At 55.1% G+C, this 57671-nt stretch carries 53 protein-coding genes (2 of these 53 only partly in view); 24 read left to right on the top strand and 29 right to left on the bottom strand.

The window, feature by feature from the left end:
- A protein-coding gene (locus ACRDCA_RS12055) for a GNAT family N-acetyltransferase (RefSeq protein WP_438689717.1) crosses the window boundary here: on the top strand, positions 1–16 show its final stretch. Its footprint begins 581 nt before the window's first position; the window shows 16 of its 597 coding nt (coding positions 582–597); the start codon falls outside the window, past its left edge; the stop codon is at positions 14–16.
- Between the two features lie 23 nt (positions 17–39).
- Here the strand turns inward: ACRDCA_RS12055 and ACRDCA_RS12050 are convergent, their stop codons facing one another.
- Positions 40–795: an SDR family oxidoreductase gene (locus ACRDCA_RS12050; protein ID WP_438689716.1), complete on the bottom strand. Its 756-nt coding sequence runs from the start codon at positions 793–795 to the stop codon at positions 40–42.
- Positions 796–962: 167 nt separating this feature from the next.
- On the opposite strand from ACRDCA_RS12050, the gene ACRDCA_RS12045 reads away from it, so the two are divergent.
- From ACRDCA_RS12045 to ACRDCA_RS12005, 9 genes are all read left to right on the top strand, one after another.
- On the top strand, positions 963–1271 hold the full coding sequence (locus ACRDCA_RS12045; RefSeq protein WP_438690148.1) for a winged helix-turn-helix transcriptional regulator: 309 nt from the start codon (positions 963–965) through the stop codon (positions 1269–1271).
- A gap of 130 nt (positions 1272–1401) precedes the next feature.
- Entirely contained in the window at positions 1402–1752 is a 351-nt protein-coding gene (gene hinT / locus ACRDCA_RS12040) for a purine nucleoside phosphoramidase (protein WP_438689715.1), read from the top strand.
- A 12-nt stretch (positions 1753–1764) separates the two neighbouring features.
- Entirely contained in the window at positions 1765–2154 is a 390-nt protein-coding gene (locus ACRDCA_RS12035) for a YcfL family protein (RefSeq protein WP_438689714.1), read from the top strand.
- Between the two features lie 24 nt (positions 2155–2178).
- Positions 2179–2763 (top strand): penicillin-binding protein activator LpoB, encoded by a 585-nt coding sequence (lpoB, locus tag ACRDCA_RS12030; protein WP_438689713.1) that lies wholly within the window; start codon positions 2179–2181, stop codon positions 2761–2763.
- Positions 2744–3622, top strand: a complete 879-nt coding sequence (locus tag ACRDCA_RS12025) for a phosphotransferase (protein WP_438689712.1) — start codon at positions 2744–2746, stop codon at positions 3620–3622. Before lpoB ends, ACRDCA_RS12025 begins: the two co-directional genes overlap by 20 nt.
- Positions 3623–3641: 19 nt before the next feature.
- Complete coding sequence (nagZ, locus tag ACRDCA_RS12020; RefSeq protein WP_438689711.1) at positions 3642–4661, top strand: beta-N-acetylhexosaminidase; 1020 nt, start codon at positions 3642–3644, stop codon at positions 4659–4661.
- A gap of 76 nt (positions 4662–4737) precedes the next feature.
- Positions 4738–5280, top strand: coding sequence for an alpha/beta hydrolase YcfP (gene ycfP, locus ACRDCA_RS12015; RefSeq protein ID WP_438689710.1), 543 nt, complete (start codon positions 4738–4740; stop codon positions 5278–5280).
- 332 nt (positions 5281–5612) lie between these two features.
- On the top strand, positions 5613–6917 hold the full coding sequence (locus tag ACRDCA_RS12010; protein ID WP_438689709.1) for an NAD(P)/FAD-dependent oxidoreductase: 1305 nt from the start codon (positions 5613–5615) through the stop codon (positions 6915–6917).
- Between the two features lie 262 nt (positions 6918–7179).
- Positions 7180–7716 carry a glycine zipper 2TM domain-containing protein gene (locus ACRDCA_RS12005; RefSeq protein WP_438689708.1) on the top strand — a complete coding sequence of 179 codons (537 nt, stop codon included), beginning with the start codon at positions 7180–7182 and terminating at the stop codon, positions 7714–7716.
- 144 nt (positions 7717–7860) lie between these two features.
- On the opposite strand, the gene mfd is transcribed toward ACRDCA_RS12005, so the two are convergent.
- The gene (gene mfd / locus ACRDCA_RS12000) at positions 7861–11337 is read right to left on the bottom strand and encodes a transcription-repair coupling factor (RefSeq protein WP_438689707.1); all 3477 of its coding nucleotides are present in this window, start codon (positions 11335–11337) and stop codon (positions 7861–7863) included.
- A 324-nt stretch (positions 11338–11661) separates the two neighbouring features.
- On the bottom strand, positions 11662–12642 hold the full coding sequence (locus tag ACRDCA_RS11995) for a threo-3-hydroxy-L-aspartate ammonia-lyase (RefSeq protein WP_438689706.1): 981 nt from the start codon (positions 12640–12642) through the stop codon (positions 11662–11664).
- Between the two features lie 368 nt (positions 12643–13010).
- Here ACRDCA_RS11995 and lolC point away from each other — a divergent pair, with 368 nt between their 5' ends.
- From lolC to cobB, 5 genes are read left to right on the top strand one after another with little or no spacing between them, the layout of a single operon-like run.
- A complete protein-coding gene (gene lolC / locus ACRDCA_RS11990; RefSeq protein ID WP_438689705.1) occupies positions 13011–14213 on the top strand; it encodes a lipoprotein-releasing ABC transporter permease subunit LolC in 1203 nt (400 codons plus the stop codon).
- Positions 14206–14910, top strand: a complete 705-nt coding sequence (lolD, locus tag ACRDCA_RS11985) for a lipoprotein-releasing ABC transporter ATP-binding protein LolD (protein WP_438689704.1) — start codon at positions 14206–14208, stop codon at positions 14908–14910. The genes lolC and lolD overlap by 8 nt, the downstream gene beginning before the upstream one ends.
- On the top strand, positions 14910–16157 hold the full coding sequence (gene lolE / locus ACRDCA_RS11980; protein WP_438689703.1) for a lipoprotein-releasing ABC transporter permease subunit LolE: 1248 nt from the start codon (positions 14910–14912) through the stop codon (positions 16155–16157). Before lolD ends, lolE begins: the two co-directional genes overlap by 1 nt.
- A gap of 52 nt (positions 16158–16209) precedes the next feature.
- A complete protein-coding gene (gene nagK, locus ACRDCA_RS11975) occupies positions 16210–17124 on the top strand; it encodes an N-acetylglucosamine kinase (protein WP_438689702.1) in 915 nt (304 codons plus the stop codon).
- A 12-nt stretch (positions 17125–17136) separates the two neighbouring features.
- Entirely contained in the window at positions 17137–17976 is an 840-nt protein-coding gene (gene cobB, locus ACRDCA_RS11970) for a Sir2 family NAD+-dependent deacetylase (protein ID WP_438689701.1), read from the top strand.
- A 186-nt stretch (positions 17977–18162) separates the two neighbouring features.
- Here the strand turns inward: cobB and potD are convergent, their stop codons facing one another.
- The 4 genes from potD to potA form a co-directional block, all read right to left on the bottom strand.
- Positions 18163–19209 (bottom strand): spermidine/putrescine ABC transporter substrate-binding protein PotD, encoded by a 1047-nt coding sequence (potD, locus tag ACRDCA_RS11965; RefSeq protein ID WP_438689700.1) that lies wholly within the window; start codon positions 19207–19209, stop codon positions 18163–18165.
- A gap of 118 nt (positions 19210–19327) precedes the next feature.
- Positions 19328–20104: a spermidine/putrescine ABC transporter permease PotC gene (potC, locus tag ACRDCA_RS11960; RefSeq protein ID WP_438689699.1), complete on the bottom strand. Its 777-nt coding sequence runs from the start codon at positions 20102–20104 to the stop codon at positions 19328–19330.
- Positions 20101–20961 carry a spermidine/putrescine ABC transporter permease PotB gene (gene potB / locus ACRDCA_RS11955; protein ID WP_438689698.1) on the bottom strand — a complete coding sequence of 287 codons (861 nt, stop codon included), beginning with the start codon at positions 20959–20961 and terminating at the stop codon, positions 20101–20103. The genes potC and potB overlap by 4 nt, the downstream gene beginning before the upstream one ends.
- Positions 20945–22051: a spermidine/putrescine ABC transporter ATP-binding protein PotA gene (potA, locus tag ACRDCA_RS11950; protein WP_438689697.1), complete on the bottom strand. Its 1107-nt coding sequence runs from the start codon at positions 22049–22051 to the stop codon at positions 20945–20947. The genes potB and potA overlap by 17 nt, the downstream gene beginning before the upstream one ends.
- Positions 22052–22384: 333 nt before the next feature.
- Between potA and pepT the strand changes: the two genes are divergently transcribed.
- A complete protein-coding gene (gene pepT, locus ACRDCA_RS11945) occupies positions 22385–23617 on the top strand; it encodes a peptidase T (protein WP_438689696.1) in 1233 nt (410 codons plus the stop codon).
- Between the two features lie 54 nt (positions 23618–23671).
- Here pepT and ACRDCA_RS11940 read toward each other — a convergent pair whose 3' ends face one another.
- From ACRDCA_RS11940 to phoP, 3 genes are all read right to left on the bottom strand, one after another.
- Positions 23672–24793 (bottom strand): ribosomal protein uL16 3-hydroxylase, encoded by a 1122-nt coding sequence (locus tag ACRDCA_RS11940; protein WP_438689695.1) that lies wholly within the window; start codon positions 24791–24793, stop codon positions 23672–23674.
- Positions 24794–24873: 80 nt separating this feature from the next.
- The gene (gene phoQ, locus ACRDCA_RS11935; RefSeq protein ID WP_438689694.1) at positions 24874–26331 is read right to left on the bottom strand and encodes a two-component system sensor histidine kinase PhoQ; all 1458 of its coding nucleotides are present in this window, start codon (positions 26329–26331) and stop codon (positions 24874–24876) included.
- A gap of 5 nt (positions 26332–26336) precedes the next feature.
- A complete protein-coding gene (gene phoP, locus ACRDCA_RS11930) occupies positions 26337–27008 on the bottom strand; it encodes a two-component system response regulator PhoP (protein WP_025121153.1) in 672 nt (223 codons plus the stop codon).
- A 388-nt stretch (positions 27009–27396) separates the two neighbouring features.
- On the opposite strand from phoP, the gene ACRDCA_RS11925 reads away from it, so the two are divergent.
- Genes ACRDCA_RS11925 through ACRDCA_RS11915 form a run of 3 tightly spaced genes read left to right on the top strand, consistent with a single transcriptional unit; the run spans position 27397 to position 30689 of the window.
- Positions 27397–28647, top strand: coding sequence for a nucleoside permease (locus tag ACRDCA_RS11925; RefSeq protein WP_438689693.1), 1251 nt, complete (start codon positions 27397–27399; stop codon positions 28645–28647).
- Between the two features lie 51 nt (positions 28648–28698).
- On the top strand, positions 28699–29718 hold the full coding sequence (locus ACRDCA_RS11920; RefSeq protein ID WP_438689692.1) for an ADP-ribosylglycohydrolase family protein: 1020 nt from the start codon (positions 28699–28701) through the stop codon (positions 29716–29718).
- Positions 29715–30689: a PfkB family carbohydrate kinase gene (locus tag ACRDCA_RS11915; protein WP_438689691.1), complete on the top strand. Its 975-nt coding sequence runs from the start codon at positions 29715–29717 to the stop codon at positions 30687–30689. Before ACRDCA_RS11920 ends, ACRDCA_RS11915 begins: the two co-directional genes overlap by 4 nt.
- Here the strand turns inward: ACRDCA_RS11915 and ACRDCA_RS11910 are convergent.
- The 4 genes from ACRDCA_RS11910 to ACRDCA_RS11895 form a co-directional block, all read right to left on the bottom strand.
- Positions 30676–31440 carry a GntR family transcriptional regulator gene (locus ACRDCA_RS11910; RefSeq protein WP_438689690.1) on the bottom strand — a complete coding sequence of 255 codons (765 nt, stop codon included), beginning with the start codon at positions 31438–31440 and terminating at the stop codon, positions 30676–30678. The two genes, ACRDCA_RS11915 and ACRDCA_RS11910, sit on opposite strands and share 14 nt — an antisense overlap.
- Before the next feature lie 126 nt (positions 31441–31566).
- On the bottom strand, positions 31567–32838 hold the full coding sequence (locus ACRDCA_RS11905; RefSeq protein WP_438689689.1) for a c-type cytochrome: 1272 nt from the start codon (positions 32836–32838) through the stop codon (positions 31567–31569).
- A gap of 17 nt (positions 32839–32855) precedes the next feature.
- Positions 32856–34634 carry a GMC family oxidoreductase gene (locus ACRDCA_RS11900; protein ID WP_438689688.1) on the bottom strand — a complete coding sequence of 593 codons (1779 nt, stop codon included), beginning with the start codon at positions 34632–34634 and terminating at the stop codon, positions 32856–32858.
- Complete coding sequence (locus tag ACRDCA_RS11895; protein WP_438689687.1) at positions 34635–35354, bottom strand: gluconate 2-dehydrogenase subunit 3 family protein; 720 nt, start codon at positions 35352–35354, stop codon at positions 34635–34637.
- 363 nt (positions 35355–35717) lie between these two features.
- Between ACRDCA_RS11895 and ACRDCA_RS11890 the strand changes: the two genes are divergently transcribed.
- Positions 35718–36419 carry a GNAT family N-acetyltransferase gene (locus tag ACRDCA_RS11890; protein ID WP_438689686.1) on the top strand — a complete coding sequence of 234 codons (702 nt, stop codon included), beginning with the start codon at positions 35718–35720 and terminating at the stop codon, positions 36417–36419.
- Between the two features lie 45 nt (positions 36420–36464).
- Here the strand turns inward: ACRDCA_RS11890 and ACRDCA_RS11885 are convergent, their stop codons facing one another.
- From ACRDCA_RS11885 to rluE, 9 genes are all read right to left on the bottom strand, one after another.
- Positions 36465–37880: an amino acid permease gene (locus tag ACRDCA_RS11885; RefSeq protein WP_438689685.1), complete on the bottom strand. Its 1416-nt coding sequence runs from the start codon at positions 37878–37880 to the stop codon at positions 36465–36467.
- A 90-nt stretch (positions 37881–37970) separates the two neighbouring features.
- A complete protein-coding gene (locus ACRDCA_RS11880) occupies positions 37971–38423 on the bottom strand; it encodes a beta-galactosidase subunit beta (protein WP_438689684.1) in 453 nt (150 codons plus the stop codon).
- Between the two features lie 3 nt (positions 38424–38426).
- Entirely contained in the window at positions 38427–41498 is a 3072-nt protein-coding gene (ebgA, locus tag ACRDCA_RS11875) for a beta-galactosidase subunit alpha (protein ID WP_438689683.1), read from the bottom strand.
- Positions 41499–41925: 427 nt separating this feature from the next.
- Positions 41926–42909: a transcriptional regulator EbgR gene (gene ebgR, locus ACRDCA_RS11870; RefSeq protein WP_438689682.1), complete on the bottom strand. Its 984-nt coding sequence runs from the start codon at positions 42907–42909 to the stop codon at positions 41926–41928.
- A 284-nt stretch (positions 42910–43193) separates the two neighbouring features.
- Entirely contained in the window at positions 43194–44564 is a 1371-nt protein-coding gene (gene purB / locus ACRDCA_RS11865; protein WP_438689681.1) for an adenylosuccinate lyase, read from the bottom strand.
- Positions 44565–44585: 21 nt separating this feature from the next.
- A complete protein-coding gene (gene hflD, locus ACRDCA_RS11860) occupies positions 44586–45212 on the bottom strand; it encodes a high frequency lysogenization protein HflD (RefSeq protein ID WP_438689680.1) in 627 nt (208 codons plus the stop codon).
- Positions 45213–45214: 2 nt separating this feature from the next.
- Positions 45215–46318 carry a tRNA 2-thiouridine(34) synthase MnmA gene (mnmA, locus tag ACRDCA_RS11855; RefSeq protein WP_438689679.1) on the bottom strand — a complete coding sequence of 368 codons (1104 nt, stop codon included), beginning with the start codon at positions 46316–46318 and terminating at the stop codon, positions 45215–45217.
- Between the two features lie 95 nt (positions 46319–46413).
- Positions 46414–46860 carry an NUDIX hydrolase gene (locus ACRDCA_RS11850; RefSeq protein ID WP_438689678.1) on the bottom strand — a complete coding sequence of 149 codons (447 nt, stop codon included), beginning with the start codon at positions 46858–46860 and terminating at the stop codon, positions 46414–46416.
- 14 nt (positions 46861–46874) lie between these two features.
- Positions 46875–47501 (bottom strand): 23S rRNA pseudouridine(2457) synthase RluE, encoded by a 627-nt coding sequence (rluE, locus tag ACRDCA_RS11845; protein ID WP_438689677.1) that lies wholly within the window; start codon positions 47499–47501, stop codon positions 46875–46877.
- 140 nt (positions 47502–47641) lie between these two features.
- On the opposite strand from rluE, the gene icd reads away from it, so the two are divergent.
- Both icd and tolA read left to right on the top strand, forming a co-directional pair.
- Positions 47642–48895, top strand: coding sequence for an NADP-dependent isocitrate dehydrogenase (icd, locus tag ACRDCA_RS11840; RefSeq protein WP_025119868.1), 1254 nt, complete (start codon positions 47642–47644; stop codon positions 48893–48895).
- Between the two features lie 773 nt (positions 48896–49668).
- Positions 49669–50052, top strand: a complete 384-nt coding sequence (gene tolA, locus ACRDCA_RS11835; protein WP_438689676.1) for a cell envelope integrity protein TolA — start codon at positions 49669–49671, stop codon at positions 50050–50052.
- Positions 50053–50282: 230 nt separating this feature from the next.
- On the opposite strand, the gene ACRDCA_RS11830 is transcribed toward tolA, so the two are convergent.
- Positions 50283–50444, bottom strand: coding sequence for a YnfU family zinc-binding protein (locus tag ACRDCA_RS11830; protein ID WP_232785392.1), 162 nt, complete (start codon positions 50442–50444; stop codon positions 50283–50285).
- A gap of 505 nt (positions 50445–50949) precedes the next feature.
- On the opposite strand from ACRDCA_RS11830, the gene ACRDCA_RS11825 reads away from it, so the two are divergent.
- Complete coding sequence (locus ACRDCA_RS11825) at positions 50950–51579, top strand: LysE family translocator (protein ID WP_438689675.1); 630 nt, start codon at positions 50950–50952, stop codon at positions 51577–51579.
- Between the two features lie 74 nt (positions 51580–51653).
- Here ACRDCA_RS11825 and ACRDCA_RS11820 read toward each other — a convergent pair whose 3' ends face one another.
- From ACRDCA_RS11820 to puuD, 5 genes are all read right to left on the bottom strand, one after another.
- A complete protein-coding gene (locus ACRDCA_RS11820; protein ID WP_438689674.1) occupies positions 51654–52268 on the bottom strand; it encodes a winged helix-turn-helix domain-containing protein in 615 nt (204 codons plus the stop codon).
- A gap of 340 nt (positions 52269–52608) precedes the next feature.
- The gene (locus ACRDCA_RS11815; protein ID WP_438690147.1) at positions 52609–53889 is read right to left on the bottom strand and encodes an NAD(P)/FAD-dependent oxidoreductase; all 1281 of its coding nucleotides are present in this window, start codon (positions 53887–53889) and stop codon (positions 52609–52611) included.
- A gap of 10 nt (positions 53890–53899) precedes the next feature.
- Positions 53900–55396: an aldehyde dehydrogenase PuuC gene (puuC, locus tag ACRDCA_RS11810; protein WP_438689673.1), complete on the bottom strand. Its 1497-nt coding sequence runs from the start codon at positions 55394–55396 to the stop codon at positions 53900–53902.
- Positions 55397–55411: 15 nt separating this feature from the next.
- Positions 55412–55969, bottom strand: coding sequence for an HTH-type transcriptional regulator PuuR (gene puuR / locus ACRDCA_RS11805; protein ID WP_438689672.1), 558 nt, complete (start codon positions 55967–55969; stop codon positions 55412–55414).
- On the bottom strand, positions 55966–56727 hold the full coding sequence (puuD, locus tag ACRDCA_RS11800) for a gamma-glutamyl-gamma-aminobutyrate hydrolase (RefSeq protein ID WP_438689671.1): 762 nt from the start codon (positions 56725–56727) through the stop codon (positions 55966–55968). Before puuD ends, puuR begins: the two co-directional genes overlap by 4 nt.
- A 236-nt stretch (positions 56728–56963) precedes the next feature.
- On the opposite strand from puuD, the gene ACRDCA_RS11795 reads away from it, so the two are divergent.
- Positions 56964–57671 carry the beginning of a glutamine synthetase family protein gene (locus ACRDCA_RS11795; protein WP_438689670.1) on the top strand. 711 nt of this gene lie beyond the right edge of the window, so 708 of the gene's 1419 nt are visible here — the first part of the coding sequence; its start codon is at positions 56964–56966; the stop codon falls past the right edge of the window.

Below are 57671 nucleotides of genomic sequence, written 5' to 3'. Positions count from 1 at the left end.
TTTGCAGGGGCGGTAGGCGTGCCACGCCCCAGTGGCCTTTCAATTCCGCGCCAGGTTCCTAACGCCGCCGTCGATCAATAATTCACTGCCCACCATGAAGCTGGATTCGTCAGAGGCGAGGAACACGGCGGCTTTAGCTAATTCCAGCGGGGTCCCCATACGGCCAATCGGCACCAGCGCGTGGATCTCTTCACGCAATGCTTGTTCAGCCTGTGCTGGTAAGCCCAGTTTGCCCAGCGCCGGAGTTGCCGTAGGGCCAGGGCTGAGGCCGTTGACCCGAATGCCAAGCGAGCGCAGCTCGGCAGAGAGCGAACGCGCTAAAGATAAAATCCCGGCTTTGCTGGCGGCATAGACGCTGCTTTGTGCCAGACCAATATGGGCGCTGACGGAACCACACAGGATCACCGAAGAGGGATTAGCCAACAACGGCAACAGAGCCTGGATCAAAAAGAAGGGGCCTTTGAGATTGGTGTTCATCAGTTGGTCATAGCGCTGCTCATCCCATTCCTGCAACGGCAGGTGTGTAACATCCCCGGCGTTGATATACAGAATATCCAGCCGCGGCCAGCGTCGAGCCAGTTGTGCTGCCAGAACCGGCTGTTGGCTGATATCTCCCGCATCGCTGTGCAACAGCACCACTTCGCCCAGCGTTTCTCCCGCGGCCTGTAGTCCACTTTTGCTGCGGCCAGTGATCGCTACCGTTGCCCCTTCGGCAATAAACTGCCGGGCCGTCTCCAGCCCGATGCCGCTGGTTCCCCCGGTGATCAACGCATATTTACCTGCTAATCGCGACATAGCTCTTCCTCTCGTTGTTCAGTTAAGCCATTATTGGTGCATTAGTACCTTTTGCATAGTAGGTACCATTTGGATACTAAAGGGCAGGGTGGGATGCTATGGCGTCAACAGTGAAGGGGAAGGCAGAAAAAAATTATCCGTTACCGCCTGCGGGGGAACCGTGCCCGATGGTGAACTTTGTCAATCTGATATCGGGCAAATGGGCGATCCCGATCCTGTATCGCCTGATGGTGATCGATGACCCGATACGCTTTAGCGAGTTGCAGCGTGCGGTTGCTCCCATCGCGCAAAAAGAACTGACGCGTCAGTTGCGCCAGTTTGAACAATGCGGTCTGGTTACCCGCCAGGTATTCGCACAGGTGCCACCACGGGTGGAGTACCAAATCACCCCTTTGGGCAAAACGCTGCGCCCCACGCTGGATTCGTTGGCCGATTGGATGCGCGCTAACGCGCCGCAGTTGATCGGCTGCCAATAATCCAGGCAATAGTGTTAAGGTTGAGTGATTCTCCATCACTCGATGCGGAAAGTGCGCAATCGGGTTGAAAGCAGTAGAATTTGTCACTCATACTGCATAATCCCTTATTATGCTGAACAAGGAGTTCCAAATGGCTGAAGAAACGATTTTCAGTAAAATTATTCGCCGCGAAATCCCTGCCGATGTGGTCTATCAGGATGAGCTGGTCACCGCATTTCGTGATATTTCCCCACAGGCACCGACCCATATCCTGATCGTGCCAAACGTGCTGATCCCCACGGTGAACGACGTGACCGTGGAACATGAGGCGGCGTTAGGTCGTATGATCACCGTGGCGGCCAAAATTGCCGAGCAGGAAGGGATTGCCGAAGATGGCTACCGCCTGATCGTCAATTGCAATCGCCACGGCGGGCAAGAGGTCTATCATATTCATATGCATTTAGTTGGTGGGCGTGTTTTGGGCCCGTTGTTACCACGTTAACCGAGGAAAACCATGCGCTATATCCACACGACGCGTTATCTGATGGCGCTGGTGCTCCCTGCCGTGATGTTGATGGGCTGTAGCAGCCCAAAGGGCATCTCGGTCAATGAACGGCAAACGGTGGTGATGGATTCACCGGTGCTGACGGCGGGTATTCTGGCGGATAACCCGTCGATCGCCGATGCGTCGGGTCGTCTGAAGGCCAGTTCGGTGCTCAGCAACACCCAGACGACTCCGGTGACCATCCACTATCGTTTCTACTGGTATGACAAACAGGGGCTGGATATCCTGCCTTTTGAACAGCCACGCACGGTTACCGTTGCCGCCAATTCAGACGTCGAGATTTATTCGCTCAATGGCAATCTCGATGCCAAGCGCGTGCGTCTGTATTTATACTTATAAGTTTTGGTTACGTTGGAGAAGGTAATGAAAAAGTTTCTATGGGTGGCGCTGGCCGCGTTGGTGTTAACTGGCTGTCCATCACGCCCGCCAGAGCCTACGGCACCGATAACGGTGGAACCACAGCCGCAACAACCCGAACCTCAGCCAGAACCGTTGCCACCGATCACGGAACCGGTACCGCAGCCGCCGAAGATCCAGCAGCTTGACTGGCTGGGCAGCGTACAACCGATGGTCAATCAGATGTTGCAGGCCGATGGCGTGACGCCCGGCAGCGTATTGCTGTTGGACAGTGTTAAAAACAACACCAACGGCTCATTGAGCATCGGCAACGCCACCTCGGCGCTGCATCAGGCTTTAGCCTCCAACAAGACCTTTGCCGTGGTGCCAGAAGCGCAATTGGCGAGCGCCAGGCAAACTCTGGGCCTGTCGGCGGAAGACAGCCTGGGATCGCGCAGCAAAGCCATTGGCCTGGCGCGCATCGTCAACGCGCAATACGTGTTGTATAGCGCTGTCAGTGGCGATGTGAAGTCACCGGCGATGGAAATGCAGCTGATGCTGGTACAAACCGGTGAGATTGTCTGGTCAGGCAATGGCGACGTCAAATACTGAGTCTCGGTTACGGCAAATCCTGCGTCACAGGCTACCGGCGGTAAATACCGCCGGTTGTCGTTTTAGCCAGGTACAGGGCTTGAGTGGGGAAAGCTGGCGGATCGAAGGCGAGGGGGTGCAACTGCTGGCCCGTCCGCAGACGCCGGAAAAACGGGCGCTTGGCGTTGACCGCCAGCGTGAGGGGCAAGTGCTGAAGCGCGTTGGGTTGGGCATTGGGCCAAAGGTATGGCTACAGAGCACCGATTGGCTGATCGTCGAATGGCTGGTTGGCGAGAGCGTTGATGAAACGGCGTTTGCTTGCTTAACGGCCCGCGGCGAGTTGGCGGAGTTGACCGCCCGGCTGCATAACCGCAGGTTGAGTGGCTATCGGCTGGATCTGCAACAGCAGTTCGCCCGCTATTGGCAGCAGATCGATCGCCAGCGCATCACGCCTGGCTGGTTGCGCTGGCAGCGTTATTTTACCAATGGCCCGATGCCACGGCCGTTGAAACTGGCTCCGCTGCACATGGATATTCATGCCGGTAATCTGTTGCAACAGGCCGGGCAGCTCAGGTTGATAGACTGGGAGTATGCCGCAGATGGCGATATCGCCCTGGAACTGGCCGCCATGTTTCGCTTCAATCAATTTTCCCCAGATGCGCAACAACGTTTTTTAGAACAATACCAGTCACATGGCTATGCTGATTTGCCGCGCTTGGCCTTACAGGTCCAGCGCTGGTCGCCATGGGTGGATTACCTGATATTGATGTGGTGCGAAGTGCGCTGGCAGCAATGTCGGGATATGGAATTTTTGCGCTGGGGCGCAGCGTTATACCGGCGTTTTTGTTTATCATCGTCAAATAATCATCAACAGTTGTGAGGTGGCCGTGGGCCCAGTAATGCTAGATGTCGTCGGCTATGAGCTGGACGCAGAAGAACGCGAGATTTTAAAACACCCGCTGGTGGGCGGCCTGATCCTGTTTACCCGCAATTTTGCCGATCCGCAGCAACTGCGTGAACTGGTGCGCCAGATCCGTGCGGCCTCGCATTCGCGTCTGGTGGTGGCAGTGGATCAGGAAGGCGGGCGTGTGCAGCGCTTCCGCGAAGGCTTTACCCGCTTACCTGCGGCGCAGTCCTTTGCCGCACTCAATGATGCCCAGGAAGGCGGGCGTCTGGCTCAGGAAGCCGGGTGGCTGATGGCCTCGGAAATGATCGCACAGGATATCGATATCAGCTTTGCCCCGGTATTGGATATCGGCCACGCCAGCGCGGCGATTGGCGAACGCGCTTTCCATAGCGATCCACAGCAGGCGTTAGTGATGGCCGAGCGCTTTATCCAGGGGATGCACAGCGCCGGGATGAAAACCACCGGCAAGCATTTCCCAGGGCATGGCGCGGTCACGGCAGACTCGCATAAAGAAACGCCGCGCGATCCACGGCCATTGGCCCAGATCCGCGAACATGATATGACTATCTTCCGTGAGCTGATCCAACGTGGCTTGCTGGATGCCATCATGCCGGCGCATGTCATCTATACTGAAGCAGACCCGCGTCCGGCCAGCGGCTCGCCTTACTGGTTGCAACAAATCCTGCGCCAGGAACTGGGCTTTGACGGCGTGATCTTCTCCGACGATCTGTCGATGGAAGGGGCGGCGATCATGGGCAGCTATGCCGAGCGTGGCCAGGCTGCACTGGACGCCGGTTGCGATATGATCCTGGTTTGCAATAATCGGGCAGGGGCGGTCAGCGTGTTAGATAACCTGTCCCCGGTCAAAGTAGAGAAATTGCAGCGGTTATATCATCGCGGTCAGTTCACCCGTCAGGAACTGCGCGATTCCGACCGTTGGCAAAAGGCGCATACTGCGCTGAGCCAATTGCATGAACGCTGGGAAGAGCATAAGCAACGCTCAGCGGGGTGAACGGCCAGGGCGCCGCAAGAAGGCGGCGTTAATAATGGGGGCTGCCAGCGGCCCCCAGCTTGTTGCGAGGAACCACATGATTATTTATTTGCATGGCTTCGATTCCACCAGTCCCGGCAATCATGAAAAGATTATGCAGTTGCAATTCATCGATCCGGACGTGCGCTTTATCAGCTACAGCACTTTGCATCCACGCCATGATATGCAGCATTTATTGAAAGAGGTGGACAAGGCGGTTCAGCAGGAAGGAGATGCCCATCCGTTGATCTGCGGCGTGGGGTTAGGCGGTTTTTGGGCCGAACGTATCGGCTTTTTGTGCGGCATCCGTCAGGTGATCTTCAACCCGAATCTTTACCCGGAAGAACATATGCACGGCAAGATCGATCGGCCGGAAGAGTATCGCGATATTGCCACCAAATGCGTGGACGATTTCCGTGAGAAGAACCGCGATCGCTGCCTGGTGGTACTTTCTCGCCAGGATGAAGTGCTGGACAGCCAGCGTAGTGCAGAGTTGCTGCACAAGTATTATGAAATCGTCTGGGATGAGCAGCAGAGCCATAAGTTTAAAAACATCTCGCCGCATTTGCAGCGTATCAAAGCGTTCAAGACCTTGGCATAACAATTTCGTAACGCACAACCAAGCCGTAAACGCTGTTCTGTAAGGGCAACCGTTACGGCTTTTTTGTTTTTATCGGCCCGGTTTTCGCTGGCCAGCAGCAAAATTAAAAACTGTGATCTCACGCTAACTATTTGAATCACAATCCTCAAAAAAAGCCTTCGTCCAGCCTTTAACCAAAAAACTTTGATGTACATCAATTTTGGTATGACCAAATAACCTCTCATGCTATTCTGGCCTCAGATAGCAGGTTTAACTTAAGCGAACCCTATGTATTCTAAGGATATTATTTATTTACCCTTAGGCAACAATTGGTTCACATTCAGGGGGTCATTTTGACAACGCCAAAGAAGAAAATAGTTATTGTCGGCGGTGGTGCCGGTGGTCTGGAGCTGGCAACCAGCCTGGGCCATAAACTGGGTCGTAAGCACAAGGCGGAGATCACGCTGGTGGATCGTAACCACAGTCACCTGTGGAAACCGCTGTTGCATGAAGTCGCCACCGGCTCCCTGGATGACGGCGTGGATGCGTTGAACTATCTGGCGCATGCGCGTAATCACTTCTTCAACTTCCAGCTGGGTTCACTGGTCAACATTGATCGTGAAAAGAAAACGCTGCAACTGACGCAGATTTGCGATGTGCAGGGGATTGAACTGGTTCCGGCTCGCGAGTTGAGCTACGACATTCTGGTCATGGCGCTGGGCAGCACCTCGAACGACTTTGGCACTCCAGGAGTGCGCGATAACTGCATCTTCCTGGATAACCCAAATCAGGCGCACCGTTTCCATAACGAAATGTTAAACCTGTTCCTCAAGTTCTCAGCCAAGCCGGAAGAGAAAGAAAGCGTCAACATTGCCATCGTTGGCGGTGGCGCTACTGGTGTTGAACTGTCGGCGGAACTGCATAACGCGGTTAAACAGCTGCACAGCTACGGCTTTGAAGGGTTGGATAACAGCGCCCTGAAGGTCACCCTGGTTGAAGCCGGTGAGCGCATTCTGCCAGCCTTGCCGCCGCGTATTTCCGCTGCGGCACACCAGGAACTGAACAAGCTTGGCGTGCGGGTGTTGACCAACACCATGGTGACCAGTGCCGACGAGCATGGCCTGAACACCAAAGGCGGCGAGTTTATCAATGCCGATCTGATGGTCTGGGCAGCAGGTATCAAGGCTCCAGACTTTATGAAAGACATTGCCGGCTTGGAAACCAACCGCATCAACCAACTGGTGGTTGAACCGACGCTGCAAACCACTCGTGATGCCAACATCTTCGCTATTGGTGACTGCGCCTCCTGCCCGCGCGAGGGCGGCGGCTTCGTGCCACCACGGGCACAGTCTGCCCACCAGATGGCATCACGCTGCTATAGCAACATCCTGGCCATGATGAACGAACAGCCGATGAAACCTTATGTGTATAAGGATCACGGCTCGCTGGTATCACTTTCCCGTTTCAGCACCGTAGGCAGCCTGATGGGTAATCTGATGCGCGGTTCGATGATGGTCGAAGGGCGTATCGCGCGTGTGGTGTATATTTCGCTGTACCGTATGCACCAGGTAGCACTTCACGGCTATACCAAGACCGGCCTGATGATGCTGGTTGGGGGTATCAACCGGGTGATCCGCCCACGCTTGAAGATGCACTGATGCTTTAAGCCGCTGGATCGGTTAATGAAAACCCACGTAGGCTTGCCACGTGGGTTTTTTGTTAGCTCGCCGTTCGGAATTCTCTCAAATTATCAGATTTTTCCCGGTTTAGCGCCATTTTGCTCTTTGAGTCTTATTGCGAGGTCGAACTTCCTTGTGCAGACTTTAGGGAGTTTACAGACGGCGCGTCACGCACGCCGTAAACCGGGGAGCGTGTTTTCCCGGTGCATAATGCGTGGTAACACATTCAGGAGGATTTCCTGTGAACAAATCAATGTTAGCCGGTGTTGGGATTGGTATTGCAGCCGCTCTGGGAATTGCTGCCGTGGCCGGTCTGGACGTATTTACTCCCGGCCCACAATATGCGCAGGTTCTCGCCGCAACACCGATCAAAGAAACCGTTAAGACTCCTCGCCAGGAGTGTCGGAACGTCACTGTGACCCATCGTGCTCCAGTTCAGGATGAAAACCGTATCGCTGGCTCCGTGCTGGGTGCGGTTGCCGGGGGCGTGATTGGTCACCAGTTTGGCGGTGGCCGTGGCCGTGATGTTGCGACCGTGGTGGGCGCGCTGGGTGGCGGGTATGCCGGACACCAGGTGCAGGGGGCGTTGCAGGACAACGATACCACTACCAGCACGCAGCAGCGCTGCAAAACGGTGTATGACAAATCCCAGAAAACGCTGGGCTATGATGTGACGTACAAAATCGGTAACCAGCAGGGCAAGATCCGTATGGATCACGATCCTGGCACCCAGATCCCGGTGGATAAAAATGGCCAGTTGGTGCTGAGCAAGGTCTGATAGGTCGAGTTTACCCCTCACCCTAACCCTCTTCCAAAGGGAGAGGGGACTTACCGTGCTACAAATTAACGCCTGTGTTTGACCTCTGCACCGGACTGGCCCCTCTCCCTTTGGAAGAGGGCTGGGGTGAGGGGACTATAACCATCAAATCGCCAAGGTATGTTCCCGGAATGCAGCCAGCAACTCCCCAATAAACTTCAGCCGTTCGGCACGGTCGCTGAGATCCAGCATAAACTTCAGCTTGGTCGGTCCATCCAGACGGTAAACCTGCGGTTTACTTTGTAGTAAGCCAATCAGATAGCCAGGATCGACCCGGTTCTTCTCACCAAACTCGATAAAGCCACCGCGTTCGTTGCCTTCGATACGTTTGATCCCGAGTATCTGCGCCTGTTGACGCATCGCCGCGCTTTGCAGCAGGTTGCGCGCTGCATCAGGTAACAACCCAAAGCGATCGATCAGCTCGACCTTCAACTCCTCCAGCTCGCCTTCATCCTTGGCGCTGGCAATGCGTTTGTAGAAGGATAAACGGGTATTCACATCTGGGATAAAGTCATCAGGCAGCAGCGCTGGCATACGCAGCTCCACTTCCGTTTGATTGCTGGTGAGATCTTCCAACGAAGGCTCACGCCCGTTCTTCAAGGCATCGACGGCGCTTTCCAACAGCTCCATATACAGCGAGAAGCCCACGGTGGTCATCTGGCCGCTCTGGTCTTCCCCTAGCAATTCCCCCGCACCACGAATTTCCAAATCATGGGTGGCAAGCGCAAATCCGGCCCCTAAATCTTCCAGCGTCGCGATCGCTTCCAACCGCTTGTGGGCATCGGTGCTCATGACCTTTGGATTCGGGGTTAGCAGATAAGCGTAGGCCTGATGGTGTGAACGCCCGACACGGCCACGTAACTGATGCAGCTGTGCCAAGCCAAAACGGTCGGCGCGTTCGATAATAATGGTATTGGCGCTGGGGATATCGATGCCGGTTTCAATAATGGTGGTACAGACCAGCACGTTGAAGCGCTGGTGGTGGAAGTCGTTCATCACCCGCTCGAGATCGCGTTCGCGCATCTGGCCGTGGCCGATGGCAATACGCGCTTCTGGCACCAGTTCCGCCAGTTTTTCGGCAGCCTTATCGATATTTTCGACGTCGTTATACAGGTAATACACCTGGCCGCCGCGCAACACCTCACGCAGGATGGCCTCGCGTACCACCAGGCTGTCGTATTCGCGGACAAAGGTTTTCACTGCCAGACGGCGCGCAGGCGGCGTGGCAATGATCGACAGATCGCGCATGCCGCTCATGGCCATATTCAGGGTGCGTGGGATTGGCGTAGCGGTCAATGTCAGGATATCCACGTCGGCACGCATCGCCTTGATGCGCTCTTTGTGACGCACGCCAAAGCGATGTTCTTCATCGACAACCAACAGCCCTAAATCTTTCCAGCGCAGGTCGCTCTGGAGTAGCTTGTGGGTACCGATAAGGATATCCACTTTGCCTTCGGCCGCGTCTTCCAGGATCTGCTGCTGCTCTTTGGCACTGCGAAAACGCGATAACATCTCGATGCGGATAGGCCAGGTGGCAAAGCGATCGCGGAAGTTGTCAAAGTGCTGTTGCGCCAGCAGGGTCGTCGGCACCAGCACCGCCACCTGTTTGCCATTTTCGACGGCCAGGAAGGCGGCCCGCATCGCCACTTCGGTTTTACCAAAGCCCACGTCGCCGCAGACCAGGCGGTCCATCGCCAGCGGCTGGCACATATCGCTCAGTACCGCGTTGATGGCCTGTTCCTGATCCGGCGTGGTCTCAAATGGGAAGGTCTGGCAGAACAGCTGATACTGCTCACGATTATGTTTGAACGCAAAGCCGCTCTTGGCGGCGCGTTGGGCGTAGATGTCCAGCAACTCGGCAGCCACGTCACGCACGCGTTCGGCGGCTTTTTGCCTGGCTCGTGACCAGACATCCCCGCCAAGCCGGTGCAGTGGGGCGTTTTCGTCGGCCCCCCCGGCATAGCGGCTGATCAGGTGCAGGGAGGAGACCGGCACATACAGCTTGTCCTCACCGGCATAGGAGAGGATCAGATATTCTGCTTTGATGCCTCCGGCTTCCAGCGTCGTCAGGCCTACGTAGCGGCCTACGCCGTGTTCCAGATGCACCACCGGCTGCCCTGGATGCAGCTCCGCCAGATTGCGGATCAGGGTATCGGTGTTGATGGTGCGGCGATTATCCTGCCGACGGCGGCTGACGCGTTCACCGAGCAGATCGCTTTCGCAGATTAACGCCCGGTCACGCAGCGTATCGAGGAAGCCACGCTCCGAGGCACCGACCATCATGTAACGGCCAGGAGCTTCGACCTCATCCAGATGATGGATCAGGCTGGTACTGAGTTTGATGCGGCCAAGCAGATCTTGCAGGGTCTCGCGGCGGCCTTCACTTTCGACTGAGAAAACCACGCCACCGGTAAAGCTTTCAATAAAGCGGCGCAGATTATCCAGCGGCGCTTTTTGCTGAGCTTGTACAGCCAGGTCGGGCAGGGTTTGATAGCCCAGATTGGTGCAACCGGCTTTGGCTGGCAGCTCCTCGGTTTTTAACGCCATCCGCGGCCAGGCTTTCAGCTCGGCAAACAGTGCATCCACTCGCAGCCATAAGGTATCCGGGGCCAGCAGTGGCCGCATCGGATCGATCCGCCGGTTCTCATAGCGTTGATTGACATCAAGCCAGAAACGCTCAGCGGCCCCTTCCAGGTTGCCGGTGTTGACGAGCAGCGTATTGGCTGGCAGATAGCTGAACAGCGAGGGCAGCGGCTGGCTGAAGAACAGCGGTTGCCAGTATTCGATACCGGCAGGCCAGGTGCCTTTGCTCACTTGCTGATAAATATGTTCGGCGTCGCGGCGGACTTCAAACTGCTCACGCCACTGGCTGCGGAACAGCTCGATGGCGGCCTTGTCGGTCGGGAATTCGTGCGCAGGCAGCAGATTGATGGCTTCGACTTCAGCCAGTGTGCGTTGGTTATCGACGTCAAAGGTGCGCAGGCTGTCGATCTCGTCGTCGAAGAAGTCGATGCGGTAAGGCTCTTCGCTGCCCATCGGATACAGATCCAGCAACGCACCGCGTGTGGCAAACTCGCCGTGCTCCATCACCTGATCGACGCTGCGGTAACCGGCCTGTTCCAACTGTGCCCGCAGCAGATCCCGCGATAGCCGTTGGCCCTTTTTCATCACCAGCGCGTGGCCATGCAGGAATTCATGCGGGCAGACGCGTTGCATCAGCGTGTTCACCGGCAGAATGATTATGCCGCGCGCCATGGTTGGCAGGTGATACAGGCTGGAAAGCCGTGCCGAGATGATTTCCTGATGAGGTGAGAAGCTGTCGTACGGCAGCGTTTCCCAGTCGGAAAGGGTGGTCACCATCTGATCGGTAAACTGCTGGATCTCGTCACGCAGCCGCAAGGCATTCTGCATATCCGGTGCAATGAGCATCACCGGGCCGGGATGGCGCTCGGCGATCTCGGCGCATTCAACGGCACAGGCAGAACCGGTGAGCTGCCCCAACTGGCGTAAATCACCCGCGCGGTCAGGAAGAGAGTAACGGTAGGAGGATGCGGAACTGCGGCTTTTATCAGAAATGCTCATTCAGTTTTCTTTAATCAATGAATTAAATAACAGTTTTTGTGGTGTTCACCGTGGCGCTCGACGCGTGAATACCACAAAATCCTGTTTACGTGGTGCTGCTCCATCTCCCTCACCTCAAGGAGAGGGTGCCAGTCTGGTGTTGAGGTTAAGTACGGAACAACACTGTGGCACATTCAGTCCCCTCTCCCTGTGGGAGAGGGTTAGGGTGAGGGGCACTTCAAGTCACTCAAGCCCATCACCTTTTACCTTGGTTATACTAGCCTAGCGGCCGATAAACTGACACCGGTAAAAGCGTGGAGAAGTGTCGTGTTGGTGGTTATTTGGTCAATCCTGCGCCATGGCGAGATACTGGCCAATCTTATCGACGTCCACGTTGCCGCCGCTGACGATCACCCCCACTTTTTTGCCGCGCAGATCGATAAGCCGATTCATCGCCGCAGCGGCTGCCAGGCAACCGGTCGGTTCGACCACCATTTTCATCCGCTCCATAAAGAAACGCATCTGCTGACACAGCTGTTTGTCGGTCACCGTCAGGATATCTTCCACATAGTGTTGAATGATCGGGAAGGTGAGGTTGCCTACCTGCTGGGTCTGCGCGCCGTCTGCAATGGTTTTTGGCACTGGGATCCACACTTTCTCCCCGCTGCGGAACGCCTGTTGGACATCGTTGCCAGCCTCTGGCTCGACACCAAATACCCGGCAACCGGGTGACCAGTGATGTGCAGCAATGGCACAGCCGGAAAGCAGCCCACCGCCACCGGTGCAAACCAGCAGCACATCCAGTGGGCCAACTTCTTCGATCAGCTCTTTGGCCGCAGTGCCTTGGCCAGCCATCACCTGCGGATAATCGTAAGGCGGGATCATCGTCAAGCCTTGCTCCGTCGCCAACTGCCGGGTAATGGCTTCGCGGTCTTCGGTTTGCCGCTGATAGATCACTACGTTTGCCCCATAACCACGCGTTGCTGCCAGCTTGGCTGCGGGGGCGTCATGTGGCATCACGATGGTAACGTTCACCCCAAGCTCACGGGCTGCCAGCGCCATCGCCTGCGCATGGTTACCGGATGAAAAGGCAATCACTCCGGCCTGGCGTTGGGCCGGGGTCAACTGGCTGATGGCATTATAGGCACCGCGGAATTTAAAGGCTCCGATGCGCTGGAAGTTTTCGCACTTGAAAAATAGCTGGGCACCGGCGATCTCATCCGCCTGGCGTGAGGTCATTATCGGGGTGCGGATCGCGTGGTTTTGCAGGATTTCGGCGGCTTTGGCAATATCGGCGGCGGTAATGCAGTGGGGCGTAACGGTCATGGCTACCTCGTTGGTTGGCATTGATTCGTTTATACCCGTCGTCTTTCAAGCTGCAGCGTTGTTACCTGTGCTATCTCACCCCAGTCACTTACTAAAAGTAAGCTCCTGGGGATGAGATAGCTTGTCGCCTAGCTGCAACTTGAAATCCATAGGGTATAGACTCTTAATTTGCCCGTTGTAAACGGATTGTCAAACGGTTAAGCCGCCGTCGGCGGAAACCAGCGGTCATTGGCACCGTCAAAATCCGGTATTTTCTGTAAACCCGTGCAAACATGATGAATAAAACCGGTCGGGTGGTTCCATAAACCAGATAGAGCCTTTATTATCCTTGATCACTTTGCTTAAGCTACGGCAACAAAACGGATTTCATGTATCAACCTGTCGCGTTATTTATTGGCCTGCGTTATATGCGCGGGCGAGCTTCAGACCGCTTTGGGCGGTTTGTGTCCTGGCTATCCACCATCGGCATTACGCTGGGGGTCATGGCGCTGGTAACCGTGCTTTCGGTGATGAATGGCTTCGAGAAAGATCTCGAAAACAACATCCTGGGGCTGATGCCACAAGCGCTGATCACCAGCAAACAGGGGTCTGTCAACCCTGAACAACTGCCAGCCTCTACGGTTCAAGGCCTGCAAGGCGTCACCCGAGTGGCCCCGTTGACCACTGGCGATGTGGTGCTGCAAAGCGCCCGTAGCGTGGCGGTGGGCGTGGTGCTGGGGATCAACCCGGATGAAGCCGATCCGCTGACGCCCTATCTGGTGAATGTGAAGCAACAGCAACTGCAACCCGGCGAGTACAACCTGATTATCGGCGAACAGCTTGCCGGGCAGTTGGGCGTCAAGCGCGGCGATCAGCTGCGTCTGATGGTGCCGAGTGCCAGCCAGTTCACGCCGATGGGCCGCATTCCGAGCCAGCGTCTGTTCACCGTAATTGGCACGTTCCACGCCAATAGCGAAGTGGATGGTTATCAGTTGCTGGCGAACCAGCAAGATGCTTCCCGCCTGATGCGCTATCCGGCAGGCAACATCACCGGTTGGCGCCTGTTCCTGCAACAGCCCTTGACGGTGGATACCCTCAGCCAGCAAACGCTGCCGGAAGGCACCCAGTGGAAGGATTGGCGTGAGCGCAAAGGTGAGCTGTTCCAGGCGGTGCGCATGGAGAAAAACATGATGGGCCTGTTGCTCAGCCTGATCGTGGCGGTGGCGGCGTTCAATATCATTACCTCGCTGGGCCTGTTGGTGATGGAGAAGCAGGGCGAAGTCGCCATTTTGCAAACTCTGGGCCTGACGCGGCGGCAGATCATGTCGGTGTTTATGGTACAGGGGGCCAGCGCCGGGATTATCGGCTCGCTGCTGGGTACGCTGTTAGGCGTGCTGTTGGCCACCAATCTGAACAACCTGATGCCGATCCTTGGCGCGTTGATCGACGGGGCTTCTCTGCCAGTGGCGGTTGACCCTCTCCAGGTGACGATCATTGCCGTAGTGGCGATGGCCGTTTCTCTGTTATCCACGCTTTACCCTTCATGGCGCGCTGCCGCCGTACAACCCGCTGAGGCTTTACGTTATGAGTAACCATCCTTTATTGCAGTGTGAGCGCCTGTGTAAAACCTATCAGGAAGGCAACCTGCATACCGACGTGCTGCGCAATGTCAGTTTTGCCATGCAACCGGGCGAGATGATGGCGATCGTCGGCAGCTCGGGTTCCGGTAAAAGTACCTTGCTGCACCTGCTGGGGGGGCTGGATTCGCCCACCTCCGGCGAAGTGATCTACAAAGGGCAGTCGTTGAACAAGCTGTCTTCCACTGCCAAAGCGGAACTGCGCAACCGCCAGCTCGGCTTTATCTATCAGTTCCATCATCTGCTGCCTGATTTCACCGCGCTGGAAAATGCCGCGATGCCGCTGCTGATCGGTGGCATGAAACCGACGCTGGCGAAGGAGAAGTCGCTGGAAATGCTGGCTGCTGTGGGCTTGGAAAAGCGTAGCAAACATCGCCCGTCCGAGCTTTCCGGCGGGGAACGCCAGCGTGTGGCCATTGCCCGTGCGTTGGTGAATAACCCGTCGTTGGTATTGGCGGATGAACCCACCGGCAACCTGGATAAACGCACCGCAGACAGCATCTTCGATCTGTTGGGTGAACTGAACGTGCGTCAGGGCACCGCATTCCTGGTGGTGACCCACGACCTGCAACTCGCCAAACGTCTGAGCCGCCAGTTGGAAATGGCAGACGGTCATTTGCAGGCGCAACTGACCCTGATGGGGGCCGAGTAATGAGCGCTTCGCCACTATCATTACTGATGGCGCTGCGCTTTAGCCGAGGCCGCAAGCGTGGCGGCATGGTTTCGCTGATCTCGGTGATTTCCACCATCGGTATCGCGCTGGGCGTGGCGGTGTTGATCGTCGGGTTAAGCGCGATGAACGGCTTCGAACGTGAACTGCAGAACCGTATTCTGGCGGTGGTGCCACACGGCGAGATTGAACCGGTCAAGCAGCCGTTCACCGCCTGGCCGGAGATCCTGCAACGGGTCGAAAAGGTGCCAGGTATTTTGGCTGCGGCACCTTATATCAACTTTACCGGGCTGATGGAAAATGGCGCACAGCTGCGTGCCGTGCAGGTTAAAGGTGTCAATCCTGCACAGGAAAGCCAGCTTAGCGCGCTACCAAGCTATGTGCAGGGCGATGCCTGGGCCAATTTTAAAAGCGGTGAGCAGCAGGTCATCCTGGGCAAGGGCGTGGCCGAAGCGCTGGGCGTGAAGCAGGGCTCTTACGTTACGGTGATGATCCCCAACAGTGACCCAGAGATGAAACTGTTGCAGCCGAAACGCATTCGTCTGCATGTGACCGGCATTCTGCAACTGAGCGGCCAGCTCGATCACAGCTTGGCCATGGTGCCATTGGCCGATGCACAGCAATATCTGGATATGGGTGACAGTGTCACTGGCATTGCCATCAAGGTCAACGACGTGTTCGCCGCCAACAAGCTGGTGCGCGATGCCGGGGAAGTTGCCGATGCCACCGTCTATATCAAGAGCTGGATTGGCACCTACGGCTTTATGTACCGCGATATTCAGATGATCCGTGCCATCATGTATCTGGCGATGGTACTGGTGATCGGCGTGGCCTGTTTCAACATCGTTTCCACCCTGGTGATGGCGGTGAAGGACAAGAGCGGTGATATTGCCGTGCTGCGTACGCTGGGGGCCAAAGACGGCTTTATCCGCGCCATCTTTATCTGGTATGGCCTGTTGGCCGGTCTGGTGGGCAGCCTTAGCGGCGTGGTGGTCGGGGTGATCGCCTCGCTGCAGCTGACCAATATTATCAAGGGTATCGAAAAGCTGATGGGCCACTCATTCCTGTCTGGCGATATCTACTTTATCGATTTCCTGCCTTCCGAGCTGCACTGGCTGGATGTGGCGATCGTATTGGGCACGGCGCTGGTGCTTAGCCTATTGGCCAGTTGGTATCCGGCCAGACGCGCCAGCCGCATCGATCCGGCCCGCGTATTAAGCGGACAATAATAAAAACCTGGGGCCAGCAATGCGCCCCATTTTTTTACCCAGAGGGTGAGTTATGTACTACGGTTTCGATATGGGCGGCACCAAGATTGAGCTTGGGGTGTTCGACGCCAATCTGCAACGTATCTGGCAAAAGCGGGTGCCGACGCCGCGTGACGACTACCGGCAACTGCTGGCGGTATTGCGCGATCTCACCCACGAGGCCGATGCCGTCTGCGGCACGCCAGGGTTGGTGGGTATCGGCATTCCTGGGTTGCCTAATGAAGACGGCACCTTGTTTACCGCCAACGTTCCGGCCGCGATGGGCCAGCCGCTGCCGCGTGATTTGAGCGCCCTGATTGGCCGCGAGGTCAAGGTAGATAACGACGCCAACTGCTTCACGCTCTCAGAGGCCTGGGACGAAGAGTTTCGCCATTATCCGACGGTGCTGGGGATTATCCTGGGCACCGGGGTTGGCGGTGGTTTGATCGTTAATGGTAAAGTGGTCTCCGGGCGTAACTTTATTGCCGGCGAGTTCGGCCATTTCCGCTTGCCGGTGGATGCGTTGGAGGTGCTGGGGCGTGATATTCCTCGCGTCCCTTGTGGCTGTGGCCATGACGGTTGCATCGAAAATTACATCTCGGGCCGCGGATTTGAGTGGATGTATGCGCATTTTTACCAACAGCCGTTGCCAGCGCAGCAAATCATTGCGCATTATCAGGCTGGTGAGCCACAGGCCGTGGCACACGTAGAGCGTTTTCTGGATGTCCTGGCCATTTGTCTGGGCAACCTGCTGACCATCATTGATCCCCACCTGGTGGTGATTGGCGGTGGTCTCTCGAATTTTGCAGCAATTTATCAGGCGTTGCCCCAGCGTTTGCCAGCCCATCTGTTACGGGTGGCCAAACTGCCGCGCATCGAGAAGGCGCGCTATGGCGACGCTGGCGGTGTTCGCGGGGCAGCGTTCCTCAATTTGGTGGATAAGTCATAAAAAGGAGAGTTCATGCACACTCGCCATCGGTTGTGTCAGTTTCGCAAGAGTAAGCATGTGCGGCATCAGCGTTTTCGTTCGCGGATATTCCAACGCGATACCATGGCGGCGGCTGAGCTGAAAAAGCCGTTTGTCGTGGTGCTGACGGGGGCCGGGATCTCTGCCGAGTCCGGTATCCGTACTTTCCGCGCTGCCGATGGGCTGTGGGAAGAGCATAAGGTGGAAGATGTCGCGACTCTGGATGGCTATCAACGTGATCCGGCCTTGGTGCAGGAATTTTATAATGCGCGCCGTCGGCAGCTGCAGCAGTCGACTATCGGCCCTAATGCGGCTCACCGTGCGTTAGCCGATTTGGAAGAGTGGCTGGGGGAAGAAAACTTCCTGCTGGTCACGCAGAATATTGATAATTTGCACGAGCGGGCTGGCAGCAAGCAGGTGCTGCATATGCACGGTGAGCTGCTGAAGGTGCGTTGCACCAGTTCCGGTCAGGTGGTGGAGTGGTTGGGCGATCTGAGTGTGGATGAGCGTTGCCACTGTTGTCAGTTCCCGGCGCCTTTGCGGCCTCACGTGGTGTGGTTTGGTGAAATGCCGTTGGGCATGGAGGAGATCTATGCCGCGTTGGCCAAGGCCGATTTCTTTATTGCGATTGGCACTTCCGGCAATGTTTACCCGGCGGCTGGCTTTGTCCACGAGGCAAGACTGGGTGGGGCATATACCATGGAGCTGAACCTGGAGCCGAGTCTGGTGGAAAGTCAGTTCGAAGAGAAGCACTACGGCCCGGCCAGCGAAGTGGTGCCCCGTTTTGTGCACAAATTCCTGATGGGCAAGGTCGAGCGGGCAGATAAGCCTTAGCAGAACGTTTGGTGAGGTTGTTGGCTTCGGTGTTGACCCCTCACCCTAACCCTCTCCCACAGGGCGAGGGGACCGATCGAGTTCGTTGGTTGCTTTGAGTAATACCTTGTCTTAGTTGCTCGGGCTATTTATGCGCTCCGGACCGCGCCCCTCTCCCTGTGGGAGAGGGGCGGGATGAGGGGGATATTAGCGTCCGGCCTTCAACTGCTGGAAGTAGGTTTCATACAGCGTACTGGTGTCACCGACATCATTTTGCCATTCGCCGTTCTCAATCACCGCATCATCGGGATACAGCGACTTGTCGTTGGCGATCTCTTTCGGCAACAGCTTTCTCGCGGCCAGATTGGGGGTTGGGTAACCGATGGTTTCCGCTACCTGCACTGCAATCTCTGGGCGCAGCAGGAAGTCTATCAGCTTTAATGCTCCCTCAACGTTCTTGGCGTTAGCCGGAATCGCCAGGCTATCCATCCAGAAAATGCCACCTTCTTTCGGCCAGACGATCTCCAGCGGAGTACCGGCCTGGCGTGCCACGTAGGCCGAACCGTTCCACACCATCCCCAGATCGACTTCGCCTTCCATATACGGATTGCCGGGGTTATCGGAGTTGAACGCCAGCACGTTGGGCATCAGTTTCTTCAACTCGTTATAGGCGGCCTCGATCTGTTTGGGATCGGTAGTATTGCCCGAATAACCCAGCTTGCGCAGCGCGACCTGGAACACTTCGCGGGCATCATCGGTCAGCAGCAAGCGGCCTTTATATTCCGGTTTCCATAGATCGGCCCAGGAGGTCACGGTGTTGGCATCAATCGCGTCCGTATTGATACCAATGGCGGTCGCGCCCCAGATATACGGAATGGAGTAATCGTTGTTGGGATCGAACGGCTTGTTTAGCAGGCCAGGGTCGAGATCGTTAAAGTGGCTGAGCTTGCTTTTGTCGATCTTTTGCAGCATCCCTTCCTTGCTCATCTTGGCGATGAAATAGGTGGAGGGCACCACCAGATCGTACGCGCCGTCGCGATAGGTTTTCAGCTTGGCGTACATGCTTTCGTTGGATTCATAGGTGGAGTAAATCACCTTGATACCGGTTTCTTTGGTGAACTGTTCCAGCAAGCCCGGCGGGACATACTCGGTCCAGTTATAGAAATAGAGCGTTTTGCCGTCGTCCGCGGCGTTTGCCGAGCCAAGGCTCAGTGCCATCATTCCGGCTGCGAGCAGATGTGACCACTTGTTCATGGTGCGGATCCCTTAGCAGTAGATGTTTTTACAGTATAGCGAGATGCGCCATACCCCAGAGAGCGGCCATTATAGGCGGCACGCCCAGTGGGGTAAAGACGCTTATCCCGTTGGCAAATCAGTGTTTTTGGCGATCGCGTAACAGCAGTTGGCTGGTCAGTACCAGCGCAAGCGATAACACCAGCAGGATGGTCGCGAGAGCGTTCACCTCAGGAGACACCCCAACCTTCACCATCGAATAGATCTTCAACGGCAAGATTTCGTAACTTGGCCCGGTGACGAAAGAAGAGACCACGACATCATCCATCGATAGCGTGAAGCTTAGCAGCCAACTGGCGGCGACGGCAGGCATCGCCAGCGGCAGGATGATTTTACGCAGGATCACCATTTCGCTGGCACCCAGATCGCGCGCCGCCTCGAGCATCTTCACGTCAAAGCCCTTCAGGCGCGCATAGACGGTGACCACCACAAAAGGCAGGCAGAAGGTGATATGCGAAAATAACAGCGACCAGAAGCCTAATGAGACCCCCAGCAGCATAAACAACACCAGCAGCGAGATGGCCATGACGATATCCGGCGACATCATCACCACAAACAGCATGCCCCCGACGAAGGGTTTGCCGCGAAAGCGGTAGCGATACAACGCTACTGCCGCTAAGGAACCGATCAGGGTTGCAAAGCTGGCGGAAAGCACCCCCATGGTCAGCGAATGCCCCGCGGCCTGCAACAGGCTATCGTTGTTCATCAGCATGCTGTACCAGTGGGTGGTAAATCCGCGCCAGTTGATGCCAAAGCGCGAAGTGTTGAACGAGTTAACGATCAGGATCACGATGGGAATATACAGATAGGCGTAGATCAGGCTCATAAAGCCGCCGCGCAGCAGGCGTCCCATCATTCCAGCTCTCCCTTTTTGTTCAGCAGCTTGGCGGCGCGATAATAGACCCACAGCATCAGCCCCATCACCAGCGTCAGGCAAATGCTGGTGGCGGCACCAAACGGCCAGTCGCGGATGTTGAGGAACTGGCTCTTGATCACGTTACCGATCAGCAGGTTTTTGGCACCGCCCATCAGGTCGGCTACGTAGAACAGGCCCATGGCCGGCAGCAGCACTAACAGGCAGCCGGCGATAATGCCGGGCATAGTCAAAGGGATGACGATGCGGATAAAAGTTTGCACTTTGCTGGCACCCAGATCGCGGGCCGCTTCCAGGCAGGATTTATCCAGCTTTTCCAGGCTGGAGTAGAGCGGCATCACCATAAACGGCAGCAAGATGTAGATTAGCCCAAGCACTACCGCGCCAGAGGTATACATAATGCGTAACGGCGTGTCGATGATCCCGGCCCACAGCAGGAACTCGTTAAGATAGCCACGGGTGCTGAGAAACAGTTTCAGCCCATAGATGCGGATCAGTGAGTTGGTCCAGAAGGGCACAATCAGCAGGAACAGCAACAGTGGGCGTACCCTTTGCGGCAGGCGAACCAGGATCATGGCGAAAGGATAGCCGAGCAGCAGGCAGCACAAGGTGGCGATCGCCGCCATGTTCAGCGAGTGCAGCATCACTTGGCCATACAGGGGATCAAACAGCCGGGTGTAGTTATCCAGCGTGAATACCATCTGCACCAGATTGGCGTCGTCACGGGTGAGGAAACTGGTGCCGATGATCATCAGGTTCGGCAGAAACACAAACAACAGCAACCAGCCAACGATGCCGCTGATCACCAGGTTTTGCAGCAAATTACGCGATTTCTTCATCGGCCAGCACCACCTCCCAGCTTGCTACCCAGGTTAACGCCATCTTCTGGTTTAACGAGTGGTCAAAGTCAGGATCGTCTTCGTTAAAGAACTCGCTGACCATCACCATCTTACCGTTTTCCAGCTCGACCACCGACTCCAGCGTCATGCCTTTATAGTTGCGCTCGCGCACGTAGCCGATCAGGCCATCGATCTGCTCGCTGTCGTTCACCTCTTCAACGCGCAGATCTTCCGGGCGCAGCAGAACCTTCAGGGATTGCCCTGGCTCAACGACCAGATCGGCGTAGATATCGCATTCACGGCCTTCAACCCGGGCGCGTACGCGCTGCGGGTCGATACGGTGCAGCACTACCGCATCAAAGATATTAATCTCGCCGATAAAGCTGGCGACAAACAGGTTTTTGGGTTCCTCATAGATTTCACGTGGTGTACCGTCCTGCTCGATACGCCCATCGCGCATCACCACAATCCGATCGGACATGGTCAGCGCCTCTTCCTGATCGTGGGTGACGAATACAAAGGTAATGCCCAATTTGCGCTGTAACGCCTTAAGCTCGTTCTGCATCTGCTTACGCAGCTTGTAGTCCAGCGCCGACAGTGACTCATCGAGCAGTAACAGTTTGGGTTTATTTACCACCGCGCGGGCAATGGCAACCCGCTGTTGTTGCCCGCCAGACAACTGATGTGGACGGCGCTGAGCGAACTCGTCCAATTGCACCATGCGCAGAGCGTCTTCCACACGTGGCGTTAACTCTGCCTCTGGGGTTTTCTGCATGCGTAGGCCAAAGGCGACGTTTTCAAACACGGTCATGTGGGGGAACAGGGCGTAGCTTTGAAACACGGTGTTAACGTGACGATGCTCGGCCGGGATGGCGGTGATATCTTGCCCGTCGAGCACGATCTGCCCGCGATCGGCATTCTCAAGCCCGGCAATCAGCCGTAACACGGTGGTTTTCCCGCAGCCGGAGGGGCCAAGCAGGGTCAGAAATTCGCCATCGTTAATCTCAAGGTTGAGATCGCTGATGATCTCTTTGCCGTCAAAACTTTTACTCAGGGCGTTCAGTGTTACCAGAGAGGATTGTTCAGTCATTTTTGTGTCTCTATCCCGTACGGTGATGCAGATAGAACCGCCGCTGGAAAAGACTGCGCGAGCTTACGGGGGTGACCCGTCAGGTACTGAAGCTCAAAGCCAGCGGCGCCGATCAAAATTTAAAGAGGGCGCATGATAGACGCTGAATCGTGTAATTGAAAGCCAAACAGCCTATAAGTCATGATCATTGGCCGAATATAACACCGGTAGTTTCCTGTTAAAACCATCACTTGGTTTAATGATTTGCGTTAAATCTGATTATTAATGACCTGTCTCAATATTTGATCCGGATCGGTTCCGCATAATGAAACGCGAAATTCTGAGGGCGGAACCATGGATAAACTACTAGATCGCTTTTTTAACTACGTCTCATTTGACACACAGGCTAAAGCGAACGTCAAACATGTGCCGAGTACCGAAGGGCAACTGAAGCTGGCGCGTGCGTTGCAACAGGAAATGATTGGGCTGGGGTTTGAACGGGTATCGCTCAGCGAACATGGCTGCGTGATGGGCACGCTGCCTGGTAATGTGAGTTGGCCAGTGCCAGCCATTGGCTTTATTTCTCACCTTGATACCTCACCCGATTTTTCGGGTAAGCATGTGGCCCCGCAGGTAGTGGAAAACTATCGCGGCGGTGATATTGCCTTGGGTATCGGAGATGAAGTGCTATCGCCGGTGATGTTCCCGATCTTGCATCAGATGCTGGGGCAAACGCTGATCACCACCGACGGCAAAACGCTGTTGGGTGCCGATGATAAAGCCGGGATCGCCGAGATCCTGACCGCGATGGTGCGGCTGAAGCAGCAAAAAATTCCTCACGGTGATATCCGCGTGGCGTTTACGCCGGATGAAGAAGTGGGCAAAGGGGCGCATTTCTTTGACGTGGCCGCGTTCGATGCCGAGTGGGCCTACACCGTTGATGGCGGCGGCGTGGGGGAACTGGAGTGTGAGAACTTCAATGCGGCGGCGGTAACGGTAAAAATCGTCGGCAATAACGTGCACCCCGGCAGCGCCAAAGGGGTGATGGTGAATGCGCTGTCGCTGGCCACCCGTTTCCAGCAGGCACTCCCCGCCGAGGAGACTCCAGAGCATACCGAGGGGTACCAGGGTTTCTACCATCTCAACAGCATCAAGGGAAATGTCGAACGTGCCGAGATGCACTACATCTTGCGGGATTTTGAGCGTGAGGGCTTTGAGGCACGCAAGCGCAAGATGATTGAGGTTGCGCAGCAGGTCGGCCGTGGATTGCCACGGGATTGCTATATTGAGGTAGCGATTGAAGACAATTACTACAATATGCGTGAGCAGGTGGCCGAGCATCCGCATGTGATCGAGCTGGCCCAGCAGGCGATGCGTGACTGCGATATTGAGCCGGTGATGAAGCCGATCCGCGGTGGCACCGATGGCGCACAACTGTCGTTCAAGGGGCTGCCTTGTCCGAATCTGTTTACCGGCGGCTATAACTTCCACGGCAAGCATGAGTTTATTACGCTGGAAGGGATGGAGCAGGCGGTTGCGGTGATCATGCGCATTGCCACTCTGAGCGCCGAGCGCGCTAAACGGTAGTTTTTTGCGTTAATAGATTGAGTGAGGGGCCAGTTTGCCCCTCACTCATTATGATTAGTCGTTAAAATACCAGTAACCGCTGTTGATCAACGCCGTCAGCAGTGCCAGGAAGGAAGGATCGTTCACCGCGTCTCCCAGCAAGGTGGCATCAACACTGGTGTGTTGGCACAGCGCATCGGCGGCTTGCAGATGCTCGGTGTCGATCAGCTCACCATTCACAAAGCATTGGTCGCCAACGCGCAGCACGCGTAACCCACCTAAACGTTGTAATGGCTCACCCTGTTGCAGCAGCTCATAGATTTCACCCGCCTGATAAGGCGGCTCAGGCGGCGCGATGTCCAGCTCGTGGCGCGACTGGGAAATAAACTCGCCAAACCAGTTCTGGAAGTGCTCCGGCTGTTGCACCAATTCAAGGATCATCCCACGCAGCGCATCGACCTCATGCGGCAGCACCATTGCCGGGTGATCGCGCAGCGCGATATCCGGGTCAGTGTAACGCTTGCTACCCAATTCGCGGGCCAGCACGTAGTCGGCATAACCACTCACCATCTCGCGGCCATTTGGCGCACGGAAGCCAACCGAATAGTTGAGCGAATTTTCCAGCGAGTAGCCTTCATGTGGGAATCCCGGTGGGATATACAGAATATCGCCAGGCTCCATCTCTTCATCAATGATGGCGTCAAACGGCTCTACCTGTAACAGATCGGGGTGCGGGCAGTGCTGCTTCATCGCCACTTTTTCGCCCACGCGCCAACGGCGGCGGCCGGTGCCCTGGATGATAAACACGTCATATTGATCGAGATGCGGGCCAACGCCACCGCCCGGTACCGAGAACGAAATCATCAGATCGTCCATACGCCAGTCCGGCAGTTGACGGAACGGCTGCATCAGAGCAGCGGAGGGCTGATGCCAATGGTCAACGGCCTGTACCAGCAATGACCAGTTGTTCTCACCCAGATGGTCAAAACTCTCGAACGGGCCGTGGCCAACCTGCCAGCGCCCATCCTGATGGCTCACCAGGCGGCTGTCCACCTCGTTTTCCATCGCTAACCCGGCCAGCTCATCCGGGGAAATCGGATCGATAAAGTTGTTAAAACCGCGCTTGATAATTACCGGACGTTTTTGCCAATAACGTTGCAAAAAGTCGTTCCAGTCCAGATCTAATTGGTAATCCATGTTCTATTCCAGGATAGAGTGAGCCTGAGGGGATTATAACGGAAGTTAGGCCCCGTGGATCGGGGCCAGAGCGACAGAATTTATTCGTGATGGTGAGAATCGTGCTGGCGGGAGAAGGTGACCTCCATCCGTGCACCGCCGAGTGGGCTGTCACTGAGGGTAATTTTCCCGTCATATTGTTCGATGATCTCGGCGGCAACCGACAGGCCAATCCCCTGGCCGGGGCGCAGTGTATCGACGCGCTGGCCACGCTGGAAGATCAGCTCGCGCTTGCTTTCCGGGATGCCGGGGCCGTCGTCGTCAATCACGATCGTCAGGTATTTGTCCGAGTGCAGCGAGCTGATTTCCACAAACTCCAGGCAATATTTACAGGCGTTCTCCAACACGTTGCCCATCACTTCCATAAAGTCGTTTTTCTCGCCCATAAAGGTGACTTCGGGTGAGATATCCAGGGTGATCACTACCCCTTTGCGCTGATAGACCTTGTTCAACGCTACGCTCAGGCTGTCTAGCAAGGCTGAAACCGAATGGATCTCGCGAGTCAGCACGGTCTGGCCTGAGTTGATGCTGGCGCGGTGCAGGTAATAGCCGATCTGCTGAGAGATACGGCCGATCTGTTCGAGCATGATCGGCTCGACCTCTTCAATGGTCGTCTGCTTGCTGGAGCGCAGCGAGCGCAGGGTAGTCTGCAATACCGCCAGCGGCGTTTTCAGGCTGTGGGTCAGGTCCGACAGCGTGGTGCGGTATTTGGTATAACGCTGGCGCTCATTGCGTACCAGAATGTTCAGGTTACGCACCAGGCCGCGCAGCTCACTGGGGGGATTTTCATCCAGTTGTTCACGCTCGCCGTTTTCCAGTTCACCCACCTGGGCAATCAGCGCCTTGATTGGCCGCAAACTCCAATAGGCAGCCAGCCACAGTAAAGGCACCACCAGCAACAGATTGGCCAACAGCACGTAGCTGAACCATTCCCACACCACGTCCGAGCGTTGCAGCTCTTGGGGAATGCTGTCGACCACCACGATGCTCAAAGCGGGCAAGCGCGCGGTGGCCGCATAGGTATTGACGGCTACCGAGTGGGTCAACGCGTTATGGTCGGTATCGTCATAATCCTTCAGCTGATCCTGGGCCTTGGGGTTATTGCCGAGTACTTCGCTACTGACGCGGGTGTCGGTGTCGATCTCATAGAAACCGGATTCTTGCAGCCACTCTTTCTGGATCAGCGTTTCCAGCTCCGGCACCGAGCGCTGGCTCCACAGCAGATTGCCCTTATCGTCGTAGATAAATACCAGCGTTGGGGAGTTGAGATCGAGATCGGGCGGGATGGCAATGGTCAGCTTCTGGTCTTTCCACTGCGCCAGGCTGAAGAACAGGTTGCTCTCACCGCGCAGCAGGCGGAAGGCGGTTTTATCAAAACTGACGATATAGCCAACGACCGCCACCAGCCCATACGACAGCGACAGCGCCAGGATCACCCCGGCGGTTGCCATCAGAAAGCGGGCGCGTAGCGAAAAGGGCTTTTTATCTTTGTTGAACATGATGTTCACTTGGCATCGAAACGGTATCCTTGCCCACGCACGGTGGTGATCACCTCTTGCGGGTATTCGGCCTGGAGTTTTTTACGCAGGCGTCCCATTAACACGTCGATGGTGTGGCTTTCGCGCAGTTCTGCGTCGGGATACAGCTGCAACATCAACGAGTCTTTGCTGACCACTTTGCCCGCATTGCGGATCAGCGTTTCGATGATCGTGTACTCAAATGCCGTCAGTTTGATTTGCTGTTCACCGACGCTCAGCTCACGGCGTGAGAGATCGATCTGGAACGGTGGCAGCACGATCACCTGCGAAGCCAGGCCGCTATTACGGCGCATCAGCGCCTGCATACGCGCAATGACCTCTTCCAGGTGGAAGGGCTTGGTAACGTAATCGTCGGCACCGGCTTCCAGCACCGCCACCTTATCCTGCCAGCTCTCGCGGGCGGTCAGCACCAGGATTGGCAATTTCATCTGGTTGGCGCGCCAGCGGCGGATCAGGCTCAGGCCGTCTTCACCCGGTAACCCGAGGTCGACAATGGCGATATCCGGCGCATGCTCCTGCAGAAAATAGTCGGCTTCTTTGGCATCCTCTGCGGCATCGACCTGATGCCCCATTTCACGCATTTGGACACTAAGATGGTGGCGCAATAGGCCATTGTCTTCAACAACCAGTACTCGCATGGCACAGACTCCTGTTGATGATGGGTGAAACACTTGGCACCCACGCTTAAAGGTTACATGCTTTGCTGCATGTTGGTAGCTGACCACTCCCTGATCGTTTTGGTTAATACTGGAACAGAGCGCCCATTATTGTTGCAAGGAAACGTGGCAAATCAGCGTCATCCTTCGATTATCGACAATGGGTAATAAACGCAGGATAAACAGCGCAGGGACAAAGGTAAACAAAACTTAAACCATGGGCGTCAGTGTGAAGTGTGAGCGGGATCGTTGCAAACCCATAAAGGTATCATTAAGGTATTACATAGGTATCGTAAAGATGCTAACACCAGGAACCCTACACCGCTTGCCGTGCCGACGCCGGAAAGCTAGCCAGCAAGGATACATAATAATGAAACATCCTCATCTGAAGCTGTCTGTCATGATGTTTATCGAATGGTTTATCTGGGGAGCGTGGTTTGTTCCTCTGTGGCAATACCTCAACAAACTAGGCTTTACCCCGGGGGAAATTGCCTGGTCATACAGCAGTACCGCGATTGCGGCGATCCTCTCGCCGGTGCTGGTGGGCGTCATTGCCGACCGCTATTTCGCCGCGCAAAAAGTCTTGGGATGGCTGCATCTGGCCGGTGGGGGGCTGATGTTTATCATCGCCTGGCAAACCACTTTCGCCACCTTCTTCCCGCTGTTGGTGGTTTATGCCATCACCTATATGCCGACCGTAGCGCTGACCAACAGTATCGCCTTTGCCAATATTACCGATACTGAAAAAGAGTTCCCGCGCATCCGGGTGCTGGGCACCTTGGGCTGGATTGCCTCCGGCCTGGTGGTGGGCTTTATGCTGCCGCCGTTGCTGGGGTTGGGCAATATTTCCGATAGTAACCTGCCGTTGATCATTACCGGTGTGGCTTCAATCGCGCTCGGCTTGTATAGCTTTGTATTGCCCAATACGCCAGCCAAAGGCTCTGGTCCGGTGGATATCAAAGCGTTGCTGGGCCTGAACGCGCTCGGGCTGCTGAAGGATCGTTCATTTGCTACCTTCGCACTGTGCTCGTTCCTGTTCTGCATGCCGTTGGCGTTCTACTACCAGTTTGCCAATGGTTATCTGACTCAGGTTGGGTTACCGAATGCCACCGGCTGGATGACCCTGGGACAAGTGTCGGAAATCTTCGCCATGCTGGCGTTGCCGCTGCTGCTTAAGCGTTATGGCATCAAGAGGGTGCTGATGCTGGGCTTCGTCACCGCGGCGATCCGCTATGTGTTCTTTATCTACGGCGGCACCGCCGACGTCTGGGCCTACAGCATGTTGTTCATGGGCATTCTGCTGCACGGTGTCAGCTACGATTTCTATTTCGTGACCGGCTATATCTACGTCGACAAAAAAGCGCCACCGCATATGCGTACTGCCGCGCAGGGGCTGATCACCCTGATTTGCCAAGGGCTGGGCAGCTTTATCGGCAACTGGCTGGGCGGTCGTGCGATGACCACCTTCGCGCTTGAACAGCCACGAGACGGTATGACGTTTGACTGGTTTGCCGTGTGGGGCGTGGGTGCGGTGATGGTCGTGGCCGTCATGTTGCTATTCCTGCTGTTCTTCCGTGAGCGCAATAACACTATCACCCCGATTGACGTGGCTCGTTCTTAATTCATTGCGCCGGGCGTGTTGCCCGGCATGGTAAAAATTCAGGAGAAACAGATGAAGCAGTTAACCCAGGAACAACGCGTAGTGGGTGCACTCTACGGCCAAATGCTGGGCGATGCGCTCGGTATGCCGTCCGAGCTGTGGCCGCGTGAGCGGGTTAAGCGCCATTTTGGCTGGATCGACCGCTTCCTTGATGGTCCGGCGGAAAACTCTGCCGCCTGTTATTTCAAGGCGGCGCAGTACACCGATGACACCTCGATGGCACTGGCGCTGGCCGACGCGCTGATCGAGGCTGACGGCAAAGTGGTGCCGGAACTGATTGCCCGCAACGTGATCCGTTGGGTCGACAGTTTTGATGCCTTCAACAAAAACATTCTCGGCCCGAGCTCTAAATTGGCGCTGGGGGAGCAGAAGAAGGGTACGCCGATTAGCGAGCTGGAAAACAATGGCGTGACCAACGGCGCGGCGATGCGGGTTTCTCCGCTGGGTTGCGTACTGCCTTCCGCCCCGCTGGAACAGTTTTGCCAGCAGGTCTGGCTGGCTTCAAGCCCGACGCATAAGTCCGATATTGCCGTTGCCGGTGCGGTGGTGATTGCCTGGGCGGTTGCCAAAGCGGTAGAAGGAGCCAGTTGGGCTGAAATCCGTCTGGCATTGCCAGGGGTGGCCGATTACGCCCAACGCCGCCACAGCACCACCTTTAGTGCGTCTTTAGCGGCGCGTATCGAGCTGGCCTTCCAGGTGGTGGAACGGGCTGGCGGCACCGAGCAGGCTTCAGAGCGAGTCTACCAGCTGGTAGGTGCAGGGGTCAGCACCATAGAATCTGTACCGGCCGCATTGGCGATGGTCGAACTGGCGCAGACCGATCCCACCCGCTGTGCGATCCTGTGTGCCAACCTGGGCGGTGACACTGATACCATCGGCGCAATGGCCACGGCGATCTGCGGTGCCCTGAACGGTATCGAAGCGTTCGATGCAGCTATGCTGGCGGAACTGAAACGGGTGAATCCGCTGGATATCAATCATTACGCGCAGGCCTTTATCCGTTTCCGTCAGCGCTGGCAGGAGGGCGAATGAGTCACGAACGACGCGAGTTATTACAGACGCTGACCCAGGGCGGCTGGCATCAGCAGTGCCCGGTGACGGTGATCGGCGCAGCGGTGATGGATATGGTGGTGAACGCCGATGCATTGCCGGTACGCGGTGGCGATGTGTCTGCCCGGATGCAGGGGCTGCATTTAGGGGGCTGTGCGCTGAATATCGCCGTGGCCCTGCGTCAGTTGGGTGTTACCAGCCGCAATCTGCTGCCGGTGGGAGAAGGCGTGTGGGCAGAGCGTTTGCGCAGCGAGATGGGGCAGCGTGGCGTGATTTCCGATCTGCAAGTCGCGGGTGAGGATAACGGCTGGTGTCTGGCGTTGGTCGAACCGGACGGAGAGCGCACCTTCATCTCTATCGATGGCATAGAAAACCAGTGGCGGCCGGAGTGGTTGGCCAGTGCGACGCCACAAAGCGGACTGGTGTATCTTTCCGGTTATCAACTGGGTGCCAAACAGGGGAACGTGCTGGTGGATTGGCTGTTGCGCCTGCCTGCCGAGGTTCGGGTAGTGCTGGATATTGGGCCGCGCATCGACGTGATGGCGCAGAGCCTGTTGCAACGGCTGATCCGTCCGGGGATGATCCTGACGCTGAACCAGCGTGAAGCTCAGCATCTTGGTATGCAGGAAGATATGACAGGCTTCTGCCAACGGTTATGGTCAACCACCGGGCAACTGGTGATTGTGCGTTGCGGGGGCGAAGGCGGCTATTATTTTGCCGGGCCGGAAGATCACGGTTGGATTGCCGCGCGTCAGGTCAAGGTGGTCGACAGTATTGGCGCTGGCGACAGCCACAGCGCAGGTCTGATCGCCGGATTGGCATTGGGCCTGAGCGCTCGCCAAAGCATGATGTTAGCCAATAGCATTGCCGGTTACGTCGTCTCGCAGGCCGGTGGGGATTGTGCGCCAACCCTGGCTCAGTTACTGGCCAGCGAGGAGCTTAATCCTCGCTGATAAACTCGTACATGTCGCTGCGGCAGAAGCTTTCACTGTATTCGATCGGTTTTTTCTGGCTGTCGAACAGCGTTTGCTTGATGATCAGCAGCGGCATCGGTTCTTTCAGCTGTAGCGCCCGCAGAGTTTCTTCGTCGCTCATGGCGGCGCTGACCTGGCTGCGCAGTGACCCCAGTTCCACGTTGTTCAAACGAAAATAGTCATACAGGGAAACGCCGATGTCATCGACGTTGGCTATCGCCTCCGCCACCACATAAGACACCGCCACCGACATGGGGCGCTGATCGATAAAGTGAATGCGCTTGAGTTTGTACACCAGCGTTTTTTCGGCCAGCGCCAGCTTTTCTGCTAAAGCATTATCCGCCGGGATCTGTTCACGGCTGATCCACATGGTGTCCGGCTTGCGGCCTTGCAGCATCACCTCACGTGAGAAACCTTTCACATCGGCTAATGAATAGGCCAGCTTAGGCTGCGCCACGGTACTTTGAATGAAGGTGCCATAGCCCCGTGAGCGGCCGATAATACCGTCCTGCTCCAGACAGGCCAAAGCCTTGCGTACCGTGATGCGCGAGATCCCCAGGCGTTCGGTGAAATGCCGTTCACTGGGCAGAAAATCTCCTTGGCTCAATAAGCCAAGCTCAATGGCCTGACGTACCGATTCGTTAAAACGCAGGTAGAGCGGCATAGCACCAGCGCTGGTCAGATCTTGTTGCAGTTTATCCAGCAGGCGCTGGTTGGGATCCATGCTCATAGACGACCGAAATCCTGTAGCCTTAATACAAGAGCTTATTTAAGGTGATTTCAGCGGGTTGCGCAACCGCGTAGCACGATATCTGCTGAATTGATTGGGCCTGGTAAACCAGGCCCGTTGCGTTGTTTACGGTTGGGAGGGTTTGACGGTGCTGTTCTGCCGGAGGTCTTTGACCTGTTCGGCGGTGACCGGAGTGGCGTGATTACCCCAGCTGTTGCGTACAAAGGTCGCGATCTGGGCAACCTGCTGGTCGCTCAGCCGCCAGCCGAAGTCCGGCATGGTTAGCCCGGTCGGCGCGTTTGCGGTCATCGGCGTGCGTGATCCATTGAGGATGATGCTGATCACTGAAGAGGGATCCTCTGCCAACAACGCCGGGTTATGGGCCAACTGCGGGAAGGTATTGCGATATCCCTGGCCGTCGCTGCGATGGCAGGCGGCGCAGCTGTCCAGATAAGCCTGGCCGCCCGGATTGCCTTTGTCGGTCGTATAAAGTGCCAGAGGTTTGTTGGCTGGTGGCGCGGGTTGTTCATCTCCAGCAGGCAGCGATTTAAGATAGGTTGCGATCGCCTGCAAATCCTCGTCGCTCAGATGTTGAGTGCTGTCTTGCACCACGTCCACCATCGAGCCAAAAGCGGCAAACCTGTCGCTGTGGCCGGTTTTCAGGAAGCGGGTCAGATCTTCAGCGCTCCAGCTACCCAGCCCGCTAAGCGTATCGCCACGTAGAGTGGCGGCGTGCCAACCTTCCAGTGTCCCGCCACTCAGGTAAGCGTCATCGGTCTGATCCAGCGCCTTTTCCTGGAAGCCGATGCCGCGTGGCGTATGGCAACTGCCGCAGTGGCCCAAACCCTGGACCAGATAGGCCCCACGGTTCCATGGTGCTGTTTGGCCTGTGTCCGGCTGATAGACGCCATCCTCACGGAAGATGCCGTCCCACATCGCCAGTGGCCAACGCATGCTCAGTGGCCAGGGGATATCGCTGGCCTGATTTTTTTGCGTGACCGGCGTTACCCGTTGGGTGAAGTAGAGATACAGATCGCGCATATCCTCATCGTTGATCTTGGCGAAAGAAGGGTAAGGCATAGCGGGATACAGACGGGTGCCGTCACGTGCAATGCCCTTGCGCAAGGCATCGGCAAACTCCTGTTGGCTGTAGGCACCGATCCCGGTGGCTTTGTCTGGGGTGATGTTGGTGGAATAGATGGCGCCAACCGGCGTAGTCATCTTCAATCCACCGGCAAAGGCCATGCCTCCAGGCGCGGTATGGCAGGCGGCGCAGTCACCGGCACGGGCCAGATATTCGCCATGAGCAATTCGAGCGACCAGATTGGTCTCATCGGCGGCCAGAGCGCCGCTGCTTAATACCAGCAAGGCCAGCAGCGAGGGGGTTAATCCTTTCATTATTTTCTCCTTGCGCATCAGGCCTGAACCAACGGACCGGGCTGGTTCAGATACTGATTGCGGATCGCTTGCGCCGAATAATAGGCCAGTGCGCCGACGATCCCGGTAGGGTTATAAGCCAGGTTCTGCGGGAAGGCGCAGGCTCCAGTAACAAACACATTAGGTACGTCCCAGCATTGCAGGTACTTGTTCACCACGCTGGTTTTTGGGTTATCGCCGGTGATGGCCCCGCCGGTGGTGTGGGTGGATTGGTAAGGGCGCACGTCATAGTGCGAACCGCTGCCCATCACCGAAATCGCCATCTGCTTCGGCTCCATTACCTTGGCGATGTTGGCCATCTTGCTGGTAATGTGCTGGGTCATTTTGATCTCGTTATCCTTCCAGTCGAAGGTCATGCGCAGCAGCGGTAGCCCATAGGCATCGCGATAGGTCGGGTCGAGGTCGAGATAGCAGTCGCGGTAGGGCATTACCGAGCCTTCGGAGCCGATGCTCATGGCGTGCTGATAATTGTCTTTGATACCCTGTTTCCAGCCGCTGCCCCAGGTAGGTGTCCCCGGTGGTAACGACATCTGCTGGATCGGACGGCCACCGGTGCGGGTCGCGGAAATATAGGCCCCGCCGATAAAGCCCAGCGAGCCATGATCGAAGTTTTCCGAGTTGAGATCGTCGATCACCGTACCTGCGGCACCCGCCCCGATAAACGGATTGAAATGGGTGTTTTTATCGTAAAACAGCGAGATGCCGCTGTTCATCTGATAGGCGTAGTTCTTGCCAACGACCCCTTCGCCGGTGACCGGATCATAAGGCTTGCCGATGCCAGAGAGCAGCAGCAGACGCACGTTATGCAGTTGGAAGGCGCTGAGGATCACCAGATCTGCCGGTTGCTCAATTTGCTGGCCCTCGGCATTCACGTAGGTGACGCCGGTGGCCTTTTTACCACTGCTGTCCAGATTGACCTTGATGACCTGCGACTGGGTACGCAACTCAAAGTTTTTCCGCTTCATCAGCACCGGAAGAATGGTGGTCTGTGGCGAAGCCTTGGAATACATAAAGCAGCCGAAGCGTTCACAGTAACCGCAGTAGTTACAGGGACCGAGCTGCACACCGTAGGGATTGGTATAAGGCTCGGAGCAGTTGGCCGCCGGAATGCTGAACGGATGATAACCGAGCGACTCGGCGGCCTTGCCGAACAGCGAGCCAGAATAAAGCTGCTTGAGGGGCGCAGTCGGATATTCGCGGCTGCGCGGGCCTTCAAACGGATTGCCGCCCTTGATGATGTTGCCTTGCAGATTACCGGCCTTGCCTGCAGTGCCACAAACCCGCTCGAACTTATCGAAATACGGCTCCAGCTCGGTGTAGCTGACAGGATAATCCTGCAACAGCATGCCCTCGGGCACCCATTTGTCGCCATATTTTTCCGTCACCGTGCTGCGCATCTTCAGATCGGCGGGCAGGGCGCGCCAGTGCATACCGTTCCAGTGGACGCCAGCGCCGCCAACGCCGTTGCCGGGCAAAAAGGAGCCAAGCTGACGGTAAGGGACGGCGAAATCTGCTGGCGTGTGGCGCACGGTGACGGTTTCGTGTGCCATCTCCTGCTCCAGTTTCAGGCGGATGCCATAGGTCAGTTCGTCGGCAATCCGTGGATAGGCAAAATCAGGGTAGGTATCGCGTTGCTCACCGCGCTCCAATGCCAATACGCTCAGGCCGGTTTCGGTCAGTTCCATGCCCATAATGGCGCCGGTCCAGCCAAATCCGACAATCACCACGTCTACCGGTGGTTTTTTTATGCTGCTCATTTATGCATTCCTTTTGCTGGAGATACTTACCGGGCCAAGGGGATAGGCTTGATTGGGATGATCGACCCAGTCGGTGAAATCGGCCCGTGCGCCGGGGAAGCCGATCAGTTTCCATGAAGCCATCGACTGGTTACCGCCGTGCTGCGGATCGGCCAGATAACCCTCTTTGGTGTTTTGCAGCAGTTGGCTGAAAAAGGCTTTACCGGGCAGCGCCTCAGAGTCGAGTTCGCCTTTCTCCAGCGCCGTCAGGATTTGCTCTTGCTGGACATGCTCTAAATCGGCAAAGGCTTTCTGGAGCTGCTGCTGGCAGTGTGCGTTGAGGCCACGAATGCCGATGCGGTAGGTTTCTCGTGGCGTCAGTTTGGACTGATAGCCCAGCTCAGGGGCCGAAGGGACAAACGGCGGGTGCATATACCACAGGCCACCGTGGCCATAAGGCGTGGTCATCTGTTTATCGATAAAAATCGGCACACCTTCCTCGACCGCGCCAGGGCCATTGCTGTCACTGGGGATCAGGCGATCGCAGGCCGCCAGCAGAAAGCGCCATTCATCGTTATTGAAATAAGCAGGGACATAGTGAGGGGAGACACCCGCCGCTGAGGCTGGTGGCGTCGTTAGCGTGACTACGCCGGTGCCCCCAGCCGCAGCCAGCGGTATTAGTGCCAGGGTTTTCTTGAGGAAGTTCCGCCGTGGCGGTTCTGGAGAGTGCTGTCGAGACATGATTCCACCTTGAATATGTTTAACAGAAATACCCGCGCGCAGATCGGCTACGCTGCCACAGTCTTGGGCAGTAAACGGGTTAAGGGACATGACCAATGATGATTAGCAAGCTACTGGTATGGTGGGTTAAGTGTAGATCTTGGCAAGTAAAACAAACAATAAAGCATCTGTATCAAAACATTTTCTTCACATTGATCTTGACTTGGATCATTTCATTAACAACTTTCCTTGACTATTGCAGTCAACAAGCGTTGGTAGATTGGTCTGGTCGCTGTGGTTAATTGGTCTATATGAGGCATGCTGGGCTAGGTATATGCTGAGGGTGAGAAGCTATTGTTGCAGCAACCAGACGGAATACTTTTTATGGCGATAAATCAATATGGTCAGCCAGTGGGTGACCCTTTACCACAATGGCAGGCCTTGCCGCGCCCACAGTCGGTATCTCTTACCGGCAAATTTTGCTACCTGGCGATGTTGGATGCCGAGCGGGACTCGGCTGCGTTGTTCGCGGCTTACCAGCTAGCGCCCGATGGACGCGACTGGACTTACCTGATGGGGGAGAGGCCAGATAGCCCGCAGGAGATGCGTGCGCATCTGGAAAAGCTGCAAGCCAATCCGGCATTGGTGAATCTGGTGGTGTTCGATTCGGCTACTGAGCAGCCCGTCGGAACGGTGGCCTTTATGCGTATTGAAGAGGCCAGCGGGGTGTTGGAAATTGGCCATGTCTGTTGGTCACCGCTGATGAAGCAGCGCTCCTGCGCCACCGAGGCGATCTACCTGATGTTGCGCCACACCTTTGACGAGTTGGGTTACCGTCGCTGTGAATGGAAATGCGATAGCCTGAATGCGCCTTCCAGGCAGGCGGCGCAACGTTTTGGTTTCCGGTACGAAGGGCGCTTCTTGCAGGCGCTGGTGACCAAGGGTCGCAATCGCGATACCGACTGGTTTGCAATGATCGACCAAAACTGGCCGCAGGTGCGGAGTGCGTTTGAAGATTGGTTGGCCGATGAGAACTTTAGCGCGCAGGGTCAGCAGAAACAGCGTTTACAGGCGTTTATGTCTTAACCATGAGATGGCAGAGAGACATTGCTCCCTGCCATTATTTGGAGCTTACCGTTCGGTCAGCACCGCTTTGTTTCTTACCTGTTTGGCCTCGAAACGTGAGATCCACCACCAGGCCAGGGCAGAGAATACGGCGGTCATACAGACGTTGATAAAGAAGGCTCTCATCAAATCTACGCCCGGCGGGAACGCCGATGCCGTCATGCTGACCACAAAGATGGTGATCAACACCGAAACCACGCCCATGCCAAACTTACGCGATCCCATGCGGAACTCACGCGGCGTATCGTCGTGTTTCCAGCGGAACACAAAGTAGGCCACCATGATAAAGATCGGTGGCAGCATTGCCGTGCCCGCCGTCAGGTTGATCGCGGTGTTCATCATCTGCTGTACCGATTCTGAACCAAAACCGTTGACCACCAGCATCACGAACACGAAGGCAAACTGCCACCATGCGGCACGTACCGGCACGCCATGCTGGTTCAGTTCGGTGGTTTTTGGGCCGTACACGCCTTTCGGGATCTCGGAGAAGTGGATTTTGACCGGTGCGGAGGTCCACATCATCATTGAACCGAAGATGGCGATAAACAGCACGACACCCACCAGACGGCCCACCAGCGTTTCGGAAATGCCGAAGTATTTGGCCATGCCGGTGAAGATTTCCACCATACCACCCGCGTAGGTCAGGTTTTCACGGGCGACAAACACGTTAACCAGCAGGGAACCGACGGCATACATCCCGCCAATCACCGCGCCGGCAATAATGATGACCTTGATAAACGACTTCTGGCCCCCTTTGACGTCATTGAGGTAGGCCGCTGCCGTTTCTGCCCCACCGGCTGCCTGGAAGATCCAGCACATGATACCCAACGTTGCCCAGTTCACCGTCGGCGTCATCGCCTCCAGCGTGATGGGTTGTGCGGGGACGTGATCCCCACTCAGCGCCATCAGCGCGCCCAGCACGTAAATCGCAAACAGTGCGAAGACCCCATAAGCCACAACTTCGGCAATCTTGCCCAACCAGCTGGCACCCTTGGTGGAAATGTGGGTGGTAGCGGCAAACAGCACGATCGAAATAATCGATACCATCACCGGGGAAAAAGCGTACTCACGGCCCATGATGGCGTAAGACGCATAGGCAATCACGTTGGGCAGCAGGGACACAAACCAGAACAGGTTAACGAACCAATACAGGAATGACCCCATATAGGCCGCACGGGTACCCAGAGGCTGTTTCAGCCAGTCGTACATTCCCGACTCCGAGTTCTTATTGGCGGATACGAACTCCGCGATAATGAACACAAAGGGAATGAAGTAAACCAACGTCGCAAACAAAAATACCGGGGCTGAGCTTAAGCCCAGCTCAATGTTGTTGTTGACGATATTGCGCACGTTGAACACCGCCGCAAAGGTCATCGACAACAGGGCAAACTTGCCAATCGTGCCACGTAAAGAATCGGACATAGCGTCCTCCGATGAACGACATCAATGATGAACTCAATCAGGATTGAGCGGGAGTGATATCCCGCCCGGTTCGCTTCATAGCCAGCAGGATCACTTGTTCAACATGTAGCCATCCTCAATGGTGACCCGCAGCACCACTTTTCTTACCCGGTTGTCGCCGTGAAAACGGTAGGCTTCCTGATTGTCAAAAATCGCCAGTTGCCCGGCACGCAGTTCGCAGGTCTGCCCGCTGCCTTGCAGATATTCGCGGTCGGTTTCATCCCGGTAGGCGGTAACGGGGGAGAGGGCGGATTTTGGCGCGAACTCCACCGTTTCCCCGCCTTCGAGGTAGTAATGGATGGTGAAATAGCGGCGGTTGCCTTCAAAACTGGCGCTATTGCGGCTGACGCCGTCTTCAATCATGTAGACCAGCGTGTCGCCGATGGAGTGCATCACGCCATCTTGGATATTGGCAATGTTGTTAATGGCTTCCACGCAACGGTGCCATTTGCGCCCGTCCCGATACACCACTTTGAATTGTTCCAGACTGTCTAATACGTGCATGGATCAGGCCTCGTTTGCGGTTGGCGTGAAGAACTCATTGGCAAAGTCGTGGTTGGCCAGCGCCTGGGCGCTGACGTCACCGGCTTGCAGCGGTATCAGGGTCAGGCCGTAGCGGAACGGCGCCATATACACCCGGTATGAATCGAGGACTTCGCTGCCCCAGGAGTTGGAACCCAGGCCCATCACCTGATGGTCGAGGTTGAGCGTGATATAACCGCTGGGTTGCAGTTCGTTAGTATGCTGCGCCTGATGCAAGCCCTGGTTGGTGTACTCCCAGGCGCTGAAGTTGATTGCCTGTTGCGGTTTGACCAGCAGGCCGCTGCCGTGCCGGTTGGTGAGCGCTGCCCAGCGTACATGCTGGCGGTTGCCGTTGTTTTGTGGGAACGGATAGTGCTCGAACATCTCGGCTACCGTGGTCTGGTAGATATCGATCAGGTTGGCCTGTTGGCTGTCCTGATAGTTCTCTTCCGGGCCACGGCCGTAATAGTTCACCTGCTCAAAACCGCCGTTGATGCCCAAATCCAGCCCGATAGCCGGGATCACATAAGGGTAATCGCCATAGCGCTCGCCGCTGAGTTCCACGTTGAGCTGGCCTTCGGCATTGATCTGGTAGCGGTAGCAGCAACGCATGCCGAAATCGAAGACTGGTGGGGCGATGATGCTGGTCACGGTGATTTCAACGCGGCCATTGGTCTGGATAACGTCCAGCGTACGGAAGTGCTCTTGCATGATTTGCAGATGCGCGGGTTCCCACAGGCCTTGATATTCCTGCTTATGGTTATCGATCATCGGTTTGAAGAAGCTTAACGCTGGAGCAGAAGCGATGATTTCTTCGCCATGGCTCAGCCAGGAGGTCAGCTTGCCGTTCACCTTTGAGAAGGTCAGCGCAAAGTCCTGGCCACTGATGCAGTACGCCAGACGGCTTTCTGCCACCTCTAGCGGCAACGCATTGGGGTTGATAAAGCGTTCAGGCTGCGCGGTATTCTCTTTGAGCTGGAACTGATAGACCGCGATTTCGTGATTGGCCTGGCTGTACAAGGTGCTGGAATTCTTGCGCACGGTGAAGTTGACAAAGGCTTCGCGCTCATCCAGTTCAGGCAGATCAAGACTGATTTCCCGCGAGGAGTTGGCCGCCAGATCTTTCAACCGCAGCGGCAGCGTTGCCAGCGTTTCGCCTTCCGCGCGGATCTCGGCGGTGAGGGTGTAATCATCCAGGTTGGTAAACCACAGTTTATTCTCAACCAGGAAGGTGCCAAGACGAGCCTCAAGCGCACGGATCTTCACTGGTGCGATCACCTGCTTGTACTCCTTCAGGCCTGGCCCTGGAGTTTGATCCGGGAAGATCAGCCCGTCCATGCAGAAGTTGTAGTTGTTCGGGTAGTCGCCGAAATCGCCGCCGTATTTGTAGAATGCCTGACCTTGCTCATCGTGCGCCAGGATGCCGTGATCGCACCATTCCCAGACGTAGTGGCCCTGAATATGATCGTGCTGGTAAAACACGTTCTGGTATTCCGTCAGGCCGCCGGGGCCATTACCCATCGCGTGAGCGTATTCACAGATGATGCGTGGCTTGGCATGTGGGTGTTCACCAAACTCGTTCATCAACGGTGCGCGGGTGTACATGGTGGAGATGATATCCACCACCTCGGCGTCGCGATCTTCTTCGTAATGCACCAGGCGAGTATCGTCGATGGCCTTGGTGGCATGGTACATCGCGTGGATGTTGCAGCCGTAGCCGGATTCATTGCCCAGAGACCACATCACGATCGACGGATGGTTCTTCTGCGCGTGGACGTGGCGCACGATACGATCGACGAACACCGTTTCCCACGCTGGATCGTTGGTGATGCGGCTCAGGTCGCCCACGTTGGCAAAACCGTGGGTTTCGACGTCGGTTTCGGCCATCACGAACAGCCCGTAAATGTCACACAGCTCATAAAAGCGCGGATCGTTCGGATAATGCGCGGTACGTACCGAGTTGATATTGTGCTGTTTCATCAGGATCAGATCTTTTTCGACGCGATCCATGCCTACCGCACGGCCTTTCAGATGGTCGTTATCATGGCGGTTTACGCCGTGCAGCATCACATACTGGTTGTTGATGTAGAACAGGCCGTCGCGCACCTTGATATCGCGGAATCCGACGCGTTGCGGGATCACCTCCAGCACGGAGCCATCAGGGGCTTTAAGGGTGATAAACAGCTGATAGAGATAGGGGTTTTCCGCCGACCACTGGATCGGGTTTGCCAGAGTAATAGCAAAATGGGTTTGCGCCAGCGCACCCAGACTCTGTTGTACCAGGAGGTTATCGTTATCAAACAGGGCATACTCCACCACGTAGTCTGCTAGCGCTGTCCCGGACAGATTTTCGATCTCCAGCACACAGGACAGGGTGGCGCTTTGATAGTCGGCGGCAAAATCGGTGCGAACGGTCAGATCCTGCACATGCACCGGCTCTTTGCCCACCAGATAGACATCGCGAAAGATGCCAGCCGTCCACCACATATCCTGGTCTTCAATATAGGTAGAATCCGCCCACTGCATGACGCGCACGGCCAGCAGGTTTTCCCCGGATTGCACGTAATCGGAGATATCAAATTCGGCGGTCAGGCGGCTGCCCTTGCTAAAGCCCACATACTGGCCGTTAACATAGACTTCAAAATAGGTTTCAACGCCATCAAATTTGATGATGGTCTGTTTGCCACGCCACTGTTCGCCCAGCGTAAAGCTGCGTTGGTAAGCACCGGTTGGGTTGTCCGTCGGGACGAAAGGCACATCGATCGGGAAGGGGAACCCTTCGTCGGTGTATTGCAGGATGCCATGGCCTTCCATCTGCCACATATTGGGCACCGTGATCTGGCCCCAGTCTGCCATTCTTTGTGAATAAAAGGCTTCGGGCACCAGCAGCGGGTTAGTGAAGTAGCTAAAGCTCCACTGGCCGCTAAGCGCCATAAAGTGGCTGCTGAGGGCGCGCTGAAAGGTCTGGGCGCGTTTAAGTGAATCATATGAGAAGAAGTAGGCGCGGGGGGCCATCCGGTTCTCATGCAGGTGTTGAAAATTTTCCCAATTATTCACGTCATCTCTCCTGGTCTGAAGGCGGTAGACCCTAGTGTTCGCTGGAATGCGTCAATGCCTGGCATGGATTTTAGTAAAACATTTACTAAAATATAGCCGGTAATTGCTTTTACTTTAACTCGATCACGCTTTATGGACGATGGGCTGGTGGTTCTGTGATCGAGATAAAGAAATGGCAGAAAGGCGTAGCAAGCGGGAAGGAGTGATAAATATAGAGGTAAAACATAGCCAAATTATTAGTATATTTTACTAATAACGGATAGTTGGATGCCCCTCACCCCGGCCCTTTCCCGATATAGCGTCCAGGGATACCCTAGGCACAGTGATGGGGAGAGGGGGCGAGTCCGAAGCCGCAGGTGGCGCAGATGCCAATATGTAGCACGTTCAGTCCCCTCTCCCTTTGGGAGAGGGTTAGAGTGAGGGGCCCTTATAGGGTGGTTTCACGCAGCTTTAACTTGCTGGGCACGTAGACCTGTAGCGGCAGGGCGCGGCCATCACGGAATTTTTCCAGCAGCAGATTGACCCCTTGGATGCCCATCATTTCCGAATGGATACGCACGGTAGACAGCGGTGGGAAGGTAAAACGTGCGGTGGGTATATCGTTTACGCTGATCAGGGCAATGTCCTGCGGAATTTTCAGCCCCAGCTCATGGATGCTGCGTAATACCCCAATGGCGATCGAGTCAGAAGCGACAAACAGCGCAGAGGGATAATCCCCTTTGGCCAGCATCTTTTTCGCCAGCTCATAACCGGAGGCGCTAGAGAAATCGCCCCGGTAGATATCTTGCTCGCGAACCACGCCTTTCAACCGCCCGTATTCCACAAAGGCCGCTTCGCGGATATCCGCTCTGTCCGGCTCATCGGCACCGCCGATAAAACCGATGCGCTTGGCACCGTGTTCAATAAAGAAATCGATGATCTCTTTGCTGATTTTTGCCAGATCGATGTCCACCGAGTCGTACTCACACCCGGGTTCGTTAAAATCAATCAGGCAGATGTTATCGGTAAGCGCAGCGGCTTTACGCAGGGTTTCAGGTGCGGGTTTGCTGACGATCAGCACGCCGGTGATCTTTTTCAGTTCAGGCAGTTGATTGTTTTTGTAGCAGTTGGTGAGCTCAATTCCCAACCTTTCACACTGGGTTTCGATGCCGTGACGAATGGAAAGGTAGTAAGGGTCGTTGATTTCCAGCTCTTGCTTATAGCTGTATAGCGCCAGCACGTGGTGCTGTACCACCGCGTTAGTCAGATGTTTTTTGGCACTGCTGGTCTTATATTCCAGCTTTTCGGCAATTTCGAGAATGCGATGCTTGGTTTCTTCTTTGACGTTGAGCGTGGGATCGTCATTCAGAACCCGGGAGACCGTTGCCAGTGAAACTCCAGCTTCGGCCGCGATATCTTTCAGCGTTGCCATATCTATCCTTAACTCACAGCCTGAACGGCAAACTTGGTTACCTGGCATTGTAAGGGATGACGGCGAACTTTCATCAGTTTTTAGTAAAAAATTAAGGAGATCTTATCGAAGTTGCGGGATAAAGCTGGGATCGGGGATGGGCGTTTGCGGTGCAATAGCTTGACACACTGCACCAACGCCAACGGGGGAACTAGATTTATTGCAAACTCCCCCTGCACCTGACCACGTAACGGTGGCAGTACCCTCTCCTTGTGGGAGAGGGTTGGAGTGAGGGGGAAGTATGCTTACTTCAGCTCATCAACCATAGTGGTTGCGCGGCCAATATAGTTAGCCGGCGTCATCGCTTTCAGGCGGGTTTTCTCTTCTTCCGGCAGTGCCAGGCTATCGATAAAGGTCTGCATCCCGGCCGCATCGACGCGCTTGCCACGAGTCAGCTCTTTCAGTTTCTCATACGGCTTTTCAATGCCGTAGCGACGCATCACGGTCTGGATTGGCTCGGCCAGTACTTCCCAGTTGTGATCCAGCTCGTCCAGCAGGTGCGCACGGTTCACTTCCAGCTTGCTGATGCCTTTCATGGTGGCCTGATAGGCAATCAGCGCATAGCCCAGGCCTACGCCCAGGTTGCGCAGCACCGTGGAATCCGTCAGGTCACGCTGCCAGCGGGAAACCGGCAGTTTGCTCGCCAGATGGCCCAGCACCGCATTGGCCAGGCCCAGGTTACCTTCGGAGTTCTCGAAGTCGATCGGGTTAACCTTATGCGGCATGGTAGAAGAACCGATTTCACCGGCAATGGTTTTTTGCTTGAAGTGGTTCAGGGCGATATAGCCCCAGACATCACGATCGAAGTCGATCAGGATGGTATTGAAGCGCGCCACGCAGTCGAACAGCTCGGCGATATAGTCATGTGGCTCGATTTGGGTGGTGTACGGGTTCCAGGTTACCCCCAGCGAAGTGACGAACTCTTCACTGAAACGGTGCCAGTCGACTTCCGGATAGGCCACGATGTGGGCATTGTAGTTGCCTACCGCACCGTTGATTTTGCCGAGGATCTCGACGCGCTCTAACTGGCGATATTGACGATCCATCCGGTAGGCCACGTTGGCAAACTCTTTACCCACGGTAGACGGGGTAGCAGGTTGGCCATGGGTACGTGACAGCAGCGGAATATCGCGATACTCCAGCGCCAGTCCTTTGATGGATTCGATGATCTTGCGCCAGTGTGGCAATACCACGTCCTGCCGGGCGGTGTGCAGCATCAGGGCGTGCGACAGGTTGTTGATGTCTTCTGAGGTACAGGCGAAGTGGATAAACTCGGACACCGCGTGCAGGGCAGGTACTGCTTCCACTTTCTCTTTCAGGAAGTACTCAACCGCTTTCACATCGTGGTTGGTGGTGCGCTCGATGGTTTTGATGCGTTGTGCGTCTTCTTCGCTGAATTCTGCGACGATCTTGTCTAGGTAAGCGTTTGCGTCGGCGTCAAAAGCGGGAACTTCTTTGATCTCTGCACAAGCGGCCAGTTTTTGCAGCCAACGTACTTCAACCTGCACGCGGAATTTCAGCAAGCCATACTCGCTGAAAATGGTGCGCAGTGCGCTGACTTTATCACCGTAGCGTCCATCAATAGGGGAAACGGCGGTCAGTGAGGATAATTCCATCGGTAGCAACTCCTGGGAAGATTAACAATGAGCAACGATATTTTGCGCCTGCGTAAGCAGACGATTACGGGAAAACATTAATTGCAGGCGGCTGCCGCCAACCTGTTGCCAGAGCACGGCGGCACGGATACCGGCGAGCAGGGTGGCACGAACCTTGGCCTGCACCTGCGGATTTTGCAGGATGGCGGGCGAACCGGTGACCTGAATACGCGGCCCCAAAGGGGCTACGACATCGACATAGATACCGGCCAGGGCACTGATGATGGTTTCTGAACCCAGCTCAAAGTGCGCCAACTGGCGCTCCAACTGGCTCAACCGATCGCCGAGCGTATTCATCGCCGTTTTATTGGCGTTCAGCTTGCGCTCCAGCACCATCAGGCTGATGGTGTAGCGGGTCAGCTCGGCGGCTGGGCCTTTGTTGTTGGCGTTGAGCACGCCAATCAAGGTTTCCAGGCCCATCTTCAGGTTACGCTCTTCACCGCCAAATACCGCCAGGGTAGAAGGCGGATCCATCTGCAACAGGCTGTTGAGCGAGGTATGAAAGGCTTCGTTATCCATCTGCCCTTCGTGCGCCAACTGTTGTACCAGACGGGCTGCTTGACTAATCCCGGCCATAGCCAGCGTGATGTCGTAATAATTCTTCGCCACGATTACTCCTGTAAACGCTGTTCAATAATACCGCCGCCCAGGCAGATATCGCCCTGATAAAACACGGCGGATTGGCCTGGGGTGACGGCAGCGACCGGTTCGTCGAAGCGGACTTCGATGCGATCGGTGTCCAGCGGCGTCACGGTGCAGGGAATATCCTGCTGGCGATAACGGGTTTTGACCGTACAGCGCAGAGGTTGTGTCAACGGCAGGCGATCCACCCAATGCAACTGCTGGGCGATCAGGCCGAGAGACATCAGGCGTGGGTGTTCGTGGCCTTGGGCGACCACCAGAATATTGTTGGCGACGTCTTTATCCACCACGTACCACGGATCTTCGCTGCTGTCTTTCATGCCGCCGATGCCCAACCCTTTGCGTTGGCCGAGGGTGTGATACATCAAGCCCTGATGCTCACCGATGGTTTGACCATCGACGCTGACGATCGGGCCAGGCTGTGCTGGCAGATAGCGGCCCAGGAAGTCGCGGAATTTACGTTCGCCGATAAAACAGATACCGGTGGAGTCTTTTTTCTTGGCGGTAACCAGCTCCAGTTGCTCCGCAATGCGGCGCACTTCCGGCTTTTCCAACTCGCCGACCGGGAACAGGCTTTGCGCGACCTGCTCGTGGCTCAGGGTATACAGGAAATAGCTCTGGTCTTTGTTACCGTCGACGCCGCGCAGCAGGCGGCTTTTACCGTCCACGTCCTGACGGCGGACATAGTGACCGGTAGCGATAAAGTCCGCCCCCAGATCTTCAGCCGCAAACTCCAGGAACGCTTTGAATTTGATTTCTTTATTGCACAGGATATCCGGGTTAGGGGTACGGCCCGCCTTGTACTCCTCCAGGAACAGCTCGAATACGTTGTCCCAGTATTCCGCCGCGAAGTTCACCGTATGCAACTCGATGCCCAGCTTGTCGCAGACGGCTTGCGCATCGGCCAAATCGGTGGCAGCCGAGCAGTATTCTTCGTCGTCGTCTTCTTCCCAGTTCTTCATGAACAACCCAGCGACCTGATAGCCCTGTTGTTGTAACAGATAGGCAGTAACGGAAGAGTCGACGCCGCCGGACATTCCGACGATCACTTTTTTCTGGCTGTTGTCTGACATGGGGATCTCACGAACTTGAACACATACTGTGCGATAAAAAACAAGCGCAGGATTTTACCACGTTGGCCGCCTGCGCGCACGGCCCTTATTAGTCGTCAAAACGGCCAATTAAAGCTGGCAACCAGCGACAACGGGTAACGTTCCTGCTGCTGATAACAACGGATAGTCTCGGCCACCAGCGGTGAACGCAGGTTTTTAGCTTCCAGGATTTGCTCGCCAGTCAGCCATAGGCAGCGATCGATATCATCGTCGTGCGGCTCGGTAGGCAGCGGCTGTTCCAGCTCAATTACAAAGCTGAAGCGCAGAAACGGTGTGTGGTCTGGCGCGATCCACTGGTGCATACGCAAAAAAGACTGCGGCGTGGCGCGGATGCCGGTTTCTTCCCACAGCTCCCGCTCGGCGGCCTGGATCAGCGTTTCATCCGCTTCAAGATGGCCAGCCGGTTGGTTCCACAGGGCTTTACCGTTGATGGTTTCTTCGACCACCAAAAATTTACCGGCGGCATGAACCACGCAGGCGACGGTGACGTGCGGCTTAAACATGGCGGTTCCTTAGGTTATAACGAGTCAACGGTTTGCCATTCCCCTGGCTGCAAGCTCCCCAGGGAAAGCGTGCCCATACTGTAACGAATAAGGCGCAGGGTAGGGAAGCCGATATGTGCCGTCATACGACGCACCTGGCGGTTTCGTCCCTCATAGAGCGTGATTTTCAACCAACGGGTGGGAATGGATTTGCGTTCGCGGATCGGTGGATTACGCGGCCATAACCATTCTGGCTCATCAACTTGTTCCACACCGGCGGGCAGGGTTGGCCCATCTTTCAGCGTGACCCCACTGCGTAGCATAGCCAGATCGCTCTCTTGCGGTTCACCTTCCACCTGAACGTAGTAGATTTTGCCGGTGCGCTTGCCGGGCTGGGTAAGCTGTGCCTGTAACTTGCCGTCGTTGGTCAGCACCAGCAAGCCTTCGCTGTCGCGATCGAGCCTTCCGGCGGCATAGACATCGCTGAAAGGGATAAATTTTTTCAGGGTGTCGCGACCGGCTTCGTCGGTAAACTGTGGTAACACATCAAAGGGTTTATTGAATATCACCACGCGCCGCGGCGCCTGCGATTGCGGGCGTGCTGCGGGTTTACTGCGGCTGAATCGTTTAACTTGGTGATTTTTAACAGAGAATTTAGTCATGGTCTTTGCGATTACGAATGATAAGCGCATTATAGCCTAATCCGTTTTGGATTGGCGCGAGTTGAATATTCAAGTAGTATTGACACGCATCTTACAAAGCATTAACAAAAATTGCGCTTGAAGACAGAAAGGAGAGGTTGATGGAAAGCAAAGTAGTTGTTCCGGCAGAAGGTAAAAAGATTACGGTTGATGCCCAGGGTAAACTGGTTGTTCCGCATAACCCTATCATCCCGTTCATCGAAGGTGACGGTATTGGCGTTGACGTTACCCCTGCCATGATCCACGTGGTGGATGCAGCGGTTAAAAAGGCCTACCACGGCGAACGTAAAATCTCCTGGATGGAAATCTATACCGGTGAAAAATCCACCCACGTTTACGGGAAAGACGTGTGGCTGCCGGAAGAAACACTGGAACTTATTCGTGACTACCGCGTAGCGATCAAAGGCCCACTGACTACGCCAGTGGGTGGCGGTATTCGTTCTCTGAACGTTGCCCTGCGCCAGCAGCTCGATCTGTACGTGTGTCTGCGCCCGGTGCGTTATTACCAGGGTACACCAAGCCCGGTAAAACAACCTGAGCTGACCGATATGGTGATCTTCCGTGAAAACGCCGAAGACATCTACGCCGGTATCGAATGGAAAGCGGGTTCTGCGGAAGCGGACAAAGTGATCAAATTCCTGCGTGACGAAATGGGCGTGAAGAAGATCCGTTTCCCAGAGCAGTGCGGTATTGGCGTTAAGCCGTGTTCCGAAGAAGGCACCAAGCGCCTGGTTCGTGCGGCCATCGAATATGCCATCGACAACGATCGCGATTCCGTGACGCTGGTTCACAAAGGCAACATCATGAAGTTCACCGAAGGTGCCTTCAAGGATTGGGGCTACGAACTGGCGCGTGAAGAGTTTGGTGGTGAACTGATCGACGGCGGCCCATGGCTGAAAATCAAGAACCCTAACACTGGCAAAGAGATCGTGGTTAAAGACGTGATCGCCGATGCCTTCCTGCAGCAAATCCTGCTGCGCCCGGCAGAATACGACGTGATCGCCTGTATGAACCTGAACGGTGACTACATCTCCGACGCCCTGGCAGCCCAGGTTGGCGGTATCGGTATCGCCCCAGGTGCCAACATCGGTTCCGACTGTGCACTGTTCGAAGCTACCCACGGCACAGCACCTAAGTATGCTGGCCAGGATAAAGTGAACCCAGGTTCAATCATCCTGTCCGCTGAGATGATGCTGCGTCATATGGGCTGGTTCGAAGCTGCTGACCTGATCGTTAAGGGCATGGAAGGCGCAATCGCTGCCAAGACCGTAACTTACGACTTCGAACGCCAGCTGGAAGGCGCTAAGCTGCTGAAATGTTCAGAGTTTGGCGACGCTATCGTTAAACACATGTAATTGTGATTTAGCGTTGAATGATAACGGGAGCTTATGGCTCCCGTTTGTTTTACCCATTTAAAAGTCTTATACAAAACGATATTAAAACCGTACCTCCTTCATTAATCGCTCGCTCTAAAACTATCCCGTAAGCTTCGTTTAATGTTAATACTCCCCATGTTCTGTCAGACCCTAATTTTAGTGATATTTGTAACTTATTGATTTTCAATGAATGATTGAGGGGGTGTGAAAAAAGGGTTTTCAATTTAATTTTAGAGTTACTGTTTAATTAACATAGGATTAGCGATAGGATGAAACAGTTCACTGCCGTACAGGCAGCTTAGAAACAAGTCGGCGCAGTCAACAACATGTGGTGCCAGTTCACTGCCGTACAGGCAGCTTAGAAAACTATGTCGAACAGGGGAAAAGTTCTAGCGCAGTTCACTGCCGTATAGGCAGCTTAGAAATGAGCGTTATGCTCTACAAACTGTCGATGAGCGTTCACTGCCGCGCAGGCAGCTCAAAAGCTAAGGGATTTTAAACTCCCCGGATTGATGACCAAGTAGCAATTGCAGCCTATTGATTATAGTGACGGGCGCAGCAATGAACTGAACCCCAAATGCAGCGCCCCTACGTTTACGTCTGGTGGTTTTTGTCTATGGTTTCGTGATTCTAATCCCTTGGTTTCGATCCATGCTTATTGCAATACCGGCAGCACAGAAATCAACTTCAAATGTTTCCGCGAGGGCTTCTTCTGTTACATTCAACGAACAACGCCAAAAGGGAATTTAGACATGAAAAAACTCACCTCTGTGTGTCTGGGCTGCCTGCTGTTTGTCTCCGCCTGTAGCCCCCATAAAAGCACCCGCACCCAGCCTACCGAGCTACAGCCACAAGAAGTGTCTCCATTCGTCGATAAAACAGCCCATTATCTACATGAAATTCAGGCCGCTATTCAGCGGAAGCTTTTTATTGAAGATAGCTATCAGGGTAAGACCTGCGATGTTGCGATCAGGATGTCTAAAGATGGGCTGATTTATGACGCGCAAGGCAACGGCTACCCTCCGCTCTGTAAGGCTGCGATGAATGCCATCAAAAATGCTGACATACCTGCGCCTCCTGACGACGAAACCTACCAAATTATCAATAAAGCCATCATTACCTTCAAACCGATTTGAGCGTCGGACACCAAGAGTAGTCAGTCAGAGGAGGGCAAACAATAAAAACTCCGGGGTAAAATCCTAAATCAAAGCATCAGGGATTAACCCTTTGCCTCACGCGGGTATAATGGCCGCGTCTACCATATCCATTCGAAGTCCCGTGTGGTCTTTGCCGCTATCAAGCCCATTGATATTGATAGCGGTCTTTTTGCAACGATCCCCGCTCTATCTCAACCAATCTGGCGCTCTCAATCTTCGCGTTTACGGAAGTAATGCCCACAGTGGGGGCAGATAAGCGTGACGTTTTTCTTCACCTTGCTGCGATTTTGCGGCGAACTTTTTCCACATTCAGGGCAGGTGACGTCCACTGGGGCATCACCAAATAGCTTAAAGGCATCAAAGAAAGACATCTTTATCACCGGGTAGAGGTAGGAGGAGTTCAGTGTACCTTTATCGCTCGGTGATAGCTCCACATAGATTGGTAAACCATTGCCTGGTGCGCGGAAGGTGGTTAAGAGCCAAGGAAGACGGGGGAGGAAAAAAGCCCCGCAAAAAAGAGGGGCAAACACAACAACACCAGGGAAATCGTTGATTGCTAATCTGCTATTACTATATGTTTTTTGAGACGAGAGTTCATCAATAAAATGATGCGTGATTGCAACAAAATGGTTAATTAATTTGTATGTGTTTTCATTGATTCATACGGTTTGTGAATAAAATGGTTGTTTGTGATTAATAAGTAACCATGGTGACTATTTTTTGTTGAATTGAGAGCTCGAAGGATGATTTCTTGCTCCATCACCGCCGCCAGACAGAATGTGACTTGTATCACATCGGGCAGATCCCCTATATTCCCCCCATAACGATATCGTCGTATTGCGATGCAGAGAGTTTTACATTTATCCGGAGTTGTTGATGGAGTTAACTACGCTTTTATTTTACGTGATCGCCGTTAGCGCGGTGATGGTGACGCCTGGCCCTTCGATGCTATTGGCGCTAAACAATGGTGCGATCCACGGTATGCGCATTGCCAGTTACGGTTTTCTGGGCGCGGTATTGGCCGATCTGTTGTTGATTGGTGCCGTAGGTTGCGGGCTAGGGGCGTTGCTACAGGCTTCTGAGCAACTGTTTGCCGTGGTGAAGTGGGGCGGTGCGTTATATCTGGTCTATCTGGCATGGGTGCTGTGGCGAGCGCCGGTGAAGGCTTTAGCAGTAAACGCTAGCGCAGCTGCGGCGACCGGGAAAACAGCCTTCCTGCGCTCTTTGATGGTTGGGTTGTCCAATCCAAAGGGCCTGCTGTTTTTCTCCGCCTTTCTGCCGCAGTTTATTCAGCCCGAAAAACCGATCGCCATGCAATATCTGATCCTGGCACTGGTCAGCGCGATCATCGACTGCGTGATGATGACCATCTATGCCTACGGCGGCCGTCATGCGATGCGTAAGTTCTCGGCGAACGTGATGCGTTGGGTAAACCGTAGCTGTGCCGGCATGCTTGGTGTGCTGGCCATCGGGGTGGCACTTTATCGTCGCAGCGATGTGAGCTAGCTACAAGCGGGGGCGGTATACAGCGCCCCTAAGCGAGAGTGTCTACAATTTAGGGAGCTTAACAGGCTCCCTTTTTAATAGGCGACAGCCGGTGTTAACAATGAGGCAAATTTAGCAGTATTAGCTACTGAAGGCGTTGCTGCTACCTCACAGACGGCTTCATTCGCTATCATCGCGGTAAAGTTTGCATTAGATTGATAGTAGTGCTGATAGATATGGAATATGTGCACTGCAGTAGTCACCGCCAATATAATCACTAACGCAATTAACACGTAGGTGATATTAACCTTTTTAAGAAAATTCTTTTTATCATTACGCGGGGGTTCAGGTTCTTCCTGCTTAATTGAGATCTCTTCAATCGCCACATTATTGGCAATTCTTAACCCCACTTTTGGTATGGTTTCTATGATGTTTTTATCAATGCCCATACTCTTGATGATCCGCCGCAGCGTGCTTAAGCATTGGTTGAGATTGTTATTGCTGGCCTGTAGACCGTAATCATCCCACACTCTTTGCAGAAGTACTTCTCTCTCAACAATTTCTCCTTTATTTTTAATAAGAAAGGAGAAAAGTCGAGCCGCGGAAGAGGAAATGGTGACGATTTCTTCCTGGAGGTCCTGATGATAAAAACCCACGCTGTTGGGGCAGAAAAGGACGTCTCCTTCGATACGATATTGAGGCTTAGTCATGCTGATTCACTCCATGTAAGTCAATTAACTCTACTTAAATAACGTTAATCCTAGGTCTTATAATATTGTTTTTTTGGCGCTAGGGCAACAAACAAGCAGTATAAAATAGAGTATTATCAGCAAACTGCGGATTAAAATCCGTTATGATTGTCGTTGGTAGTTATTAATATTAGGTAAATGGGCTGTAAATTATTAAATGGCAATTAATAAAAATTAATGTCGCTAAATGGTTGATAGCTTTGCCAAACCAAGATTTTAACAAGTCAGAAGACTGAGAATCATCTTAGTTAGAGAAATGTATCAATTTAAGGGGCAAGTTGGTTTCTTGCCCCCTTAAAATTTATACGCCAATGCGATCTCGCAAGGTGTAATAAGCGGCGCCGATGGCGGTGAAGGGGATTTGCAGGTTACGGCCACCAAAGAACGGCAGGTGGGGCAGTTTAGCGAAGGCGTCAAAACGCTCGGCATCGCCCCGCATCAGTTCTGCGATCAGCTTACCCGCCAGATGGGTACAGGTCACGCCATGGCCGCTGTAGCCTTGCATGTAGTAGACATTGTTTTCCAAGCGGCCGAACTGCGGCATGCGCGATAGCGTCAGCAAGAAGTTGCCGGTCCAGCGGTAATCAATGCGTACACCTTTCAGTTGCGGGAAGGTTTTCAGCAGCTTGGGGCGGATCAGATTATCGATATCATCGGGATCGCGGGCACCGTAGACCACGCCGCCGCCGTATAGCAGCCGGTTATCACCGGTTAAGCGGTAATAATCCAGCAGGTAATTACAATCCTCCACGCAATAATTTTGCGGGATCAGTGAGGCGGCCACTTCAGGGGCTAACGGCTCGGTGGTGACCACTTGAGTCCCGCACGGCATGCTGCGTTTGGCCAATCTTGGTTCCAGCTTATCGCCCAAATAAGCATTGCCGGCCACGATCACGTAACGAGCGGTGACCTGCCCGTTGGCGGTGCTGACCAGCGCCGGTTCCCCATGACGGATATGGGTGACGGCGGATTGTTCAAAGATCCGTCCCCCTTGCAGACGAATGGCCTCTGCTTCGCCCAATGCCAGATTGAGTGGGTGGATATGGCCACCGCTGTGATCGAGCAGTGCGCCAACATAGCGATCGCTACTGACTTCCTGGCGGATACGCTCGCTATCGAGCAGTTCCAGTTGGGTATTGCCGTAACGCTCCCAGTGCTGCTTTTGTTCGATCAGCGCGTGATACTGTTTATTATTAAGTGCGGCGAAGATCCCGCCGGGGCGATAATCACAGTCAATGGCGTAGCGTTTGATGCGGTTGCGGATAATCTCTGCGCCTTCAAACATCATGCTGCCAAGCACCTTGGCGCTCTCGGCACCGTAACGGCTTTCAATCACATCGATGTCGCGGCTGTAGGAGTTGACCAGTTGGCCACCGTTACGGCCGCTGGCACCAAAGCCGATGCGGGCAGACTCCAAAACCACCACGTTGTAACCTGCCTCAACCAGAAACAGCGCCGATGACAGCCCGGTGTAGCCGCCGCCAACGATACACACGTCACAGTCGATCGATTCATTCAGCTGCGGATAAGGCTGATGGTCATTGGCCGTTGCCGCATAGTAGCTTTTTACGTGTTCAGTCATCATCAATTCCTTATTCCAGAGAAATCCAGGTGGTTTTCAGTTCGGTAAATTTGTCCAGCGCATGCAGTGATTTGTCACGCCCGTTACCGCTTTGTTTGTAGCCACCGAAGGGGACGGTCATGTCGCCGTCGTTGTAATTATTGACGAACACGGTGCCTGCTTTTAACTGGCGAGCCATACGATGTGCCCTTGACAGATCGCGCGTCCAGACGGCAGCTCCTAGCCCGTATTCGCTGTCGTTCGCCAATTCCAGCGCCTGCTGTTCACCGTTGAAGGTCGTAACGGCCAATATCGGGCCGAAAATCTCGTCCCGTGCGACGCTCATCGCATTGTCTACCTGGGTGAGAATGGTGGGGCCGAGATAACCGTGATGCTCGTCTTGCGGATGGGCACGCCCATCAAGGAACAGCGAGGCTCCCTGGCTTAACCCCTGTTCGATATAGCTGGTGACTTTTTCGCAGTGTTGTTGGTCGATCAGCGTACCCATCAGCGTCTGTGGGTCGAGCGGGTTGCCCGGCACGAAGTCCGCAGCGTGTTTGCGCAATGCCTGTAAAAACGCCTGCTGAATACTTTCCTCTACCAGCAGGCGGGTGCCTGCAATGCACACCTGGCCCTGGTTATAGAAGATCCCCGCAGCCGCGCCTTGCGCCGCCTTATCCAGATCCGGGCAGTCGGCAAAGATGATGTTGGCACTTTTGCCACCGGCCTCCAGCCACACGCGTTTCATGTTGGATTCACCAGCATATTTCATCAGCTGTTTGGCGACTTGGGTGGAACCGGTAAAGGCGAGGGCGTCGACATCGTCATGCAGGGCCAGCGCCTTACCCGCATCGTGGCCGAAACCAGGAATAATGTTCAGCACGCCATCGGGTAATCCTGCCTGCTGTGCCAAAGCGCCAAGATACACCGCCGTGAGCGGTGATTTTTCGGAGGGTTTCAGCACCACGCTATTTCCTGCCGCCAACGCCGGGCCTAACTTCCAGCAGGCCAGCAGCAGCGGAAAGTTCCAGGGTACGATGGCACCGACCACGCCGATCGGTTCCCGTTGGACCAGGGCTAGCGCATCATTCCCGGTTGGGGCAATTTCGCCATACACCTTGTCGATGGCTTCGGCGTACCAGCGGATGCAGCGGATCGCCCCGGGAACATCATCACGTAGGCTGTGGCGGATGGGTTTGCCGGTATCCAGCGTTTCCAGTAGTGCTAACTGCTCGCTGTGCTCTTCCATCAGGTTGGCGAGTTTGAACAGCGTTGCCTTGCGTTTGCAGGGGGAGGCCTGCGACCAATCGCCGCGTTCAAACACCTCACGTGACGCCTTGACGGCCAAATCGATATCGATCTGGCCGCCCCGGGCCATTTGAACCAGTTCCTCAACCTTGGCTGGGTTGTGCACGCTGAAGGTTTCCCCTTCGGCCGCTGGCAGGTAACGGCCATTGATAAACAGCCGGTTCTCGATCTTCAGGGCCTGTGCCCGTTGTTGCCAATATTCTAGCTGGTGGAAGTCCATAACTTGCTCCGTTAATCAGAATGTCGTCGGCGTATGTGCGCTGATAATTCGGCAAATACGCGCCGAAGTGTTACTGAAACTATGGGGGATCGCGGTGTTGATGGCGTAGCTCTGGCCTGCCTGTAGGTGATAGCTCTGCCCGTTAACTTGCAGCATGATTTCGCCTTCCAGCAGGGTGCCGATCTCTTCCCCCTGGTGTTTGAGCCGCTCACCGGTGGTGGTGCCCGGATCGTAGGTTTCGATCATCATTGCCAGGGTGCGGTTGGGATCGCCGTTGTGGATCAGCTTCATCGAAACCCCCTGGCTGCCGATTTCAATCAGGTCGTCGTGGTTGATGACGACCTGCGGTTCATGCGGCTGTTCCGGCTCGGTAAAGAAAGCCGATAGCGACAGCCCATACACCGTCAGCAGTTTTTGCAGCGTGCTGATGGCCGGGCTGACCTTGTCCTGTTCAATAGTGCTGATGGCGCTGTGCGTTAAGCCAGACAGTTCGGCGACCCGGCGCTGTGATAACCCCAACTGTTGGCGGATCTGCGACAAGCGTTTTCCCGGTGCCAAGCTGACGTCGCTCATAGGCGTTTTTCCTTTTGGTAGTGCTGGCAGGCGTTGATAAATCCTTCGAACAACAGGCGGGACAGGGCATATTCATCGCTGTTCCACTCAGGATGCCACTGCACCCCTAAGGCAAATGGCTGATCGCGAATGCTGAGAGCTTCCACCAGACCGTCGGCGGCATAGGCTTCGACCCGCACGCTTGGCCCGAGGGTTTTAGCGCCCTGGCCGTGCAGTGAGTTCACCCAGAATCGGTTGCAATCCGGCAGCAGCTGCGTCAGCAATCCGCCTTCCTGTACGGTAACTTCGTGCGCCGGGGCATATTGCTGTTCCAGCGGCAGTTCGTGATCTTCCCGGTGTTCAAGCAGTTCGGGTTGTTCATATAAACGGCGGTGCAGCGTGCCTTGGGTTGCCACCACCAACTCCTGCATGCCGCGGCAGATGGCGAAAAGGGGGATGCGCCTGCTCAGTGCCAGGCCGATCAGCGCCAGGCTCAATTCATCGCGCCCAGGATCGGCGTCAGGCTCATCGCCGTTTTCACCATACAGGTGCGGCTGCACATTACTGGGGCTGCCCGGCAGCAGGATGCCGTCGAGGTGGGGCAGCAACTCTGCCAGCAGTTCCGGCTCTGCCAGCGCGTGTGGCAGGGCGATGGGTAATCCTCCGGCGGCTAACACCGCATTCAGGTACTTTTCTTGCAAGGTCTGGGTGAGGTGCTGGTTTAACCTATACCTGCACATCACGATGCCGACGAGTGGTCTGTTAAATATATTGCCCATGCTATCCCCTCAGGTTGTTCGAAATTATGACCGATAAGCCGCTTAATCGCCTTTTTTGTTCAATATTCACTAAATCTAGCAGCGAGATGGCCAATATTCAAACCAAATTAACACTTGCAAAACATTTTTGTTGCAACTATGTTTCATTGGTGGACATTATATTGAGCAAGATGGTCAGTAAACATCGAAGCCAGTAAGTGTGAGAACCACAGACCAAACACAACGGCGGGTGAATCATGCAAACCAACATCGTAGAAGTTGAAAACTTTGTGCAACATAATGAAGAAAGGCGAAGTAGCACGTTCCAGCGCGAAGTGAAGAAGTATCTGGAACGTTATCCGTTAACCCAGCATATCGACGTGCTGCTGACCGATCTCAACGGCAGCTTCCGCGGCAAGCGCATCCCAGTGAGTGGGTTGGGTAAACTGGAAAAGGGCTGTTACTTCCCGGCCTCGGTGTTCGCGATGGATATTCTTGGCAACGTGGTGGAAGAGGCAGGATTGGGGCAAGAGCTGGGTGAGCCGGACCATATCTGCGTGCCGGTGGCCGGCACCCTGACGCCATCGGCGGCCGATCCGCAATATCTGGGCCAGGTACTGCTCACCATGCTTGATGAAGATGGTACTCCCTTTGACGTTGAACCGCGCAATGTGCTGAACCGAGTGTGGCAGCGTTTGCGTCAGCGCGGGTTATTCCCCGTTGTAGCGGTAGAGTTGGAGTTCTATCTCATCGATCGCCAGCGCGATGCGGAAGGTTATCTGCAACCGCCTTGCGCCCCCGGCACCCAGGAACGCAACACCCAGAGCCAGGTCTATTCGGTGGACAACCTCAATCACTTTGCCGACGTGCTGAGCGAGATTGACGAACTGGCCAACCTGCAAGGGATCCCGGCCGACGGTGCGGTAGCGGAAGCATCACCGGGCCAGTTTGAAGTTAACCTGCAT

The organism is Serratia sp. (in: enterobacteria), from assembly GCF_051654945.1.
Lineage (GTDB): Bacteria > Pseudomonadota > Gammaproteobacteria > Enterobacterales > Enterobacteriaceae > Chania.
The sequence above is the reverse complement of the archived record's forward strand: the minus strand, read 5'-3'. Positions and strand labels throughout refer to the sequence as shown.

Bases quoted from the DNA above. Each gene is read 5' to 3' on its own strand.
- ACRDCA_RS12050 (WP_438689716.1), bottom strand. From the start codon at position 795: ATGTCGCGATTAGCAGGTAAATATGCGTTGATCACCGGGGGAACCAGC.
- ACRDCA_RS12045 (WP_438690148.1), top strand. From the start codon at position 963: ATGGTGAACTTTGTCAATCTGATATCGGGCAAATGGGCGATCCCGATC.
- hinT (WP_438689715.1), top strand. From the start codon at position 1,402: ATGGCTGAAGAAACGATTTTCAGTAAAATTATTCGCCGCGAAATCCCT.
- ACRDCA_RS12035 (WP_438689714.1), top strand. From the start codon at position 1,765: ATGCGCTATATCCACACGACGCGTTATCTGATGGCGCTGGTGCTCCCT.
- lpoB (WP_438689713.1), top strand. From the start codon at position 2,179: ATGAAAAAGTTTCTATGGGTGGCGCTGGCCGCGTTGGTGTTAACTGGC.
- ACRDCA_RS12025 (WP_438689712.1), top strand. From the start codon at position 2,744: ATGGCGACGTCAAATACTGAGTCTCGGTTACGGCAAATCCTGCGTCAC.
- nagZ (WP_438689711.1), top strand. From the start codon at position 3,642: ATGCTAGATGTCGTCGGCTATGAGCTGGACGCAGAAGAACGCGAGATT.
- ycfP (WP_438689710.1), top strand. From the start codon at position 4,738: ATGATTATTTATTTGCATGGCTTCGATTCCACCAGTCCCGGCAATCAT.
- mfd (WP_438689707.1), bottom strand. From the start codon at position 11,337: ATGAGCATTTCTGATAAAAGCCGCAGTTCCGCATCCTCCTACCGTTAC.
- ACRDCA_RS11995 (WP_438689706.1), bottom strand. From the start codon at position 12,642: ATGACCGTTACGCCCCACTGCATTACCGCCGCCGATATTGCCAAAGCC.
- lolC (WP_438689705.1), top strand. From the start codon at position 13,011: ATGTATCAACCTGTCGCGTTATTTATTGGCCTGCGTTATATGCGCGGG.
- lolD (WP_438689704.1), top strand. From the start codon at position 14,206: ATGAGTAACCATCCTTTATTGCAGTGTGAGCGCCTGTGTAAAACCTAT.
- lolE (WP_438689703.1), top strand. From the start codon at position 14,910: ATGAGCGCTTCGCCACTATCATTACTGATGGCGCTGCGCTTTAGCCGA.
- nagK (WP_438689702.1), top strand. From the start codon at position 16,210: ATGTACTACGGTTTCGATATGGGCGGCACCAAGATTGAGCTTGGGGTG.
- cobB (WP_438689701.1), top strand. From the start codon at position 17,137: ATGCACACTCGCCATCGGTTGTGTCAGTTTCGCAAGAGTAAGCATGTG.
- potD (WP_438689700.1), bottom strand. From the start codon at position 19,209: ATGAACAAGTGGTCACATCTGCTCGCAGCCGGAATGATGGCACTGAGC.
- potC (WP_438689699.1), bottom strand. From the start codon at position 20,104: ATGATGGGACGCCTGCTGCGCGGCGGCTTTATGAGCCTGATCTACGCC.
- potB (WP_438689698.1), bottom strand. From the start codon at position 20,961: ATGAAGAAATCGCGTAATTTGCTGCAAAACCTGGTGATCAGCGGCATC.
- potA (WP_438689697.1), bottom strand. From the start codon at position 22,051: ATGACTGAACAATCCTCTCTGGTAACACTGAACGCCCTGAGTAAAAGT.
- pepT (WP_438689696.1), top strand. From the start codon at position 22,385: ATGGATAAACTACTAGATCGCTTTTTTAACTACGTCTCATTTGACACA.
- ACRDCA_RS11940 (WP_438689695.1), bottom strand. From the start codon at position 24,793: ATGGATTACCAATTAGATCTGGACTGGAACGACTTTTTGCAACGTTAT.
- phoQ (WP_438689694.1), bottom strand. From the start codon at position 26,331: ATGTTCAACAAAGATAAAAAGCCCTTTTCGCTACGCGCCCGCTTTCTG.
- phoP (WP_025121153.1), bottom strand. From the start codon at position 27,008: ATGCGAGTACTGGTTGTTGAAGACAATGGCCTATTGCGCCACCATCTT.
- ACRDCA_RS11925 (WP_438689693.1), top strand. From the start codon at position 27,397: ATGAAACATCCTCATCTGAAGCTGTCTGTCATGATGTTTATCGAATGG.
- ACRDCA_RS11920 (WP_438689692.1), top strand. From the start codon at position 28,699: ATGAAGCAGTTAACCCAGGAACAACGCGTAGTGGGTGCACTCTACGGC.
- ACRDCA_RS11915 (WP_438689691.1), top strand. From the start codon at position 29,715: ATGAGTCACGAACGACGCGAGTTATTACAGACGCTGACCCAGGGCGGC.
- ACRDCA_RS11910 (WP_438689690.1), bottom strand. From the start codon at position 31,440: ATGAGCATGGATCCCAACCAGCGCCTGCTGGATAAACTGCAACAAGAT.
- ACRDCA_RS11905 (WP_438689689.1), bottom strand. From the start codon at position 32,838: ATGAAAGGATTAACCCCCTCGCTGCTGGCCTTGCTGGTATTAAGCAGC.
- ACRDCA_RS11900 (WP_438689688.1), bottom strand. From the start codon at position 34,634: ATGAGCAGCATAAAAAAACCACCGGTAGACGTGGTGATTGTCGGATTT.
- ACRDCA_RS11895 (WP_438689687.1), bottom strand. From the start codon at position 35,354: ATGTCTCGACAGCACTCTCCAGAACCGCCACGGCGGAACTTCCTCAAG.
- ACRDCA_RS11890 (WP_438689686.1), top strand. From the start codon at position 35,718: ATGGCGATAAATCAATATGGTCAGCCAGTGGGTGACCCTTTACCACAA.
- ACRDCA_RS11885 (WP_438689685.1), bottom strand. From the start codon at position 37,880: ATGTCCGATTCTTTACGTGGCACGATTGGCAAGTTTGCCCTGTTGTCG.
- ACRDCA_RS11880 (WP_438689684.1), bottom strand. From the start codon at position 38,423: ATGCACGTATTAGACAGTCTGGAACAATTCAAAGTGGTGTATCGGGAC.
- ebgR (WP_438689682.1), bottom strand. From the start codon at position 42,909: ATGGCAACGCTGAAAGATATCGCGGCCGAAGCTGGAGTTTCACTGGCA.
- purB (WP_438689681.1), bottom strand. From the start codon at position 44,564: ATGGAATTATCCTCACTGACCGCCGTTTCCCCTATTGATGGACGCTAC.
- mnmA (WP_438689679.1), bottom strand. From the start codon at position 46,318: ATGTCAGACAACAGCCAGAAAAAAGTGATCGTCGGAATGTCCGGCGGC.
- ACRDCA_RS11850 (WP_438689678.1), bottom strand. From the start codon at position 46,860: ATGTTTAAGCCGCACGTCACCGTCGCCTGCGTGGTTCATGCCGCCGGT.
- rluE (WP_438689677.1), bottom strand. From the start codon at position 47,501: ATGACTAAATTCTCTGTTAAAAATCACCAAGTTAAACGATTCAGCCGC.
- icd (WP_025119868.1), top strand. From the start codon at position 47,642: ATGGAAAGCAAAGTAGTTGTTCCGGCAGAAGGTAAAAAGATTACGGTT.
- tolA (WP_438689676.1), top strand. From the start codon at position 49,669: ATGAAAAAACTCACCTCTGTGTGTCTGGGCTGCCTGCTGTTTGTCTCC.
- ACRDCA_RS11830 (WP_232785392.1), bottom strand. From the start codon at position 50,444: ATGTCTTTCTTTGATGCCTTTAAGCTATTTGGTGATGCCCCAGTGGAC.
- ACRDCA_RS11825 (WP_438689675.1), top strand. From the start codon at position 50,950: ATGGAGTTAACTACGCTTTTATTTTACGTGATCGCCGTTAGCGCGGTG.
- ACRDCA_RS11820 (WP_438689674.1), bottom strand. From the start codon at position 52,268: ATGACTAAGCCTCAATATCGTATCGAAGGAGACGTCCTTTTCTGCCCC.
- ACRDCA_RS11815 (WP_438690147.1), bottom strand. From the start codon at position 53,889: ATGACTGAACACGTAAAAAGCTACTATGCGGCAACGGCCAATGACCAT.
- puuC (WP_438689673.1), bottom strand. From the start codon at position 55,396: ATGGACTTCCACCAGCTAGAATATTGGCAACAACGGGCACAGGCCCTG.
- puuR (WP_438689672.1), bottom strand. From the start codon at position 55,969: ATGAGCGACGTCAGCTTGGCACCGGGAAAACGCTTGTCGCAGATCCGC.
- puuD (WP_438689671.1), bottom strand. From the start codon at position 56,727: ATGGGCAATATATTTAACAGACCACTCGTCGGCATCGTGATGTGCAGG.